Source organism: Ruegeria sp. AD2(2025) (assembly GCF_056542385.1).
Genome location: NZ_JBQFZS010000001.1, coordinates 113,628 through 169,752, shown reverse-complemented (window position 1 = coordinate 169,752; position 56,125 = coordinate 113,628). Strand labels below are relative to the sequence as shown.

Annotated in this window: 55 protein-coding genes and 1 riboswitch (2 of these 56 only partly in view); of the genes, 31 read left to right on the top strand and 24 right to left on the bottom strand. The window is 61.4% G+C overall.

Annotated elements, in window-relative coordinates; all coding sequences use genetic code 11:
• The 7 genes from ACR1XV_RS00795 to ACR1XV_RS00765 form a co-directional block, all read left to right on the top strand.
• Positions 1-435, top strand: partial view of an acyloxyacyl hydrolase gene (locus ACR1XV_RS00795; RefSeq protein ID WP_480528361.1) — the 3' portion only. The gene continues 51 nt to the left of window position 1, outside the view; 435 of the gene's 486 nt are visible here — the last part of the coding sequence; its start codon lies beyond the left edge, outside the window; the stop codon is at positions 433-435.
• Positions 436-517: 82 nt separating this feature from the next.
• Entirely contained in the window at positions 518-1,309 is a 792-nt protein-coding gene (gene trpA / locus ACR1XV_RS00790; RefSeq protein ID WP_480528360.1) for a tryptophan synthase subunit alpha, read from the top strand.
• A gap of 162 nt (positions 1,310-1,471) precedes the next feature.
• Positions 1,472-2,638, top strand: coding sequence for an alpha-hydroxy acid oxidase (locus tag ACR1XV_RS00785; protein ID WP_480528359.1), 1,167 nt, complete (start codon positions 1,472-1,474; stop codon positions 2,636-2,638).
• A gap of 255 nt (positions 2,639-2,893) precedes the next feature.
• Positions 2,894-3,553: a 50S ribosomal protein L25/general stress protein Ctc gene (locus ACR1XV_RS00780; protein WP_480528358.1), complete on the top strand. Its 660-nt coding sequence runs from the start codon at positions 2,894-2,896 to the stop codon at positions 3,551-3,553.
• A 130-nt stretch (positions 3,554-3,683) separates the two neighbouring features.
• Positions 3,684-4,367, top strand: coding sequence for an aminoacyl-tRNA hydrolase (gene pth, locus ACR1XV_RS00775; RefSeq protein ID WP_480528357.1), 684 nt, complete (start codon positions 3,684-3,686; stop codon positions 4,365-4,367).
• A 72-nt stretch (positions 4,368-4,439) separates the two neighbouring features.
• Positions 4,440-5,603 carry a serine hydrolase domain-containing protein gene (locus ACR1XV_RS00770; protein ID WP_480528356.1) on the top strand — a complete coding sequence of 388 codons (1,164 nt, stop codon included), beginning with the start codon at positions 4,440-4,442 and terminating at the stop codon, positions 5,601-5,603.
• 9 nt (positions 5,604-5,612) lie between these two features.
• Positions 5,613-5,981 (top strand): DUF2237 family protein, encoded by a 369-nt coding sequence (locus ACR1XV_RS00765; protein WP_480528355.1) that lies wholly within the window; start codon positions 5,613-5,615, stop codon positions 5,979-5,981.
• On the opposite strand, the gene ACR1XV_RS00760 is transcribed toward ACR1XV_RS00765, so the two are convergent.
• The 9 genes from ACR1XV_RS00760 to ACR1XV_RS00720 form a co-directional block, all read right to left on the bottom strand.
• Entirely contained in the window at positions 5,978-6,607 is a 630-nt protein-coding gene (locus tag ACR1XV_RS00760) for a class I SAM-dependent methyltransferase (protein WP_480528354.1), read from the bottom strand. The two genes, ACR1XV_RS00765 and ACR1XV_RS00760, sit on opposite strands and share 4 nt — an antisense overlap.
• Positions 6,608-6,655: 48 nt before the next feature.
• A complete protein-coding gene (trpB, locus tag ACR1XV_RS00755) occupies positions 6,656-7,903 on the bottom strand; it encodes a tryptophan synthase subunit beta (RefSeq protein ID WP_480528353.1) in 1,248 nt (415 codons plus the stop codon).
• A gap of 71 nt (positions 7,904-7,974) precedes the next feature.
• A complete protein-coding gene (locus ACR1XV_RS00750) occupies positions 7,975-8,619 on the bottom strand; it encodes a phosphoribosylanthranilate isomerase (RefSeq protein ID WP_480528351.1) in 645 nt (214 codons plus the stop codon).
• Between the two features lie 9 nt (positions 8,620-8,628).
• On the bottom strand, positions 8,629-8,979 hold the full coding sequence (locus tag ACR1XV_RS00745; RefSeq protein WP_480529272.1) for a lipopolysaccharide assembly protein LapA domain-containing protein: 351 nt from the start codon (positions 8,977-8,979) through the stop codon (positions 8,629-8,631).
• Between the two features lie 7 nt (positions 8,980-8,986).
• Complete coding sequence (ihfB, locus tag ACR1XV_RS00740; protein ID WP_170671380.1) at positions 8,987-9,271, bottom strand: integration host factor subunit beta; 285 nt, start codon at positions 9,269-9,271, stop codon at positions 8,987-8,989.
• A gap of 271 nt (positions 9,272-9,542) precedes the next feature.
• Positions 9,543-11,219, bottom strand: coding sequence for a 30S ribosomal protein S1 (gene rpsA, locus ACR1XV_RS00735; protein ID WP_480528350.1), 1,677 nt, complete (start codon positions 11,217-11,219; stop codon positions 9,543-9,545).
• 267 nt (positions 11,220-11,486) lie between these two features.
• Positions 11,487-11,777 (bottom strand): DUF6525 family protein, encoded by a 291-nt coding sequence (locus ACR1XV_RS00730; RefSeq protein ID WP_480528349.1) that lies wholly within the window; start codon positions 11,775-11,777, stop codon positions 11,487-11,489.
• A 152-nt stretch (positions 11,778-11,929) separates the two neighbouring features.
• Positions 11,930-13,612 carry a tryptophan halogenase family protein gene (locus tag ACR1XV_RS00725; protein ID WP_480528348.1) on the bottom strand — a complete coding sequence of 561 codons (1,683 nt, stop codon included), beginning with the start codon at positions 13,610-13,612 and terminating at the stop codon, positions 11,930-11,932.
• Positions 13,613-13,798: 186 nt separating this feature from the next.
• Positions 13,799-14,338 carry a hypothetical protein gene (locus tag ACR1XV_RS00720; RefSeq protein ID WP_480528347.1) on the bottom strand — a complete coding sequence of 180 codons (540 nt, stop codon included), beginning with the start codon at positions 14,336-14,338 and terminating at the stop codon, positions 13,799-13,801.
• Between the two features lie 218 nt (positions 14,339-14,556).
• Between ACR1XV_RS00720 and ACR1XV_RS00715 the strand changes: the two genes are divergently transcribed.
• Positions 14,557-15,033, top strand: coding sequence for a YHS domain-containing (seleno)protein (locus ACR1XV_RS00715; RefSeq protein WP_480528346.1), 477 nt, complete (start codon positions 14,557-14,559; stop codon positions 15,031-15,033).
• Between the two features lie 30 nt (positions 15,034-15,063).
• On the opposite strand, the gene cmk is transcribed toward ACR1XV_RS00715, so the two are convergent.
• The 4 genes from cmk to ACR1XV_RS00695 all read right to left on the bottom strand — a co-directional run bounded on the left by cmk (position 15,064) and on the right by ACR1XV_RS00695 (position 18,783).
• Positions 15,064-15,684, bottom strand: coding sequence for a (d)CMP kinase (gene cmk, locus ACR1XV_RS00710; RefSeq protein WP_480528345.1), 621 nt, complete (start codon positions 15,682-15,684; stop codon positions 15,064-15,066).
• Complete coding sequence (gene aroA, locus ACR1XV_RS00705) at positions 15,684-17,042, bottom strand: 3-phosphoshikimate 1-carboxyvinyltransferase (RefSeq protein WP_480528344.1); 1,359 nt, start codon at positions 17,040-17,042, stop codon at positions 15,684-15,686. Before aroA ends, cmk begins: the two co-directional genes overlap by 1 nt.
• Before the next feature lie 68 nt (positions 17,043-17,110).
• A complete protein-coding gene (trmB, locus tag ACR1XV_RS00700) occupies positions 17,111-17,821 on the bottom strand; it encodes a tRNA (guanosine(46)-N7)-methyltransferase TrmB (RefSeq protein ID WP_480528343.1) in 711 nt (236 codons plus the stop codon).
• A gap of 98 nt (positions 17,822-17,919) precedes the next feature.
• Positions 17,920-18,783, bottom strand: coding sequence for a hypothetical protein (locus tag ACR1XV_RS00695; RefSeq protein WP_480528342.1), 864 nt, complete (start codon positions 18,781-18,783; stop codon positions 17,920-17,922).
• Positions 18,784-18,903: 120 nt separating this feature from the next.
• On the opposite strand from ACR1XV_RS00695, the gene miaB reads away from it, so the two are divergent.
• The 7 genes from miaB (at position 18,904) to metK (ending at position 26,537) form a co-directional block, all read left to right on the top strand.
• Positions 18,904-20,223 carry a tRNA (N6-isopentenyl adenosine(37)-C2)-methylthiotransferase MiaB gene (gene miaB / locus ACR1XV_RS00690; protein ID WP_480528341.1) on the top strand — a complete coding sequence of 440 codons (1,320 nt, stop codon included), beginning with the start codon at positions 18,904-18,906 and terminating at the stop codon, positions 20,221-20,223.
• A gap of 168 nt (positions 20,224-20,391) precedes the next feature.
• Positions 20,392-21,147: an outer membrane protein gene (locus ACR1XV_RS00685; RefSeq protein ID WP_480529270.1), complete on the top strand. Its 756-nt coding sequence runs from the start codon at positions 20,392-20,394 to the stop codon at positions 21,145-21,147.
• Positions 21,148-21,276: 129 nt separating this feature from the next.
• Entirely contained in the window at positions 21,277-22,299 is a 1,023-nt protein-coding gene (locus tag ACR1XV_RS00680; RefSeq protein ID WP_480528340.1) for a PhoH family protein, read from the top strand.
• A gap of 42 nt (positions 22,300-22,341) precedes the next feature.
• A complete protein-coding gene (gene ybeY, locus ACR1XV_RS00675) occupies positions 22,342-22,836 on the top strand; it encodes an rRNA maturation RNase YbeY (protein ID WP_480528339.1) in 495 nt (164 codons plus the stop codon).
• Positions 22,837-22,872: 36 nt separating this feature from the next.
• A complete protein-coding gene (locus ACR1XV_RS00670) occupies positions 22,873-23,757 on the top strand; it encodes a hemolysin family protein (protein WP_480528338.1) in 885 nt (294 codons plus the stop codon).
• Positions 23,754-25,280 (top strand): apolipoprotein N-acyltransferase, encoded by a 1,527-nt coding sequence (lnt, locus tag ACR1XV_RS00665; protein ID WP_480528337.1) that lies wholly within the window; start codon positions 23,754-23,756, stop codon positions 25,278-25,280. The genes ACR1XV_RS00670 and lnt overlap by 4 nt, the downstream gene beginning before the upstream one ends.
• Positions 25,281-25,301: 21 nt before the next feature.
• A riboswitch (SAM-SAH riboswitch) is annotated at positions 25,302-25,350 on the top strand.
• Positions 25,351-25,355: 5 nt separating this feature from the next.
• Positions 25,356-26,537 carry a methionine adenosyltransferase gene (metK, locus tag ACR1XV_RS00660; protein ID WP_480528336.1) on the top strand — a complete coding sequence of 394 codons (1,182 nt, stop codon included), beginning with the start codon at positions 25,356-25,358 and terminating at the stop codon, positions 26,535-26,537.
• A gap of 96 nt (positions 26,538-26,633) precedes the next feature.
• On the opposite strand, the gene ACR1XV_RS00655 is transcribed toward metK, so the two are convergent.
• The gene (locus tag ACR1XV_RS00655; protein WP_480528335.1) at positions 26,634-27,431 is read right to left on the bottom strand and encodes a phytanoyl-CoA dioxygenase family protein; all 798 of its coding nucleotides are present in this window, start codon (positions 27,429-27,431) and stop codon (positions 26,634-26,636) included.
• A 94-nt stretch (positions 27,432-27,525) separates the two neighbouring features.
• On the bottom strand, positions 27,526-27,945 hold the full coding sequence (irrA, locus tag ACR1XV_RS00650; protein ID WP_480528334.1) for an iron response transcriptional regulator IrrA: 420 nt from the start codon (positions 27,943-27,945) through the stop codon (positions 27,526-27,528).
• A gap of 188 nt (positions 27,946-28,133) precedes the next feature.
• Here irrA and fabA point away from each other — a divergent pair, with 188 nt between their 5' ends.
• The 4 genes from fabA to ACR1XV_RS00630 are packed head-to-tail and all read left to right on the top strand — an operon-like array spanning position 28,134 to position 30,966.
• The gene (gene fabA, locus ACR1XV_RS00645) at positions 28,134-28,643 is read left to right on the top strand and encodes a bifunctional 3-hydroxydecanoyl-ACP dehydratase/trans-2-decenoyl-ACP isomerase (protein ID WP_480528333.1); all 510 of its coding nucleotides are present in this window, start codon (positions 28,134-28,136) and stop codon (positions 28,641-28,643) included.
• A 48-nt stretch (positions 28,644-28,691) separates the two neighbouring features.
• Complete coding sequence (gene fabB / locus ACR1XV_RS00640) at positions 28,692-29,921, top strand: beta-ketoacyl-ACP synthase I (protein WP_480528332.1); 1,230 nt, start codon at positions 28,692-28,694, stop codon at positions 29,919-29,921.
• Between the two features lie 5 nt (positions 29,922-29,926).
• A complete protein-coding gene (locus ACR1XV_RS00635) occupies positions 29,927-30,718 on the top strand; it encodes an enoyl-ACP reductase FabI (protein WP_480528331.1) in 792 nt (263 codons plus the stop codon).
• A gap of 59 nt (positions 30,719-30,777) precedes the next feature.
• Complete coding sequence (locus ACR1XV_RS00630; RefSeq protein ID WP_480528330.1) at positions 30,778-30,966, top strand: hypothetical protein; 189 nt, start codon at positions 30,778-30,780, stop codon at positions 30,964-30,966.
• A gap of 12 nt (positions 30,967-30,978) precedes the next feature.
• On the opposite strand, the gene ACR1XV_RS00625 is transcribed toward ACR1XV_RS00630, so the two are convergent.
• Positions 30,979-31,407 (bottom strand): FKBP-type peptidyl-prolyl cis-trans isomerase, encoded by a 429-nt coding sequence (locus tag ACR1XV_RS00625; RefSeq protein WP_480528329.1) that lies wholly within the window; start codon positions 31,405-31,407, stop codon positions 30,979-30,981.
• Positions 31,408-31,531: 124 nt separating this feature from the next.
• Between ACR1XV_RS00625 and ACR1XV_RS00620 the strand changes: the two genes are divergently transcribed.
• The 8 genes from ACR1XV_RS00620 (at position 31,532) to ACR1XV_RS00585 (ending at position 38,464) form a co-directional block, all read left to right on the top strand.
• Entirely contained in the window at positions 31,532-32,218 is a 687-nt protein-coding gene (locus ACR1XV_RS00620; RefSeq protein WP_480528327.1) for a haloacid dehalogenase type II, read from the top strand.
• The gene (locus ACR1XV_RS00615; RefSeq protein ID WP_480528326.1) at positions 32,218-33,045 is read left to right on the top strand and encodes an alpha/beta fold hydrolase; all 828 of its coding nucleotides are present in this window, start codon (positions 32,218-32,220) and stop codon (positions 33,043-33,045) included. The genes ACR1XV_RS00620 and ACR1XV_RS00615 overlap by 1 nt, the downstream gene beginning before the upstream one ends.
• Positions 33,042-34,016, top strand: a complete 975-nt coding sequence (locus ACR1XV_RS00610; RefSeq protein WP_480528325.1) for a threonine ammonia-lyase — start codon at positions 33,042-33,044, stop codon at positions 34,014-34,016. Before ACR1XV_RS00615 ends, ACR1XV_RS00610 begins: the two co-directional genes overlap by 4 nt.
• 60 nt (positions 34,017-34,076) lie before the next feature.
• Complete coding sequence (pcaD, locus tag ACR1XV_RS00605; protein WP_480528324.1) at positions 34,077-34,874, top strand: 3-oxoadipate enol-lactonase; 798 nt, start codon at positions 34,077-34,079, stop codon at positions 34,872-34,874.
• A 2-nt stretch (positions 34,875-34,876) separates the two neighbouring features.
• Positions 34,877-35,590, top strand: a complete 714-nt coding sequence (locus ACR1XV_RS00600) for an alpha/beta fold hydrolase (protein WP_480528323.1) — start codon at positions 34,877-34,879, stop codon at positions 35,588-35,590.
• 129 nt (positions 35,591-35,719) lie between these two features.
• Positions 35,720-36,814: a Zn-dependent alcohol dehydrogenase gene (locus ACR1XV_RS00595; protein ID WP_480528322.1), complete on the top strand. Its 1,095-nt coding sequence runs from the start codon at positions 35,720-35,722 to the stop codon at positions 36,812-36,814.
• Between the two features lie 18 nt (positions 36,815-36,832).
• The gene (locus ACR1XV_RS00590; RefSeq protein ID WP_480528320.1) at positions 36,833-38,065 is read left to right on the top strand and encodes a mandelate racemase/muconate lactonizing enzyme family protein; all 1,233 of its coding nucleotides are present in this window, start codon (positions 36,833-36,835) and stop codon (positions 38,063-38,065) included.
• 111 nt (positions 38,066-38,176) lie between these two features.
• A complete protein-coding gene (locus ACR1XV_RS00585) occupies positions 38,177-38,464 on the top strand; it encodes an ArsR/SmtB family transcription factor (RefSeq protein WP_480529269.1) in 288 nt (95 codons plus the stop codon).
• Positions 38,465-38,469: 5 nt separating this feature from the next.
• Here ACR1XV_RS00585 and ACR1XV_RS00580 read toward each other — a convergent pair whose 3' ends face one another.
• Positions 38,470-41,466, bottom strand: coding sequence for a cyclic nucleotide-binding domain-containing protein (locus ACR1XV_RS00580; protein ID WP_480529268.1), 2,997 nt, complete (start codon positions 41,464-41,466; stop codon positions 38,470-38,472).
• Between the two features lie 213 nt (positions 41,467-41,679).
• Here ACR1XV_RS00580 and ACR1XV_RS00575 point away from each other — a divergent pair, with 213 nt between their 5' ends.
• Positions 41,680-42,069 carry a DUF3307 domain-containing protein gene (locus tag ACR1XV_RS00575; RefSeq protein ID WP_480528319.1) on the top strand — a complete coding sequence of 130 codons (390 nt, stop codon included), beginning with the start codon at positions 41,680-41,682 and terminating at the stop codon, positions 42,067-42,069.
• Between the two features lie 3 nt (positions 42,070-42,072).
• Here the strand turns inward: ACR1XV_RS00575 and ACR1XV_RS00570 are convergent, their stop codons facing one another.
• Complete coding sequence (locus ACR1XV_RS00570) at positions 42,073-42,531, bottom strand: Lrp/AsnC family transcriptional regulator (protein ID WP_480528318.1); 459 nt, start codon at positions 42,529-42,531, stop codon at positions 42,073-42,075.
• A 145-nt stretch (positions 42,532-42,676) separates the two neighbouring features.
• Here ACR1XV_RS00570 and ACR1XV_RS00565 point away from each other — a divergent pair, with 145 nt between their 5' ends.
• Positions 42,677-46,057: an indolepyruvate ferredoxin oxidoreductase family protein gene (locus ACR1XV_RS00565; protein WP_480528317.1), complete on the top strand. Its 3,381-nt coding sequence runs from the start codon at positions 42,677-42,679 to the stop codon at positions 46,055-46,057.
• Here the strand turns inward: ACR1XV_RS00565 and ACR1XV_RS00560 are convergent.
• The 6 genes from ACR1XV_RS00560 to ACR1XV_RS00535 all read right to left on the bottom strand — a co-directional run bounded on the left by ACR1XV_RS00560 (position 46,054) and on the right by ACR1XV_RS00535 (position 53,235).
• Entirely contained in the window at positions 46,054-47,358 is a 1,305-nt protein-coding gene (locus tag ACR1XV_RS00560; RefSeq protein WP_480528315.1) for an NAD(P)/FAD-dependent oxidoreductase, read from the bottom strand. The genes ACR1XV_RS00565 and ACR1XV_RS00560 overlap by 4 nt on opposite strands.
• Complete coding sequence (locus ACR1XV_RS00555) at positions 47,345-48,028, bottom strand: TetR/AcrR family transcriptional regulator (protein WP_480528314.1); 684 nt, start codon at positions 48,026-48,028, stop codon at positions 47,345-47,347. The genes ACR1XV_RS00560 and ACR1XV_RS00555 overlap by 14 nt, the downstream gene beginning before the upstream one ends.
• Positions 48,029-49,558: a trimethylamine methyltransferase family protein gene (locus ACR1XV_RS00550; RefSeq protein WP_480528313.1), complete on the bottom strand. Its 1,530-nt coding sequence runs from the start codon at positions 49,556-49,558 to the stop codon at positions 48,029-48,031.
• Between the two features lie 2 nt (positions 49,559-49,560).
• Positions 49,561-51,963: a GcvT family protein gene (locus ACR1XV_RS00545; protein WP_480528312.1), complete on the bottom strand. Its 2,403-nt coding sequence runs from the start codon at positions 51,961-51,963 to the stop codon at positions 49,561-49,563.
• 78 nt (positions 51,964-52,041) lie between these two features.
• Positions 52,042-52,671, bottom strand: coding sequence for a glutathione S-transferase family protein (locus ACR1XV_RS00540; protein ID WP_480528311.1), 630 nt, complete (start codon positions 52,669-52,671; stop codon positions 52,042-52,044).
• A gap of 66 nt (positions 52,672-52,737) precedes the next feature.
• Complete coding sequence (locus ACR1XV_RS00535; RefSeq protein ID WP_480528310.1) at positions 52,738-53,235, bottom strand: class I SAM-dependent methyltransferase; 498 nt, start codon at positions 53,233-53,235, stop codon at positions 52,738-52,740.
• 230 nt (positions 53,236-53,465) lie between these two features.
• Between ACR1XV_RS00535 and ACR1XV_RS00530 the strand changes: the two genes are divergently transcribed.
• Together ACR1XV_RS00530 and ACR1XV_RS00525 are read left to right on the top strand one after the other, a co-directional pair.
• Positions 53,466-55,238: an ABC transporter ATP-binding protein gene (locus ACR1XV_RS00530; protein ID WP_480528309.1), complete on the top strand. Its 1,773-nt coding sequence runs from the start codon at positions 53,466-53,468 to the stop codon at positions 55,236-55,238.
• Positions 55,231-56,125 carry the beginning of an ABC transporter substrate-binding protein gene (locus ACR1XV_RS00525; RefSeq protein WP_480528308.1) on the top strand. Its footprint extends 1,019 nt past the window's final position, so the window shows 895 of its 1,914 coding nt (coding positions 1-895); its start codon is at positions 55,231-55,233; its stop codon lies off the right edge, out of view. The genes ACR1XV_RS00530 and ACR1XV_RS00525 overlap by 8 nt, the downstream gene beginning before the upstream one ends.

Genomic DNA, 56,125 nt, shown 5'->3' with positions numbered 1-56,125 from the left:
CAGGCACAATCTGTGATCTTTGGCGCAGGGTATGCAGATTACTCGGCAGGCTCGGCCGATGATCAGGCTGTCTTTTCGCTGGAATACCAGCACCGCCCCTTTCATGAGGCGACCCGGTTCAGCGCAACCTGGGGCGCAGCCCTGACCGTCGACACAGACGGAGACACCCATCTGGGTGCCGGTCTGGTCGGTCTCTACAGCTTTGCGGACCGCTGGTTCGTCGAAGGGAGCGTGTTCCCGGGCTACTATAACGAATCGAACACCGCGAACGATCTGGGTGGCGATTTCCAGATCCGCAGCCTTCTGGGGCTTGGCTATGAGCTGGACAGTGGCAACAAGGTCTCGGTAGCGATCACCCATATCTCGAACGCCAGCACGCAGGATGACAACCCCGGCGTGAATGCCGTGTTCCTGCGCTATCACTACGCCTTCTGAAGCCGCGCCCCCCCCAAGCGGGATTGATTTTCGTCGAAAGTTTCTGCACATCAGGTCGAAACCTCGTGTGCAAGGACTTCCGATGACCCGTATCGACGCCAAATTCGCCGCTTTGAAAGCCGAAGGAAAGAAGGCCTTTGTTGCCTATGTCATGGCGGGCGATCCAGATTACGAGACCTCGCTTGAGGTGGTAAAGGGGCTACCCGGCGCAGGCGTCGACGTGATCGAACTGGGCCTGCCGTTCACCGATCCGATGGCCGATGGCCCGACCATTCAGGCTGCCGGCCAGCGCGCGCTGGATTGCGGCATGACGCTGCAGCGCACGCTGGATCTGGCCCGTGCCTTTCGCGAGACTGACGATACGACGCCGATCGTGCTAATGGGTTACTACAATCCGATCTACAGCCGGGGTGTCGAGGCATTCCTCGACGACGCCAAGGCCGCCGGTATCGACGGGCTGATCGTCGTCGACCTGCCCCCCGAAGAGGATGCTGAGCTGTGCCTGCCCGCACAGGCCGCCGGGTTGAACTTCATCCGGCTGGCGACCCCCACCACCGATGACAAACGCCTGCCCCGCGTGCTGCAGAACACATCGGGCTTCGTCTATTATGTGTCGATCACTGGCATCACTGGTGCCGCCGAGGCGCAGGCCACCGATGTCGGCCCCGAGGTATCGCGGATCAAGGCGCAAACCGATCTTCCGGTCATCGTCGGATTTGGCATCAACACCCCCGACAAGTCGCGCGCGATTGCCAGTGTGGCCGACGGCGCGGTGGTCGGCTCGGCCATTGTCAGCCAGATCGGCGCAGGCAAGCCAGTGGCCGAGGTGCTCGACTTCGTCAAATCTCTGGCCGATGGTGCCCATTCGGCCTGACAATCCGACTGAATCCCGGGAAATTCTGACAAGCCCCAGCAGGCGATCTGCCTGCTGGGGCTTTCTATTGCGCGCGCGGCAACCGACCGCATCCAATCCATGTTGCGAAGGGTCGCATAAATTGGTAAAGAAACTTAACCAATCCAGCAGAGGCCCGATTTCATGCCCGTGATTACGAATATCGAAGATCTCAAACGCATCTACGAACGCCGCGTCCCGCGGATGTTCTACGACTACGCCGAAAGCGGCAGCTGGACAGAACAGACCTTCCGCGACAACAGCTCAGATTTCGACGACATCCGCCTGCGCCAGCGGGTTGCGGTGGACATGACCGGGCGTACCACCGCGTCGCAAATGATCGGGCAGGATGTCTCGATGCCGGTCGCACTGGCCCCCGTTGGCCTTACAGGCATGCAGCACGCGGATGGCGAGATCAAAGCGGCCAAAGCCGCCGAGGCCTTTGGCGTGCCCTTCACGCTGTCCACGATGTCGATCAATTCCATCGAAGATGTGGCCGAGAGCACCTCGGCACCGTTCTGGTTTCAGCTATATACGATGAAGGATCAGGACTATGTCGGACGATTGATCCAGCGGGCCAAGGACGCCAAATGTTCTGCGCTCGTCATCACGCTGGACCTGCAGATTCTAGGTCAGCGCCACAAGGACCTGAAGAACGGCCTGTCCGCCCCGCCAAAGCTGACCCCCAAGACCATCGCCAACCTGATGACAAAATGGGCCTGGGGCATCGAGATGCTGGGGGCCAAACGCAGGGAATTCGGCAATATCGTGGGCCATGTCCACAATGTCACCGACACCAGATCGCTGGGCACATGGACGGCGGAACAGTTCGACCCCAGCCTGGACTGGGGCAAGGTCGAGAAACTGATGGAGCAATGGGGCGGCAAGGTCATCCTCAAGGGCATTCTGGACGCCGAGGATGCCAAGATGGCGGCCAAGCTGGGGGCTGACGCGATTGTGGTCTCGAACCACGGCGGACGGCAACTGGACGGGGCGCTCAGTTCGATCCGGGTCCTGCCCGAGATTATGGACGCAGTCGGCGGTGACGTCGAAGTGCACCTCGACAGCGGCATCCGCTCGGGCCAAGATGTCTTGAAGGCACTGGCACTTGGGGCCAAGGGCACTTTCATCGGCCGCGCCTTTGTTTACGGTCTGGGTGCGATGGGTCAGAAAGGCGTGACAACCGCGCTGGAAGTGATCCAGAAGGAACTCGACACAACCATGGCCTTGTGCGGAGAACGAGACGTGGTCAATCTGGGGCGTCACAACCTGCTGATCCCCGAGGATTTTGGCGGTCGCTGGCAAGCCTGACCGCTTGCCGGACCCAAGGATGGGGGCGCTGCCCCCGCCGCCCTGCGGGCGACTCCCCCGGGATATTTTTGGCCAGATGAAGCAGGGGATCCGATCTTCATCTGGCTATAAATATCCCGGAGCGCGAGGCAGAGCCTCGCAAAAATCACAGCTGGGCAAAAACCCCTTTCCAATCTGGATGAATCAAGCTAAGGACGCGGCTTCACGCGGGCATACAGCCTTGGAGGATGCCCGCCCTAACATTGGAGAATTATCATGGCTGGAGAGATTCCTGATCTCGTAGCTCTGGAACGGACGGGGACAGGCAAGGGCGCCGCTCGTCAGGCACGCCGCGACGGCATGGTTCCGGGCATTGTATTTGGTGGCGACAAAGAGCCGCTGCCGATCCAGATCCCGTTCAACGTTCTGTTCAAGCGTCTGAAAGCGGGCCGGTTCAAGTCGACCCTGTGGAACCTGAAGGTTGAAGGCCACGAAGACGTCCGCGTCATCTGCCGCGACGTTCAGCGTGACGTCGTCAAGGACCTGCCGACCCACCTGGACCTGATGCGTCTGCGCCGGACCACCAAGATCGCGCTGTTCATCCCGGTTGAATTCGTCAACGAAGAAGCGGCCCCCGGCATCAAGAAGGGCGGCGTTCTGACCGTTGTCCGCCCTGAGGTCGAACTGGTTTGCACCGCGGGTGACATCCCCGAGAAAATCACCGTTGATCTGACTGGCATGGAGATCAACGACGTTGTCACCATTTCGTCGGTTGACCTGCCGGGCGGCACCAAGCCGACCATCGACCGTGACTTCGTGATCGCCAACGTCTCGGCCCCGACCGGTCTGGCGTCCAGTGACGATGAAGAGGGTGAAGACGGTGAAGTCGCAGCTGATGAAGTTGAAGTCATCGGCGAGGACCAAGCCGAAGAATAAGTTCGGACCAAGTCCGGAAATTGAAACGGGGCCCCGACGTGGCCCCGTTTTTTTGTGGCCGGGTTGGGCTAGAAAATGGTGTGCGTTTCATGTCATCACCCCAAGGTGCGATAGGGCTTAGGACGAGATGATGAAACTGTTTGTCGGTTTGGGAAACCCGGGTCAGAAATACGCCCGCAACCGGCACAATATCGGCTTCATGGCGCTGGACCGCATCGCCGAGGACCACAGCTTTGGCCCTTGGAAATCCAAGTTTCAGGCCGAACTGTCCGAAGGCCGCCTTGGAGGCGAGAAAGTTCTGTTGCTGAAACCGCAGACCTTCATGAACCGCTCGGGTCAGTCGGTGGGTGAGGCGATGCGCTTCTACAAGCTGGATTCAACGGATGTCACCGTCTTTCATGACGAGTTGGATCTGGCCCCCGGAAAGGTCCGCGTGAAGGCCGGCGGGGGCCATGCTGGGCACAATGGCCTACGCTCGATCCACCAACATATCAGCCCGGCCTATGACCGCGTGCGTCTGGGGATCGGTCATCCGGGGCGGAAAGAGATGGTCTCGCCCTACGTGCTCAGCGATTTTGCCAAGGCCGATTCCGAGTGGTTGGAGGATGTTCTGCGTGGCGTCTCGGACGGGGCGGCCCATCTGGCTGCGGACGAGAGCGGCAAGTTCATGAATGCGGTCGCGCTGCGCACCGCACCGCCCCGGTCTTCGAAATCACCCGCTAAGGCCGATACCACGCCCAAGGCCGTACCTGACACCGAACCAGCGCCGGACGAGCGTTCTCCGATGCAGAAGCTTCTGGACAAGTTCAGGTAGGCGTGCCGCCACGTAGCGATTGCGCAGCGGACCGGACCGGGGTCCAATGGCCGGGACATTGGGAGGCATCGTATGAGATCGGTTCTAAAATGGCTGTTGCGTATCACGCTGGCTTTGGCGCTGGCGGCAATTGTCGTCGGGGTTTGGAAACGCGAAGAGATTCAGCGGCTGATGGCCGTGAACTCTTTGTTTTCCGAGGAAAAGATCGTTCACAACTTCTCGCATATGGATGAGGCTTTCCTGACCGTCGACCTGCCCCGCGGCACCGGCCCGACATGGGAGCTGCCCTATGGCTCCGGCTTTGATCTGCCCGCAGGAACGGATCAATGGATCGACGATCGTGCGGTGACCTCTCTGCTGGTGATGCAGAACGGCGAGATCCGGTTCGAAGAATACTATCTGGGCACCGGCCCCGAGGATCGCCGGATCTCGTGGTCGGTCGCCAAAAGCTATCTGTCGGCCCTGTTCGGCATCCTGATGGCCGAGGGCGCGATTGCGTCGCTGGATGACCCGGTCGTGCAATATGCGCCTGCCCTGAAAGGCAGCGCCTATGAAACGGCGACGATCCGCAATGTGTTGAACATGGCCAGCGGCGTGACCTTCGACGAGGACTATCTGGACTATAACTCCGACATCAACCGGATGGGGCGGGTCGTGGCTTTGGGCGGAGCGTTGGACGATTTTGCAGCCTCATTGCAAGACAGTTTCACGACACCGGGCGAGACATGGCAATATGTGTCGATCGACACCCATGTGATCGGGATGGTCATTCGCGGTGCCACGGGGCGCAGCGTGGCCGAGTTGCTGACCGAAAAGATCATCGAACCGCTGGGGTTGGAGCGGGACGGCTACTACATCACCGATGGTGCAGGCGTGGCCTTCGTGCTGGGTGGTCTGAACTTTACTACCCGCGATTTTGCCCGATTTGGGCAGATGATCCTGCAGAACGGGGTGCGCGACGGTGTGCAGGTGGTTCCCGCCGATTGGATTGCCGAATCGACCTGGCCCAGCGCGCCGACCGAACCAGGTAAGATCGGCTATGGTTATCAGTGGTGGATACCGGTTGGCGCGCATGAGGGCGAGTTTCTGGCACGTGGCGTCTATGGCCAGTACATCTATTGTGATCAGGCGCGGGGCGTTCTGATCGTGACCACAGGTGCCGACCGCAAGTTCCGTGAACCGGGCGTCAGCGCCCAGAATGTCGAAATCTTCCGCAACATCGCGCAAAGCCTGTAAGGTGAGGCCATGCAGAAGCAAGACAGCATCAACGTACTGGGCGGCGTGCTGGAGCCCTGCTCGCGCGATCCTCTGACCGGTTTTTTCCGTGACGGGGCCTGCAACACCTGCCCCGAGGATCAGGGCAGCCATACGGTCTGCGCGGTGATGACGGCCGAGTTTCTGGCCTTTTCCAAATATGTCGGCAACGACCTGAGCACCCCGCGCCCAGAGTTCGACTTTCCGGGCCTGAAACCCGGCGACAGCTGGTGTCTGTGCGCCGGGCGGTTTCTGCAGGCCCATGACGAAGGTTGCGCGCCGATGGTGCGGTTAGAGGCCACCCATCAACGGGCGCTGGACATCGTTCCACTGGCGGTTCTGAAGACACAGCAGAGCTAGGCGGCGCGGGCCAGATATCCTCGGGACGTGCGCGAGGGTGGTCCTGCGGGAAAGCCGTGTTCCGCCTGCAAGGCCCACCCGGTGCGGGTCAGCATGTCGGCCACCACATCCGGGCGATAGGTGCGATGTCGCCACTGAAACCAGATGATTGCATTGCACCAGTGCGGCTTGCTGACGACCAGCCACAGCGCGGCCCCGGGTTCCGCCAGATCGCGCATCCGGCGCAGCGCTGCGACCGGATCAGCGCAATGTTCCAGCACATGCGCGGCCAGCAGGCAGTCGAAACGCGAAGGGGGCTGAAACTCTTCCAGACGGGTCTGCACCGTGTCGGCGGCGATGCCCCTATGTTGCAGCGCCGATTGCGCCAGTTGCAGCATCCGGGCCGAAGGCTCCAGCAACGTGATCCGCCCGTTGGGCTGCGCAACCGCGCGTGCCTCGGCAAAAGCGCCGGTGCCGCAGCCGATATCCAGCGCGTTCAGGCCCAGATATGCCTGAGGGGCGGATGACAGAAAGCCCAGATAGGCATCAAAATACCCAAGCAGCCGCATCTTGTCCGCCCAGCCGGGGGCGGCCTTGTCATATTTCCGGTCAAGATGCCCGTTGGCCTTTGAGGATGCGCTGCACATATCGGGCAGACTGGCACATTTCCCCAAAGGCGCAAAGCCCGGCGGCGATCAGTCGGCGGCCCGGCCTTCGGTGTCGGACATATCGAAGTTCAGATACCGCGCCACGGTCTGCACATCCTTATCCCCTCGCCCGCACATATTCATGCAGATCAGGTGATCTTTGGGCAGATCGGGCGCAATCTTCATCACATGCGCCAGCGCATGGCTGGGCTCCAGCGCGGGGATGATGCCTTCGGTCGCGCAGCACAGTTGGAACGCCTCCAGCGCCTCTTTGTCGGTGATCGAGACATAGTTGGCGCGGCCAATGTCGTTCAGCCAGGAATGTTCAGGCCCGATGCCGGGGTAATCGAGCCCCGCCGAGATCGAATAACCTTCCAGAATCTGCCCATCGTCGTCCTGCAACAGATAGGTGCGGTTGCCATGCAGCACACCCGGACGACCGCCGGTCAGCGAGGCGCAATGCTCCATCTTCTCGTTCACACCCTTGCCGCCCGCTTCGACACCGATGATGTTCACATCCTTGTCGTCGAGGAAGGGGTAGAACAGGCCCATCGCGTTCGAGCCGCCTCCGATGGCGGCGATGATGGTGTCGGGCAGACGGCCCTCGGCCTTCATCATCTGCTCCTTGGCTTCCTTGCCGATGATCGACTGGAAGTCGCGGACCATCGCCGGGTACGGGTGCGGACCGGCCACAGTGCCGATGCAGTAAAACGTGTCACGCACATTCGTCACCCAATCGCGCAGGGCGTCGTTCATCGCGTCTTTTAACGTGCCACGGCCCGAGGTCACAGGGATCACCTCGGCCCCCAGCAGACGCATACGGAACACGTTGGGTGCCTGACGCTGCACGTCATGGGCACCCATATAGACGATGCATTTCAGACCGAACTTGGCGCAAACAGTGGCAGTGGCCACACCATGCTGCCCGGCTCCGGTTTCGGCGATGATCCGGGTCTTGCCCATGCGGCGGGCCAGAATGATCTGGCCCAGCACGTTGTTGATCTTATGCGCGCCGGTATGGTTCAACTCATCGCGTTTCAGATAGATCTTCGCCCCGCCCAGATGCTCGGTCAGGCGTTCGGCGTAGTACAGAGGTGAGGGGCGCCCCACGTAGTTCGCCCACAGATCGTCCATCTCGGCCCAGAAGGTCGGATCATCCTTGGCTTTGTCATATTCCTCTTCCAGCGACAGGATCAGCGGCATCAGCGTTTCGCTGACGAACCGTCCACCGAAGATGCCGAAACGGCCCTGTTCGTCGGGGCCGGACATGAAGGAATTGAAAAGATCGTTGGCCATTGGGGTCTCCGTCAGTCTGCCCGTTGTTCATATGGGGTAGCGGCGGGTTTTGCCATCGCAAACTGCCCCGATCACTGGGCTGCGTCGATGAACGCCCGGATCAGGCCTGCATCCTTGACCCCGGGGGCGCTTTCGACGCCCGAGGCCACATCGACCTGACGCGCCCCGGTCATGCGGATCGCCTCGGCCACGTTGTCGGGGTTCAGGCCGCCCGCCAGCATCCACGGCTTGCGCCAGTATTTGCGCCCGGCCAGCAAGCGCCAGTCGAACGCCAACCCGTTTCCACCCGGCAGAACCGCATTCTTGGGTGCCTTGGCGTCGATCAGTAGCTGGTCGGCCACCTCGCTATAGCTGTCGATCGCCGCCAGATCGGCGGCCTCGGCCACGCCGATCACCTTCATCACCGGCAGGCCATGGCGGCCCTTGATCTCGCGCACGCGGTCGACGCTTTCGCCGCCATGCAACTGCAACATATCGAACGGGGCCGCGCCGGTAATGCTGTCGAGCAGATCATCCGAGGCGTTCACCACCAGCGCCACCTTGGCAACGCCAACCGGCACGGGCCCCATCAACGCTGCCGCCTGTTCAGGCGACACATAGCGCGGCGATTTCGGAAAGAAGTTGAACCCAAGATACCGCGCGCCCGCATCCGCTGCGGCGCGCACATGGTCCGGGGCCGTCAGCCCGCAGATTTTGACAGCAATGTCGTCCGGCATCGGATGATCTCAGCTTGCCTCATCCAGCAGCGCCAGAACGTCGTCCTGATCCTTCTGCTGCTTTTTCTTGAGCTTCTTGACCTCACGCTCAAGCTTGCGCACCTCGCCGGTTTTGGCCGAGGCATCGCGGCGATGCTTGTGTTCGCGCAGCCATTCCCACAGGAAGCCGATGACCAGACCGGCCACGACACCACCCAGAACCACCACAAACAGCGGCAGCGAGATGCTGAAGTTAAAGCCCACAAGCTCGGACAGCGTGTCGGGCATCAGCTTGAGTTCCACCATCTGCCGGTTGGCCAGCGAGATCGAGACCAGAACGATCCCCAGAACTCCAAGAAAAGCGTAGCGGATATAGCGCATCATGGGATCACGCTTTACCGTTCAAACGGTCCCTTAGCAACTTGCCGGTCTTGAAAAACGGCACACATTTTTCTTCGACCTGCACGGTCTCGCCGGTCCGCGGGTTGCGCCCGATCCGCGCGTCGCGCTTTTTCACCGAGAATGCGCCGAAACCGCGCAGCTCGACCCGGTCGCCGCGAGACATGGCATCGGTGACTTCTTCGAACACAGTGTTCACGATCCGCTCGACATCGCGCTGATAAAGATGCGGGTTCTCATCGGCGATTTTCTGAATCAGTTCTGAACGGATCATGCGTGTTACCCTCCCAGGCGACCGGTTTATCAAGCCTATTGTTCTGGACAGTATAAGAAAAAACCCGGTTCGGGGGAACGTAAACTCTGTGCGTTCAGGGTTCTAATTGTGGCAATCTCACGCAATTTTTCGCCAGTGAGCCCGTTTTTCACACGTATTGAGCGAACCTAGCGCCAATTATGTCGGGAAATCGGAACATATTGATTCGCAACAAAAACGGCCCCGCGCATCAGCGCGGGGCCGTAGATTCGGCTTGGGCTGCGGCCCGAACTTAGTCGCCCGATTTCAGCGCCGCACCCAGGATATCGCCCAGCGATGCACCCGAGTCGGAAGAACCGTACTGTTCCACGGCCTCTTTCTCTTCGGCGATTTCGCGTGCCTTGATCGACAGGCCCAGACGGCGGGTCTTGCTGTCGACGTTGGTGACACGAACGTCGACCTTGTCACCGACCGAGAAACGCTCGGGGCGCTGTTCAGCACGGTCACGGCTCAGGTCCGAACGACGGATGAACGACTTCATGCCTTCATACTCGACCTCGATGCCGCCATCTTCGATCGCGGTGACTTCGACGGTGATGACCGAACCACGCTTCACGCCGCCCACGGCTTCGGCGAACTTGTCACCGCCCAGGGCTTTGATCGACAGCGAGATACGCTCTTTCTCGACGTCCACTTCCGAGACAACCGCCTGAACGACGTCGCCTTTGCGGTAGTTCTGGATCGCATCCTCACCACGCTCGTCCCACGACAGGTCCGACAGGTGAACCATGCCGTCGATGTCGCCTTCGAGGCCGATGAACAGACCGAATTCGGTGATGTTCTTGACTTCGCCTTCGACCTCGGTGCCCTCGGGGTGTGTTTCTGCAAACACTTCCCATGGGTTGCGCATGGTCTGCTTGAGGCCCAGAGACACGCGACGCTTGGCGCCGTCGATTTCCAGAACCATGACGTCGACTTCCTGGCTGGTCGAAACGATCTTGCCGGGGTGGACGTTTTTCTTGGTCCAGGACATCTCGGACACGTGCACCAGACCTTCGACACCGGCTTCCAGCTCGACGAACGCGCCGTAGTCGGTGATGTTGGTGACGCGACCCTGATGGACCGAGCCCAGCGGGTATTTCGCAGCAACAAGATCCCACGGATCTTCCTGCAACTGCTTCATGCCAAGGCTGATGCGGTGGGTCTCTTTGTTGATCTTGATGACCTGAACCTTGATGGTTTCGCCGATCGTCAGGATCTCGGACGGGTGGTTCACACGGCGCCATGCCATGTCGGTGACGTGTAGCAGACCGTCAACGCCGCCCAGGTCAACAAATGCACCGTATTCGGTGATGTTCTTGACGACACCCTCGACGGTCTGACCTTCGGACAGGTTGCCGATGACTTCGGCACGCTGTTCGGCACGCGATTCTTCCAGGATGGCGCGACGCGAGACAACGATGTTGCCACGGCGGCGGTCCATTTTCAGAATCTGGAACGGCTGCTTCAGACCCATCAGCGGGCCAGCGTCGCGCACGGGGCGCACATCAACCTGGCTGCCGGGCAGGAACGCAACTGCGCCACCCAGATCGACGGTGAAGCCACCTTTGACGCGGCCAAAGATTGCACCGTCGACGCGCTGGTCGTCGGCATATGCTTTTTCCAGACGGTCCCATGCCTCTTCACGGCGGGCCATCTCGCGCGAGATGACGGCTTCGCCACGGGCGTTTTCTGCAGCGCGCAGGTAAACCTCAACCTCATCGCCGACAGCGATTTCAGGGGCTTCACCGGGGCTTGCGAATTCTTTCAGATCAACGCGGCCTTCCATTTTGTAGCCGACGTCGATGATGGCCTGACCCGCTTCGACAGCGATGACCTTGCCTTTGACAACAGAACCCTCTTCGGGTGTGTCCATTTCGAAGCTTTCGTTCAGGAGGGCTTCGAATTCCTCCATGGATGCGTTAGCCATGTGGCGTTGTTTTCCTTTACATATCGCTTTTACTGGCCGAGCGGTTGTCTCCGCCGGTCTTGTTTCATGATGTCGTCAGGCGTGACCCGGTGAGCCCCTGAGCAAACAAACACAAAGGGCCGAGGTTTCCCGGCCCTGCTCAGAAACGTCATCCGGACGTTGACCGCCCTTGTATCGACAGCGCGCGTATAGGCGGATTCCCCATCTCGTGCAAGGGCAAAGCCCATATTTCCAAGGCATGGTCGGATGTCGAGGTCTGCGTCGGCATCATCTGCTGGTCGTCCAAACCTTCGCATCCCGCTGCAGCATCACCTGCTCGACTGCATTCAGTCGCCCAATCGCAGCCGCTGCATCATCGCTGCCGCCGGACTGTTTCCAGATTTTCAGGGCCGATGTCGGGCTCCACGGCAGGCAAGCCTGCGCCAACCACGCGCGCAATGGCTGCGGCAGCGTATCGTACATCTTCATTGGAGAGACCTGCCGACGGCAACGCTTCAGGTCACTTCGAAGATTGCGGGCTGTAGCTGATCGGCGCTGTTTACGTGTGGAACTCGTCATGAGTGATATGTTATCACATATCACTCATGGGGTACAACCGCGATTGAACCAACGCTTGGCTAACTGTGCCAATCCGGAGGGCAAGGCAGAAGCTCAGCACCGCTGCCTGCCCGCTCTTTCAGGAAAACCGACTCTCGCGCGGATCGGACAGTCTAGAACAGTTGCAAATCCTTCGCGCCACTTTGGATTTCAGCAAGGTTCGGCATGTTCTGAACCACCACCGGGGCGGGTTTCGCGCCGGGCATCGCCACGGTCGGCTGAGCTGCCGTCTTCTTGAAGGCGGATCGATCCAGTTCACCCCGAATATCCATCAGCAAGGTCTTGTGATCCGGCATCGCCTTCAAGACCTGCGCCAGATGAGATTTTGCGGATTTCATCCCCTGGAACCAGATCGGTTTTTTTAGTGGCCGCAGACGGTCGCGAATACCCGTACCATAGCCGGTATCGTAAACCTGCTTGCCCAGAAGAACCGTCTGATAGACCCGGAAATTGAACAGGGTTGCAAACTCGATATCGTGCTCCATCGGCAGGCGGTTCTGCCACAGTTCAAGATTTTCGGCCAACCGGTCCGGTATCTTCATCTCGGTCCGCGCGTCGATCCAGTATTGATCATCCGTACGGTTGCCCAAACGATAGTGCAGGCAGATGAAGTCCAGAACCTCATCATACATCTTGTTCATCTGCCGGTTATACCGCGCCCGCAGGGACGGCTCGATATCGCGCGTGGGAAGATGTTCGGCGAACCAGCGGATGGCGTGGTCGATCATGTGGATCGCGGTGCTTTCCAGTGGCTCGATAAACCCGCCGGACAGACCGATTGCCACGCAGTTCTTGACCCATGCGTTGCGCACGCGCCCAATGCGCATCGGGATCACACGCGGCGTTAGACCTTTGCCGCTGTCCCCCAGCCATTCAAGATATTCATCCGCCGCCTGATCATCCGTGCGATGCGCGGACGAGAACACATACCCCGTGCCCACCCGATTATAGAGAGGCACCCGCCACGTCCAACCCGCACCCAGCGCAGTGGACCGCGTGACGCTTTCGATCTTGTTTGGATCCGGATGCTCGACCTGCAACGCCATGGCGCGGTCGTTGGGCAGGTAGTCCGAATAATCCATGAACGGCTCGCCCAAGGCCTTGTTGATGATCAACCCCCGGAAACCGGTGCAGTCGATGACCATCTCGATGTCATGGCGGCCCTTACCCTCAAGCATCAGATGGCTGACATTGCCCTGCTCATCCAGTTCAACCGCTTGCACTTCGTCCTGAATATGCTCGACACCGCGTTTGGTGCACAGCTTGGTCAGCATCCCCGCAAATTTCACCGCATCCAGATGATAGGCATAGCCAAACCGCTGCTCAAACTCGGGCTGGCCCAATTGCCGCGCGCCCTTGCACAGGCGAGCCAGATCATCATGCGGCGAGATCGACTGTGTGAAATCCCGATCCCCGTTGCCAAAACGCAGGAAATACTCGGCAGCCTCCAGCCCCTCCAGCATCTGACCATGGGCGAAAGGGTTCACGTAATCGATACGATTGCCCTTGGCGTCCTTGTTCCAGTTGCAGAACTTCACCCCCAGCTTGAACGAGGCATTTGTTCCGCGGAAGAAGTCCCGCTCGGAGATGCCAGCCTGACGCAGCGTGACCGGCATGCGCGGCACTGTGGCCTCGCCGACCCCGACGGTCGAGATATTTGGGCTTTCGATCAGGCAAATCCGCGGGCGGTCCTTGGGGGCCGAGGTGCGGGAAAACACCATGTCCAGGATCAGCGCAGTCATCCAACCCGCTGTACCACCACCTACGATGGTGATCTTACTCAAACGATTGTTCATTTAGTTTCGTCCCTGTTGGCTTGTGGGATTATGTAGCCGCCTGCCCCTTTTTTGGTTTTTGGGGTTCGTGCGACGGCCTTCCCTTTTTAGCTTGGTAGAAACTATATCAGCTTTCCTGCATTCAGCTAGGGGCTAAGGCGCGGTGGTCTGGCACCTGTCACCAGCTGGCCGCCTGCCAGCGAAAGTTCAGATTTCCTCACCCTTTTTCAGCAGTTCTTCGATCAGATCGCGCTGCAGGTCCTGACTGTCGCCTCCTCCGAATTCTGCCGCGCCGCCGGAATACAGTGTGCCATAGGTCTTGGCGATATTCACCGTCTGGGCCAGCCCCGAGATCAGCTGATCTCGTTGCAGCGACGATAGCGGATGGATGAACACCGCCCACAAAGTACCGTTGGCGATGGCATAGCGCGCATCCAGAGTGCTGTCGAAATTCGCCTGCATCATGCGTTGCAGATCGGCAGGCGACAAATCGGCGGCGCTTCGGATCGCAATCATCGCTCGCATCCGGTCCGCGTTGGTATCCGTGACAACCAGCACCGTCACATCCGAAACCGTTAATTCAAACCCGGGCCCGAACGGTTGCGCCTCGGGGTCGAGGGCGAAGATGATCTTGCCCAGACGCTCATAAGTCATCGGCGGTTCGGCCTCGGGCGGTCCTTCTGGAGCGGCCTCTTGCGCGGCCAGACTTCCGGCTGTGAAGATCAGAAAAAGGGCGAGACGGATCATGAGGCCACTCCTGCAAAGACCCTTTGACCATAGGCGCAGGGAGCAAAGCTGGCCACACAAAGCTGTGTGAACGCATACCGCCATTGATACGTAAGTTTGTACGATCTGCACAGTTTGACGGCCTATCTGCGATTACACGTCCGAAATTCCTCGCCTACCTTTGTCACACCGGTCGACGTCCCCTCCGACCTTGACCAAAGACAGAAAGGAAAACTGCCATGAAATCTCTCATTCTGACCGCTGTTGCTGCCACGCTGGCCCTGACCGCCCCGGCCTTTGCAGTGGATGAGATCAACGTGTCCAAGGGCATCTCAGCCGCTGGCGCGCCGCTGGCGGCGCATGGCGTCGATCTGGTGGCGCTTGTCACCAGCGGCAACCCGGTGGAAGGCTTTGCCAACCACTCGGCCACCTATGACGGTGCCTCCTACTATTTCACCAGCGCCGAAAACCTCGAAGCGTTCGAGGCCAACCCGGTAGCCTATCTGCCGCAGCATGGCGGGTACTGCTCGTTCGGCGTGTCGGTCGGCAAGAAGTTCGATGGCGACCCGGATCAGTACATCGTGGCCGACGGCAAGCTGTACCTGTTCCTGAACGCGGCGACCCGGGCCAAGTTCCTTGAGGACGTGGCCGGAACAGCCAAGACCGCTGACGATCAGTGGACCAATATCCGCAGCATCGCGGTTGGCGAGTTGTAAGCTTTCGGACCGGGATGGCCCGCGGCCCCTCTAGGCCGCGGGCATTTTCCGTCTGATGACGGCAATGGCCTGCGCCAGCGCATCGTCAATGCTCAGCTCCGAGGTATCCAGCAGCACCGCGTCCTCGGCGGGCTTCATCGGGGCAGTGCTGCGCTCCGCATCCCGCGCATCGCGTTCGCGCACATCCGCCAGAACCTGCTCGCGCGTCACATCCGAACCCTTGGCACTGAGTTCCAGAAACCGCCGTTCAGCCCGCACCTCAGCCGAGGCGGTGACGAAGAGCTTCACGTCGGCTTGCGGACAGATCACCGTACCGATGTCGCGCCCATCCAGAACCGCTCCGCCCGCGCGCTGGGCAAAGGCGCGCTGAAAATCGACCAGCGCGGCGCGCACCTCGGCGATCACCGCCACTTTCGAGGCCGCCTGCGCGACCTCAGCCGTGCGCAGATCGCCCACGCTCAGGTCCTCGGGCGTCAAAGCCTGCGCCGCGTCGATCGGGTCCGCCGCGTCCAGAGTGCGCCGCCCGACCGCCCGGTAGAGCAGCCCGGTATCGAGATGCGCAAATCCGAAATGCGCCGCCACACCTTCGGAGATGGTCCCCTTACCCGCCGCAGCGGGGCCGTCGATGGCAACGGTAAAGCAGTCCGCCATCAGACTGCCCGGTTGTTCCGGAGCAGTTTTGCCCCCAACCGCCCCATCAGCGGCTCGAAAATCGGGAAGGACGTAGCAATCGGGCCCGCATCATCAACGGTAACGGCCTTTTTCGCACCCATACCCATCACCATGAACGACATGGCAATCCGGTGGTCCAGAAAGCTCTCGCAGGTGCTACCGCCCGGAACGCCGCCGATGCCGAGGCCATCGACAGACCACCAATCCTCGCCCTCGTCCACGGTTACACCATTGGCCCGCAACCCGCGCGCCATGGCGTCGATGCGGTCGCTTTCCTTCACGCGCAATTCCTTGACGCCGCCCATCAGCGTGGTGCCGGTTGCATTGGCGGCAACCACCGACAGAACCGGATATTCGTCGATCATCGAGGCCGCGCGTTCCGGCGGCACCGTGATCCCCTTCATGTCGGGCGAATAGCGCGCGCGCAGATCGGCGACGGGCTCGCCACCTTCTTCGCGTTCGTTCTCATAGGTCAGGTTCGCGCCCATCTCGCGCAGGGTGGTAAACAGGCCCGCGCGGGTCGGGTTTAGCCCGATGCCGGGAACCAGCACGTCCGAGCCCGGCGTGATCAGCGCCGCACAGACCGGGAAGGCCGCGCTGGAGGGATCGCGCGGGACGGCAATGACCTGCGGTTTTAACTCGGGCCGCCCGGTCAGGGTGATGACACGGCCCTCATCGGTGTCTTCGACTGTGATTTCGGCCCCGAAACCGGCCAGCATCCGCTCGGAATGATCGCGGGTCGCTTCTTTCTCGATCACCACGGTCTTGCCGGGGGCGTTCAGACCAGCCAGAAGAACGGCGGATTTGACCTGTGCCGAGGGCACCGGCACCTCGTACCGCACCGGAACCGGGTCCGCCGCGCCAACGATGGTCATCGGCAAACGCCCCCCTTCGCGCCCCACCGATTGCGTGCCGAACAGCGCCAGCGGATCGGTCACGCGGGCCATCGGGCGTTTGTTCAAGCTGGCATCCCCGGTGAACGTTGCAGTGATCGGAGAGGTCGCCATCGCACCCATGATCAACCGCACACCGGTGCCCGAGTTGCCGCAGTCGATGACCTGATCGGGTTCGGCAAAACCGCCGACACCGACGCCGTGCACGGTCCATTCTCCGTTCCCGTGATCCGTGACCTCGGCCCCGAAGGCGCGCATGGCCTTCGCGGTGTCCAGAACATCCTCGCCTTCAAGCAGGCCGGAAATCCGGGTCTCACCCACCGCCATCGCCCCCAGAATCAGCGAGCGGTGCGAGATCGACTTGTCGCCCGGCACCTCTGCCGTGCCGGTCAGCGGGCCGCAGGGATGCGAGGTCATCGGGATGGGCGTGCCGTGTCCGGACATGGGGGCTCCTGTTTTCGCTATCAGTTCAAGGCCGATTAGCGAATTGGGGCCGGTTGGTCCAGCGGCAATCAGCCTTTGCGGCGGAAGGTGAGGTAATGCGGCGTCCGGCCTTCACGCAGGGCTTTCTGCTCGTATCGGGTGGAAAGCCAATCATCCCAAGGCGCGCGCCAGTCATCCGGGCGCTCGGCCAGCCATTCGAAACCGGCGCGCGGAACCTCTTCCAGCGTTTGCCGCACGTAGTCGGGGATATCGGTCGCTACCCGGAAGATCGCGCCGGGTTTGAGGGCGCGGGCCAGCGGTTCCAGATGCTCGGGCGTGACGAAGCGGCGGCGGTGGTGACGTTTCTTAGGCCAAGGATCGGGATAGAGCAGGAAAGCGCGCGAGATGCTGGCCTCGGGCAGCACATCGAACAGGTCGCGCGCGTCACCGGGATGCACGGCAAGGTTTTCCACCCCGGCGCGGCGGATTTTGCCCAGTAGCATGGCGACGCCGTTGATAAAGGGCTCGGCCCCGATGATGCCGATATCGGGGTTCTGTTGTGCCTGATGCACCAGATGCTCGCCGCCGCCAAAACCAATCTCCAGCCAGACATCCTTACCGCCGAACAGGGCGTTCAAATCCAGCGGGGTGCGGTCGGGGTTGGTGTCCCAGTCGACGGCACCGGGTGACAGCGCGGCCAGATCCTCGGCCAGATAGGCCTTCTGGCTGGGTTTCAGGGTCTTGCCCTTGAAGCGGCCATAGAAGTTTCGACGGGGGCGTTGTGGGGTCTGGGTGCTCATGATGGTGCCCTTACTGCGGGTATCATCCAGTGGCAAGTGGTGGAGGTGGGGGCCAGCCCCCACACCCCCGAAGTATTTTCAAACAGAAGAAGGGTGGGTCAGAACCACTGGCCGGGTTCGATCAGACCCAGCTGCAGGAGTTGGGAAGAGTTCCATTCGAAGGGCACCGAGTGGGTCCAGCGGAAATCCGAGATGCCGAAGGCGGAACCTGCGTTTGTTCTTAGCGCCTTGGCAGCACGGAAGGAGCAGATCGCGGCGGTCAGGTTGTTGTGCCAGGGGCAGGCATAGGTGTTGTATTCGGCCTCGCTGAAGCTGTGATCGGGCAGCAATTCGAGGCCGGGTGTCGGTTTGAACAGGGCGATGCGGTCGATGCGGCGGCGGGCATAGGGGATGTGATCCTCGAACCGCCAGCGCAGGCCGCCGGACATATCCAGTTGCCGCTCGAGCGGGGTGCCGTCGGCGTCGTGGCGGGTGTGGGCGTAGTATCCGGTACTGTCGAGCATGGCGCAATCCGGCGCGACCCCGTTGGGGAAGGTTGTCAGATCGTCGGCATAGAGGTCGACCACATGGGCCAGCATCGCGCGGCGGCGTTCCTCGGTGTGGAAGGCCAGAAGCTCGGTGACCGTACGTGTTTCGCAGAACGGGAAGAACAGATATTCGGTGTTGTAACAGTAATAGAGCCAGATTTCGGGTGCGATTTGCATAATGCGGTTGACGGTATTGAACACCACGCCTCGCGGGGCGCAGGTCAGCGGGACGCGGTGGGTCTGGTCGCTCAGGTCATCGACAATCGTGAACTCGGCGGGCATGAAGGCGATCACCGAAGCGAAGCCCAGCCTCAGGTGGTGGCGCAAGGTGCTGTCGAGTTCGACATCGTCCTCGGCAAAGATCAGGGCGACGGGGCCTTTGGCCAGCGCTGACTGGCCGGTTTTCAGGAAGTGATCGAGGGAATCGTATTGCATCGCCTGTCCGGGATCTCGCCGCTGGAAATTCACGCCAAATTCGGGTAATTGCGCCGCCATTGCAAGCGGCGTTCGTTGCGTATAGACGACGCCGATCCAGCGAGTGCAAAGGCCCGATCCATGTCCGAACCCAAGAAGCTGTTTATCAAGACCTATGGCTGTCAGATGAACGTTTATGACAGTGAACGCATGGCCGAAGCGCTGGGCGGTCAGGGGTATGTTGAGACCAAGTCTGCGGACGATGCGGACATGATCCTTCTGAACACCTGCCATATTCGCGAGAAAGCGGCAGAGAAGGTTTATTCCGAACTGGGCCGCTTTAAGGGATTGAAGGCCGAGAAGCCTGATTTGAAGATCGGGGTTGCCGGTTGCGTGGCCCAGGCCGAGGGTGAAGAGATCATGCGCCGCCAGCCACTGGTCGATCTGGTGGTGGGGCCGCAAAGCTATCACCGCCTGCCTGAGATGGAGGCCAAGACCCGTGCGGGTGAAAAAGCGCTGGATACCGATTTCCCCGAAGAGGACAAGTTCGAGAAGCTCAAGAACCGGCCTAAGGCCAAGCGTGGCCCGACGGCGTTTCTGACGGTGCAGGAGGGCTGTGACAAGTTCTGTGCTTTCTGCGTGGTGCCCTATACGCGTGGCGCCGAGGTCAGCCGCCCCGCCGACCGCATTATCCGCGAGGCGCAGGACCTGGTCGAACGCGGCGTGCGTGAGATCACTCTGCTGGGCCAGAACGTGAATGCCTATCATGGGACTGGGCCGAATGGGGATATGACGCTCGCCGGTCTGATCTGGGAACTGAACAAGGTCGACGGGCTGGAACGTATCCGCTTTACGACCTCGCATCCCAACGACATGAGCGATGATCTGATCGAAGCGCATGGCACCTGTGACAAGCTGATGCCCTATCTGCATCTGCCGGTACAGTCGGGATCGGATCGGATTTTGAAGCGGATGAACCGCAGTCACACCGCCGAAAGCTACCTGCGGCTGATCGAACGAATCCGCGCGGCGCGACCCGATATTCTGATGTCCGGGGATTTCATCGTCGGCTTCCCCGAAGAGACAGAAGAGGATTTTCAGGCGACGCTGGATTTGGTGGAAGAGGTCAAATATGGCTACGCCTATTCCTTCAAATATTCGACGCGCCCCGGAACCCCTGCGGCTGAACGGCCACAGGTCGACGCGGATGTTGCGGATGAGCGCCTGCAGCGCCTTCAGGCCCTGATCACCCGTCACCAGCGCGAGATTCAGGACGCAATGGTCGGTAAGACCGTCAACGTCCTGTTCGAGAAGCCCGGACGCCAACTGGGCCAGATGGTTGGAAAATCCGAGTATCTGCATGCAGTTCACGTGACGCACGCAGATGTGGAGGCCGGGGATTTACGCAAGGTCAGAATTTTGGATTCAGGGGCCAACTCGTTGGCGGGCGCTGTCGTCTGACCGTTGTGCACAGGCCATGACGGGTTTGCCGAACAAAATTTAACCCTTGATTTATGACTTGGAATTATGTTCCGAGGTAGGCCAGATTTTTCAGGGCAGGTCTCTGAATGTATATGCGTTGGCCCAGGGTTTGGTCCACCGCGGCGGAGGGTGCGAGTAGTGAAGCGGATGTGTTTTTTCCGGTCAGAGCCGTTTCGGTTTTTGATCGCCATTGCAGTTGCGACAGCCTGTACTCTGCCCGCCTCCGCAGGTGATATCATCGGCGACGTGACCGAACCTGACGTGATCTCACCCAACCGGTTTTCGCGCGATGTCAGTGCGTTTTATCTGGGCGTCAGCGGCGGGCGCGCCTCGGGCGGGTCGGACGAGTTTGGTCTGCGCGTGGCCGGTGTAGACGTGTTCAGCGTCGGTGATCTCAGCCCCAGCGGCAATTTCGGCGGCTTTCGCGGCGGCTGGCGGGGCGTCCTGCCCGCCATCGGCGGGCGCGACTATGTCTACGGTCTTGAGCTAGGCTATGACACAGGCACGCTGGATGACAACACATCAACGATGATCGGGGAAACGCTCGTCACCGGGCGGTCGGCAATTTCCGACGTGTTTTCGGTGCGCCTAAAGAATGGTCTAACCAACCGCAGCGGCAGTATTCTGTATTTCGTGACTGTTGGCTATGTGCGCGGCGATATCACCACCTCGACGTCGCTGACCGACAGCAGCCAGTCGACCCGGTTCGAGGATGTAGACCGGCGGCAGGGCTTCTCGGCCAGTCTTGGTGCCGAGCACAAGCTGGACGACAACTGGTCGATCACGGGTGAGATCGAATATCTGCAATTCGATTCGAAAACCGTTGATCTCGGCCCGCAGTTCAGCACCAAATCCACGCCAAAGTACCGCGGGTTGCGGTTCGGTCTGAACTACACGTTCTGATACGCCCTAAGGGATCACAGGACAAATCGGCGCTTTTGTCATCGCTCACGCAAAAATTGAAACTGCCGCTTGCGTCCCCCTCGGGATGTTGTCTACGCTCGGGGTGAAACGCCAAGACAGGAGAACGGATTGGCCATCGGTGCCCTGACCCCACCGCAAGATGACATGCCCCAGCGTGAGGCGCTTGTTGAATTTCCTGACAACAGATTACTGATTGATCTTTGCGGTGAATATGACCGCAACCTGACAGATATCGAACAAAAGCTCTCGGTGCAGATCGTGCGGCGCGGCAATCAATTGGTCGTGCTGGGCGACGAGGATTCGCAGAAGCAAGCGATCGAGGTTCTGCAGGCGCTTTACACCCGCCTCGAAGGTGGCCGCGACGTTGAGGCGGCAGATGTGGATCGTGAGTTGCGGATGGGCAATTCCGAAGCCGGAACCGGCACGCGGGATGGCGACCAGCTTGAGATGTTCAAGGGCGGCACGGTTGAAATCAAGACACGCAAGAAACTGGTCGAGCCGCGCACCGACGCGCAAAAAGCCTATGTCCAGTCGCTGTTTGGCAACGAACTGGCCTTTGGGATCGGTCCTGCCGGGACGGGTAAGACCTACCTGGCCGTCGCCGTGGGCGTCTCGATGTTCATCGGCGGGCATGTGGACCGGATCATCCTCAGCCGCCCGGCGGTCGAGGCCGGGGAAAAGCTGGGCTATCTGCCTGGTGACATGAAGGACAAGGTCGATCCCTATATGCAGCCGCTGTATGATGCGCTGAACGATTTTCTGCCCGGCAAGCAACTGGCCAAGCTGATCGAGGAAAAACGGATCGAGATTGCGCCGCTCGCCTTCATGCGCGGGCGCACGTTGGCGAATGCCTTTGTGGTGCTGGACGAGGCGCAGAATGCCACGACAATGCAGATGAAGATGTTCCTGACCCGACTGGGGGAAGGCAGCCGCATGGTCATCACCGGCGACCGCTCGCAGGTCGATCTGCCGCGTGGTGTTCAATCGGGTCTGGCGGATGCCGAACGTCTGCTGAAGACGATTCCCAACATCAGCTTCAACTATTTCACCTCGAAAGACGTTGTGCGCCACCCGCTTGTCGCCGCCATCATCGAAGCGTATGAGGCCGACTCGGGCCGTGAAACCGGATAACCTCCTGCGGCCCCGAACGTATCAGGGCCCGGGACCATTGGCATGAATCTGGAAGTCACCGTTGACGACGACCGCTGGAGTGGGCTGCAGCCGCTGGCCGTGCGCGCGATTGCGGCTGTTCTGGAGTATTGCGATCTTGACGCCGATCTGTGCGAGATCAGCCTGCTGGGCTGCGATGACGCGCGGATCGCCGAACTGAATGCCGAGTTTCGGGAAAAGCCCACGCCGACCAACGTGCTCAGCTGGCCCGCCGAGGATCTTTCCGCAGATGAGGCTGGAGGTCGCCCGCTGAAACCGCAGCCGGATTTCACGGGTGAGATCGCGTTGGGCGATATCGCGATCGCCTATGACACCTGCGCCCGCGAGGCGGCAGAGGTAGGCAAGCCCATGGGCGATCACGTCATCCATCTGATCGTTCACGGAACATTACATTTGCTGGGCTACGATCACATTCGTGACCCCGACGCCACTTTGATGGAGGGGGTTGAGGTCGAGATACTTGGCAAACTGGGTATAGATGACCCATATAATGTATGACAGGGGCAACTTTGCCCGATCATTTGGAACAGGATAATGGGCGAAACAGACGGCAGTTCTAGGGCGGCGCAGGGCGCGCAACCTCAGGACGGCAACAATAGCAGCGACGACAAAGGCGGGTTCTTGTCCCGCATTTTTGACGCTTTTTCCTCTCAGGGCGATGCGGCGGATCAGGTGAACGGCAGCCAGATCAGCGCTCCGCAGCCCCGGGGCATGATCAACCTGCGCAGGATGCGGGTCGAAGATGTTGCGATCCCGACGGCCGAGATCATCTCGGTCCCCTCGACAACCCCAAAGGACGAACTGGCGCAGATCTTCCGCGAAAGCGGGCTGTCGCGCATTCCCGTGTACGAGGGTACGCTGGATACGCCGCTGGGCTTTGTCCACCTCAAGGATTTTGCCCTGACCCATGGGTTCAATGGTAACTCGGCCGAATTCGACCTGACCTCGATGCTGCGCACATTGCTGTTTGTGCCCCCGTCGATGCCGATCGGCGTGCTGCTGACCAAGATGCAGACCGAGCGCCGCCACATGGCGCTGGTGATCGACGAATATGGTGGCGTCGACGGCCTGCTGACCATCGAGGACCTGATCGAACAGGTCGTGGGCGAGATCGCCGACGAACATGACGCCCACGAAGATCAGCTGTGGATTCAAGAGAAACCCGGCTGCTATGTGGTGCAGGCCCGCGCCCCGCTTGACGATTTCGAGGCCGAGATCGGACGCTCTCTGACCAGTCACGAGGACGTGGATGAGGAAGAGATCGACACGCTTGGCGGTCTGGTCTTCATGCTCTCGGGCCGGGTGCCCGCGCGCGGCGAGGTGGTCTGTCACCCCGAAGGGGCCGAGTTCGAAGTGATCGACGCCGACCCGCGCCGGATCAAGCGGCTGCGGGTCATGTTGCCGGATATCGCTGCATGAACCCTGCCGCCGGGTGGCCCCTGTGGCTGCGATGCCTGCTGGCCGCCGGACTTGGGGCCGTTGCCGCGTCGGGTCTTGCGCCCTTGGGCTATTGGTTCGCCACGCTTCTGGCATTGATCCTGATCGGGCCGATTTTTCTGGCCAGCGAGACACCGCGGCGCGGCGCCCTGTTGGGCTGGGCCTTTGCGACCGGGTATTTCGCCCATGCACTCAGCTGGATCGTCGAGCCGTTTCTGGTCGACGCAGAGCGGCACGCCTGGATGGCTCCGTTTGCGCTGATCTTTATGTCGGGCGGTCTGGCCTTGTTCTGGGCGCTGGCGTTCGGCCTCGCAAAGCGAATCGGGGGATCCGCGGCGGCGCAAACCGCGGCGCTCGCGGTGGCCCTGTCTTTGGCCGAGCTCGGTCGCGGCTATCTGTTGACAGGGTTTCCGTGGGCGGGGATCGCGCAGGTTTGGGTGGGCACTCCGGTTGCCCAATTGCTCTCGCTTATGGGGCCGTATGGGCTGGGTGCGGTGACGCTGCTGGCCACCTTGCCGTTGGGGGCGACGTTGTTCAGCAATCGTACGCTGCGTGGATTGATGGTCCCGGCGATCACCGCGCTCGGGTTTGCCGCGGTGGCGCTCGGCTACGCCGCGACCCGGCCCCCGGTGACTCTGTCCGATCATGTCGTCCGTCTGGTCCAGCCAAACGCCCCGCAGCATCAGAAATGGGACCCGGCCTATGCCCCGCTATTCTTCGCGCGGCAGCTGGAATTCACCGTGGCCGAGCCCCGTCCCGACCTGATCGTCTGGCCCGAGACCTCGGTTCCCGCGTGGCTGGGCAGCGCGCAACCCTATCTGTCGGCCATCGCCGAGGCCGCGCAGGGCACCCCGGTTTTTCTGGGGATTCAGCGCGGGGACGGGTCGCAGATCTACAATTCGATGATCTATCTGAACGCCGAGGGCCAGCAGCAGGGCCTGTATGACAAGCACCATCTGGCCCCCTTCGGCGAATATGTCCCGTTCGGCAATCTGATGGCCCGCTTCGGCATCCACGGCATGGCCTCCACGGCAGGTAGCGGTTTCAGCGCCGGACCGGGGGCCGCCTTGATCGAGGCGGGCCCGCTTGGCAAAGCGCTGCCGCTAATCTGCTACGAGGCGGTGTTCACGCAGGACGTATTGGCCGCTCCGGGCCGCGCGGATTTCCTGCTGCAAATCACCAACGATGCGTGGTTCGGCACCCGGTCCGGCCCCTATCAGCATCTGGCCCAGGCGCAGATGCGCGCGATCGAGCAAGGGCTGCCGATGATGCGCTCGGCCAATACCGGCGTCTCGGCGATGATCGACCCGTTGGGGCAGATCACCGCCTCGCTGCCGCTTGGACAGGCCGGATATATCGACGCCGAACTGCCCCTGCCGCAGCGCCCCACACTCTATTCCCGGATCGGAGACAATCTGGCCCTTCTGGCCTTACTGGTGCTGCTTGCGCTGCTCTGGTGCCACACCCGACGGGGCCGAACCCAAATACCGATTGACCCCACCTGACAGGACGCGTATCCGATCGCGTGCCCGTCACAACGGCTTCCTGGCGTGACGGGGAAATCTTAATGGAGCACTTTCATGTCCCGACAGAATTACACTTTCACTTCGGAGTCCGTTTCCGAAGGGCACCCGGATAAGGTCTGTGACCGCATCTCGGACGCCGTCCTCGACGCCTTCTTGCGCGAAGAACCCGAAGCCCGGGTGGCGTGCGAAACCTTTGCCACGACCGACCGGGTCGTCATCGGCGGCGAGGTTGGTCTGTCGGATCAGGAAAAACTGCATGACTACATGGCGCATATCGACGATATCGCGCGCGCCTGTATCAAGGATATCGGATACGAGCAGGACAAGTTTCACCACGAAACGGTGGAAGTGACGAACCTGCTTCACGAACAATCCGCCCATATCGCGCAGGGCGTGGATGCGTCGGGTGACAAGGACGAGGGCGCTGGCGATCAGGGCATCATGTTCGGCTATGCCACGACTGAAACGCCCGCGCTGATGCCCGCTCCGATCCAGTATTCGCACGCGATCCTGCGCCGGCTGGCCGAAGTGCGTAAGAACGGCACCGAGCCTGCGCTGGGTCCCGACGCCAAATCGCAGCTATCGGTGATCTATCGCGATGGCAAACCGGTCGGCATCAGCTCCATCGTGCTGTCGACCCAGCATCTGGACGCCGCGCTTACCTCGAACGATATCCGCGCGATTGTCGAGCCCTACATTCGCGAAACCCTGCCCGAGGGCTGGCTGACCGCAGAGACCGAGTGGCACGTGAACCCCACCGGGAAATTCGTGATCGGTGGCCCCGATGGCGACGCAGGCCTCACGGGGCGCAAGATCATCGTCGACACCTATGGTGGCGCGGCGCCGCACGGCGGTGGCGCCTTCTCGGGCAAAGATCCCACCAAGGTCGACCGCTCTGCCGCTTATGCCGCGCGCTATCTGGCCAAGAACGTTGTATCCGCCGGCATGGCCGAGCGCTGCACGATTCAGCTGAGCTATGCGATTGGCGTATCCAAACCGCTTTCGATCTACGCGGATACCCACGGCACCGGCCAGATCACCGATGCCGAGATCGAAAAAGCGGTCGGCCAGGTCATGGATCTGACCCCGCGCGGCATTCGGGAGCATTTGCAGCTGAACAAACCCATCTATCAGCGCACCGCAGCCTACGGCCATTTCGGCCGCGAGCCAGACGCGGATGGCGGTTTCAGCTGGGAACGCACTGACCTTGCCGCTGCGCTGAAAGCCGCCGTCTAGGAAACGCCGAAGCGATGCGCCCGAACGGGCGCACCCTTCTTCTGTTCAAAAATACTTCGGGGGAGTCGCCAAGGGCGACGGGGGCAGCGCCCCAGCTCAACGGCGCAGCAGAACCGGGAACCAATCCTCGCGCAATCGCTGCCCCGGCACCATGTCATGCCCCGGAAACGGAGGAGACGTGCGCCCCGGCCTCTCGACATATCGCGCATCATCCCCCACCAGACGCAGCGAAAACGCGCGGCGACGGCTGTCGGATTGGTTGCCGCGCGCACCATGCAGCGTGCGATAGTTGAAGGCCACCGCGTCACCGGGCTCCATCTCGAACTCGACCACACGCATACCCTCGGCGTCCGGGTCGGGCACGGGGATGTATTGACCCTCATCGGCAAAAAAGCCTTCTTCCGAAACCCAACGGGTTGGCAGAACCTCTTTCTCCCACCGGTGTGATCCGGCCACACAGCGCAAGGTCGCCTGTTTCACCGGATCCAGCGGAGACCAAAAGCTGATCGTCTGCTGCCCCTCGACAAAGTAGTAAGGCCCGTCCTGATGCCACGGCGTCGCCATGGAGGTGCCCGGCTCTTTCACCAACACATGATCGTGGAACATCTGCACCATGTCCGACCGCATCAGATCAGCTGCCACCTCGGCGGCAGGCGAGGCCTCGATCACCGTGCGAAACTGCGAAATACGGGACCAGTTGCAATAGTCGTCAAAGAACCGGCCCGTTTCGCCTTGTTTCTTGTTTTCAGACGCATAAGGGCCCGGCTCGGCCATATTGGCCGCAACCCCGGCACGCAGCGCGTCGACATGGTCGGCAAACAAACCTTTGACCAGAACAACCCCATCGGCCTGATAGGTCTCAATCATATCCTGTGAAACGAGAGGGTGCGGCATGTCGGTCTCCGTGAATCAGTCATGCCGATCTGCGCATATCTGACCGCCACGTTCAATCGCCCGCAACGCGCAGGCGAATCGCACAGTTAAATGGCTAGGTCTTCTTGCGCAGCCGGATCACCACATCGACCGAAGCGATCTCAACCCCCTCAGGGGCTTCCGGCAATTGCTGGATCACCAATTGGTCCGAGGGTGCATCACTCAGGCGGCTTTCATCTTCCCAGAAGAAATGCGGATGATCATGGGTATTGGTGTCGAAATAGCTTTTCGACCCATCCACGGTGATTTCCTGCAGAACACCCGCCTCGCAAAACGCGCGCAGCGTGTTGTAGACGGTGGCCAGCGACACCGCATCGCCATTCTTCTTGGCCGACTCGAACAGGCTTTCCGCCGTCACATGACGATGCAGCCCGTCACCGACCAGCAACTCGGCCAGCGCGACCCTCTGGCGTGTCGGCCGCAAACCCGCGCCGACCAACCAATTCGTAGCAATTTCCCGGCTCTGAGGTGTCATGAATCCGATGCCTGTGTTCAACTATCCCATATATAAGGGCGCGCAGGCCCCAATTTCAAATGAAATTCATTCGCAAAGAATGTCGTAAGCACAACATGATATGGCGTCACGCTCTTGCAGGACCTTGCAAACGGGTGATAGACGAGGCCAAATGTTACAAACAGACCCCTGGCAGGAGAGGCGGCAGAATGGCCCAATTCCCGAGCAGCTTTGACAAGGACGATCTGCTGAAATGCGCGCGCGGCGAATTGTTCGGCCCCGGCAACGCACAGCTGCCTGCTCCGCCGATGCTGATGATGGACCGGATCACCGAAGTGTCGGGTGATGGCGGCACGCATGGCAAGGGCCATGTGGTGGCCGAGTTCGACATTACCCCAGACCTTTGGTTCTTCGACTGCCATTTCCCCGGCAACCCGATCATGCCCGGCTGTCTGGGTCTGGATGGTCTGTGGCAATTGACCGGGTTCAACCTCGGCTGGCGTGGCTGGCAGGGGCGTGGCTATGCGCTGGGTGTGGGCGAGGTCAAACTGACCGGCATGGTCCGCCCCGACCGCAAGATGCTGACATATTACGTTGATTTCACCAAAGCCGTTCAGACCCGCCGCCTGACCATGGGTGTGGCGGATGGCCGGGTCGAGGCCGATGGCGAGTTGATCTATCAGGTCAAGGACATGAAGGTTGCATTGTCCGAAAGCTGAGCCCAGTTGACGGACCAACAGCACTAAACGGAACACAGGAGTACGCTTATGCGTCGCGTCGTCGTCACCGGTCTGGGGGTTGTGTCCTCCATCGGGAACAATGCCGAAGAGGTCTTGGCCTCGCTCAAAGCAGGCAAATCCGGGATCGAGGCCAATGAGCAGATGGTCGAACATGGCTTTCGCAGCCAGATCGCCGGAACGCTCAAGATCGACGTGGCCGAGCATGTGGACAAGCGCACACTGCGGTTCATGGGCCCCGGTGCAGCCTATGCCCATATCGCGATGAGCCAGGCGATTGCCGATTCCGGTCTGACCGAGGATCAGGTGGTGAACCCGCGCACCGGTCTGGTCGCAGGTTCTGGTGGCCCGTCCACCAGCGCCATGCTGACCGCACATCAGACGGTTCTGAAAAACGGCGCGACCAAGCGGATCGGGCCCTTTGCTGTGCCCAAATGCATGTGCTCGACGATCTCGGCGAACCTTGCCACAGCCTTCAAGATCAAGGGCATCAACTATTCGATCACCTCGGCCTGCTCGACCTCGCTGCATTGCATCGGTAACGCGGCAGAACAGATCATGCTGGGCAAACAGGACGTGATGTTTGCAGGCGGCGGCGAGGAACTGGACTGGACCCTGTCTTGCCTGTTCGACGCGATGGGCGCGATGTCGTCCAAATACAATGACACGCCCGATAAAGCCTCGCGCGCGTTCGATCAGAACCGCGATGGATTCGTGATCTCGGGCGGCGGCGGCATCGTCGTGCTGGAAGACCTCGACCACGCTCTGGCCCGTGGCGCCAAGATCTACGCTGAAGTGACCGGTTATGCCGCCACCTCGGACGGGCACGACATGGTGGCCCCGTCCGGCGAGGGCGGCGAGCGCGCCATGCGACTGGCCCTGTCCACCGTACCTGAAGGCCGAAAGGTCGGCTATATCAACGCCCACGGCACCTCGACCCCGGTCGGAGACGTCGGTGAGGTTGAGGCCGTGCGCCGCATCTTTGGCGAAGGGAACGTGCCGCCGATTTCGTCGACCAAGTCGATGACCGGCCACGCACAGGGCGCAGCAGGTGCGCTTGAGGCGATCTTCTGCCTGTTGATGCTGGACAATGATTTCATTACTCCGTCGATCAATGTCGACACACTTGCCGAAGGCATCCTGCCCGGTGAAATTGCAACTCAAGTGGTTGAAAACGCAGGTCTGGACAGCGTGATGACCAACAGCTTCGGCTTTGGCGGCACCAACGGGTCCATGGTTCTGTCGAAGTATAACGGGTGAACAAGATGTCGGAACTTCTCAAGGGTAAACGCGGCCTGATCATGGGCGTGGCGAATGACCGCTCGATCGCGTGGGGCATTGCCAAGGCCATGCACGAGGCAGGCGCGGAACTGGCCTTTACCTATCAGGGCGAGGCGTTCGGCAAGCGGCTGGAACCACTGGCCCAGAGCCTCGGCAGCGATTTCATGGTCGATGCCGATGTGACCGATGACGACTCGCTGGATCGCGCGTTCGACGAATTGGGCAAGCGTTGGCCGACCATCGACTTCGTCGTCCATGCCATCGCCTATTCGGACAAGAACGAGCTGACGGGCCGTTTCCTGAACACCACCCGGGCGAACTTCAAGCATTCGATGGATGTGTCGGCCTATTCGTTTATCGAGGTCGCGCGCCGCGCCTATCCGCTGATGAAAGGCAATGGCGGTACGCTGCTGACCCTGACCTATCAGGGCTCGAACAAGGTCGTGCCGAACTACAACGTCATGGGCGTGGCCAAGGCGGCGCTGGAATCAGCGACGCGCTATCTGGCCAACGATCTGGGCCCTGACGGCATCCGCGTCAACGCGATCTCGCCGGGTCCGATGAAGACACTGGCCGGGGCCGCCATCGGCGGTGCGCGCAAGACCTATAAGTTCTGTGATCAGAACGCGCCGATGCGCTCGAACGCGACGCTTGAGGCGGTGGGCGGCACTGCTGTTTATCTGGCTTCGGACGCCGGAACCTACACCTCGGGCGAGATCATTCGCGTCGACGGTGGCTATCACATTCTGGGCATGCCACAGCCCGAATCCATGTGACCATTTCTTTCCCTGTGGGGGTCAAGATTTGACCATCTTTCCCCCGCAGAGATTGCGATATGAGCAAACTTGAACAGATCCTCGCCAGCAACGGGCGACCGCAACGTTTCCGACGCAATTCCAGCGGTGGCCGAGCGCGCATTCTGCTGCTGGCGCTGACCGCGCTGCTGATTGCGGTCGTATTTCTGACCCAACCGCAGGTTCGCGACGCGGTTGAGCCGATGCTTGGGATGATACCGGGGCTCTGACCCCGGCCAGTGTCAGTTAACCGAGACGATCTCGATGTCGAAGATCAGGTCCTGCCCCGCCAGCGGGTGATTGGCGTCCAGTGTCACGGTCGCTTCATCGACTTCAACAACAGTCACCGGCAAGGTCTGCCCATCGGGCGTCTGCATCTGCAACTGCGTGCCGGGTTCCAGCGGGATATCATCCGGGATACCTTCGCGCGGGATTTGCTGGCGCATGCCAGGATTGATGGGACCGTAAGCTTCGGTGCAGGCGATCTCGACGCGCTTTTTCTCACCGATCTCCATCCCCGGCAGCGCCACGTCCAGACCGGGAATGATCTGGCCCGATCCGACCTCAAACTGCAGCGGATCGCGCCCTTCGGAGCTGTCAAAGACTTTGCCGTCCAGCAGCGTTCCGGTGTAGTGGATGCGAACGGTGTCGCCTTGTTTGATAGCGGTCATGGGGGCCTCCGGCCTCAAGGGGAATAAGCGGCGCAGCCTAGAGGCTGACACGGCATTGTAAACCCTGCCCTCTTTAACCTGTGAAACAGTTGTGCTTACCTGCGCCCGATCAGGGGAGGATCAGATGGTTATCACAACCTGCGTATTCGATGCTTATGGCACGCTGTTCGACGTCGCCGCCGCCGCCAGACAGGCCGCGGCCGAGCCGGGGTTCGAGGCTTTGGCCGATAAATGGCCCGAACTGGCGAACCATTGGCGTCTGAAACAGCTGCAATACACATGGCTGCGCGCCGTCGCCGATGCGCATGGCGATTTCTGGGATGTGACACAAGACGGACTGGACTGGGCGCTTGAGGCGGTCGGGCTGCAGGGCGACGACACCCTGCGCCAGCGCCTGCTGGATTTGTATTGGGAGTTGCAGGCCTACCCCGAGGTCCCCGAGATGCTGAACGCTTTGAAGGCGGGCGGATTGCAGACCGCCATCCTGTCCAACGGCTCACCCCCTATGCTGGATGGGGCTGTGCAGTCCGCCGGGATCGGAGAAGTGCTGGACGATGTGCTGTCGGTCGAAAGCGTCGGCGTCTTCAAGCCGCACGCCCGCGTCTATGATCTGGTTCAAGGCCGGTTCGGCTGCGCCCGCGACGAGGTGATGTTCGTCAGTTCAAACGGCTGGGATGCTGCCGGGGCCAGCGGCTATGGTTTCGTCACGGCCTGGGTCAACCGCGCGGGCGAGCCGATGGATCGTCTACCCTGGAAGCCGGCGCATGTGCTGTCCGACCTGACAAGCATCCCGCAACTGGCAGGGCTTTGATGGCGGTTTTCACTACTTCGGATGGCAAACGCCTCTACTTTGAGGATACCGGATCGGGACAGCCCCTGCTCTGCCTTGCTGGGCTCACCCGAAACAGCCGGGATTTCTCGTTTCTTGCCCCGCATGTCGGCGATCTGCGGCTGATCGCGATGGATTATCGCGGGCGCGGACAATCCGATTACGATCCGAACTTCATGAACTACAACATCCTGCGCGAAGGGCAGGACGCGATTGAGTTGCTTGACCATCTGGGACTGGAAAAGGTCACGATCCTCGGCACCTCGCGCGGCGGGCTGATCGCCATGGCGCTGGCCGTCAGCCACCCTGATCGTCTGGCCGCTGTCATCCTGAACGATGTAGGGCCGGTGATCGAGGCCGAAGGGATCGCCAAGATCATGGACTATGTGGGCAAACTGCCCAACGCGAAAACCTATGACGAGGCCGCAGAGGCGTTGCACCAGATGATGGGATCACAATTCCCCGGCGTGCCCCGCGCCATCTGGCGGCAACAGGTTGAACATCAATATCTGCAGTCCGACACGGGCCTCGCCCTGCGCTATGACAGCGCCCTGCGCGAGGCGCTGATCCAGCAGGCCGCCGCCGGCCCGCCGCCCGACCTCTGGCCCTTGTTTGACGCGCTTGGCGATATCCCGACCGGTGTGATCCGGGGGGCAAATTCGGACCTGTTCGGGGCTGCAACGCTGGCTGAGATGCAAAACCGTCATCCCGGTCTGATCAGTGCCGAGCTCGCAGATCGGGGGCATGTTCCTTTTCTGAACGAACCCGCCGCGCTTGACGTCATCCGCAAAACACTGGACGCGACATGAGCAGTATTGAAATGATCGAAGCCGCCGCACAGCGGCTGGCCGGGCACGCACGCCAAACACCGCTGCTGTCTTCACCTTTTTTGGATGAGATAGCCGGGCGCAGGGTGCTGGTGAAACCCGAATGCCTGCAGCACACCGGCAGCTTCAAATTTCGCGGCGCGTGGTCAGCGATTTCGGCACTGGATGAGGCCGCACGCCAGCGGGGCGTGATCGCCTATTCCTCGGGCAATCACGCGCAGGGGGTTGCCTATGCAGCCAGCCAGCACGGGATATCGTCTGTCATCATCATGCCCTCGGACGCGCCGCAACTGAAGATCGAGAACACCCGCGCCCTGGGGGCCGAGGTGGTTCTCTACGACCGCGCCAATGAAAGCCGCGAAGAGATCGGTGAGGCGCTGGCCGCACAGCGCGGCCTGACCCTGATCCGGCCCTATGACGAACCCCAAGTGATCGCCGGTCAGGGCACAGTCGGGCTTGAGGTTGCCCGACAAGCCGAGACGCAGGGCGTCACGCAGGCCGATGTGCTGGTCTGCTGCGGTGGCGGCGGGCTGACTTCGGGCATTGCGCTGGCACTCGAACGGCACGCGCCGGGCCTGCGCGCCCGCCCGTGTGAGCCTGAGGGTTTTGATGACGTCAAACGCTCGCTGGCGTCGGGGACCATTCAGAACAACAACGCCTCGTCGGGCAATATCTGTGACGCGATCCTGACGCCGCAGCCGGGGCAGATCACCTTCCCGATCCTGAATCGGCTCTGTGGCCCGGGCCTGTCCGTCTCCGAGCAGGAGGCGCTGCAAGCCATGGCGCAGGCCTTCCTGCGGCTTAAGATTGTGCTGGAACCCGGCGGCGCGGTCTCGCTGGCCTCGGCGCTGTTCCGCAGGGACCAGATCGAGGGCGACGCGGTGATCGTTGTCGCCTCGGGCGGCAATGTGGACCCGCAGGTTTTTGAACAAGCGTTGGAATTCCTGACCTGACAACCGGCGTGAACCGGTGCACTATTCCGCCGCAAACACATTAAGGCGGACCCCTCACCGATGCACATCGCCGACCTAGGAGACGTTAAGCTACACTACCGCGTCGACGGAGACCCGGACGGGGCGCCGCTGGTCTTTGCCAATTCGCTGGGCACGGATATGCGCCTGTGGGACCCGATCCTGCCGTTGCTACCCAAGGGCCTGCGCATCATCCGTTTTGACAAACGCGGCCATGGCCTGTCTTCGCAACCCGATGGTCCGTATTCGATGGGCGCGCTGGTGCGTGATACCGAGCGGCTGCTGGACCATCTTGAGGTCAAAGACTGCATGTTCGTCGGCCTGTCGATCGGCGGGATGATCGCGCAAGGGCTGGCGGTGAAGCGCATGGATAAAATCCGTGCGATGGTCCTGTCGAACACCGCCGCCAAGATCGGCACACCCAATATCTGGCAGGACCGCATCGCCGCCGCCCGCGCAGGCGGGATCGAGGCGCTGGCGGATGCCACGATGGAGCGGTGGTTCTCGAAACCCTTCCGCGCCAGTGCCGATCTGGCGCTGTGGCGCAACATGATGGTCCGGCAACCTCTGGACGGCTATCTTGGCTGCTGCGCTGCGATTTCAGGCACGGATTTTTATACCCCAACCAGCGGTCTGCGCCTGCCGACCCTTGGGATCGCTGGCAGCGAGGATGGCTCGACCCCGCCCGATCTGGTACGTGAAACGGTTGACCTGATCCCCGGCGCGCGGTTTGCGCTGATCCGCAAGGCGGGCCACCTGCCCTGCGTCGAGCGGCCAGCCGAATACGCGGACCTCCTCAACGGGTTTCTGACCGAAACCGGACATCTGCAAGGAGCTTAGACGTGGCCGATTTCCTGCTGGTTCACGGCTCATGCCACGGCGCCTGGTGCTGGCGCGACCTGATCCCCGAACTGACCACATTCGGGCATACGGCGCGTGCGATTGACATGCCCAGCCATGGCTCGGACCCGACGCCGATTGCGGATGTCACGCTTGCGTCCTGCCGCGATGCGGTGCTGAACGCCGCAACGCCCGACACAATCATCGTCGGACATTCCTGGGGCGGATACCCCATCAGCGCCGCGGCCGAGGCGGCCCCCAAGGCGATGCGGGGCCTCGTGTATATCTGCGCCTATGTCCCGCAATCGGGGCTGTCGATGGTCGAAATGCGCAAACGCGCGCCTCGGCAACTGATCGGGGATGCGGTCGAGAAATCCTCGGACGGGTTGTCCTACAGTGTCCTGCCGGACCGCGTGCAAGGGTTGTTCTATCACGATTGCCCGCGCGAGGTGGTGACCTATGCTCTGGGCCGCCTCTGCCCGCAGGCCATCGCACCGCAAGCCACGCCACTGGACGTAGGCGAAAATTTCAATGGCGTGCCCAAGGCCTATATCCGCACCACCGATGACCGCACCGTTCCAACCGAATATCAGGCCGAGATGGCCGACTGCGCACATCCCGACCTGAGCCTGACCATCGACAGCTCTCATTCGCCGTTTTTCTCGCATCCTGAACATCTGGCCGGACTGCTGCACCAAATCTCGGGGCGAATCTGAGATCCTGCGCGGGCGTATCCAACCCTGATCAGCGCCTTTGCGCACAACAGCGACATTCAGGTGACGGATTCCGCCTTGCCTGATGATCCGCATCGGGTCACCGTAGCCTCAAACGAAACGGGGACAGACATGCAATCCATCAAAGCAGCCGTGTGCCGGGACTTCGGCGCGCCTCTGGTGATCGAGGACATCCTGATCGCACCACCCGGAATGGGCGAGGTCGAGGTCACGCTGGACGCGGTAGCGATCTGCCACTCGGACATTTCGTTCGCCAGCGGCGCATGGGGCGGCCACCTGCCCGCAGTATATGGGCACGAAGCCGCCGGGGTCATCTCGGCGGTCGGCGAAGGTGCTGAAGGGTTCAAGGTCGGCGACCCGGTTGTGGTAACCCTGATCCGCGCCTGCGGGTCCTGCCCATCTTGTGCGGGCGGCAAGCCAACCATTTGCGAGACGCCCTATGACACGGTCAAGGGCCCCCTGCGCACCGCCGATGGCGGCGCGCTGGAACAGGCTATGGCCTGCGGGGCCTTTGCCGAGAAGGTCGTGGTCAACCATCGCCAGATCGTCAAGATTCCCGAAACCCTGCCCAAAGACCTCGCCAGCCTGCTGTCGTGCGGCGTGATCACCGGTGTCGGCGCTGCGGTGAACGCCGCCGGACTGCGCCCCGGGCAGGATGTGGTGGTGATCGGCGCGGGCGGCGTCGGGCTGAACGCCATTCAGGGCGCACGCATCGCCGGGGCCCGCCGCATCGTCGCCGTCGACATGACCGAGGACAAGCTGGAGATCGCCAAGGAATTCGGCGCAACTCATGGCGTTCTGGGCAACCTCAAAGAGCCGTGGAAGGCCGCATACAAGGCACTTGGCGGGCGCGGGGCTGATGCGGTTCTGATCACCGTCGGCGCGATCCCTGCCTATGATCAGGCCCCGCGCTATCTGGGCCGGGGTGGCAAAGCGATCATGATCGGGATGCCGCATTCAGGGGATATGTCCAGCTATGAGCCTGTGGTATTGGCCGCTTTGGGTCAGGGCATGGTCGGTTCAAAAATGGGCGACGTGGTGATTCAGCGGGACATTCCGTGGATGATCGACCTTTATGAACAGGGGCGACTGAAGCTGGACGAGTTGATCTCGGGCCGCTGGTCGCTGTCGCAGATCAATGAAGCGATCGAGGACACCAAATCCGGTTCCGCCAAACGCAATGTGATCATCTTCGACAGGGGCTGACCCCGAAAGGAGCGCCGCGTGAAACTGCAGGATCTCGATATCATCGTCACCGCGCCTCCGGCCCCGGGCTGGGGCGGGCGCTATTGGATACTGGTCAAGGTCACGACCGATACCGGCGTGACCGGATGGGGGGAATGCTATGCCTCGTCCGTCGGGCCCGAGGCGATGACCCATGTCATCCGCGACGTGTTCGAACGGCACATGCTGGGTGAAAACCCCGAAAACATCGAACTGATGTTCCGCCGCGCCTATTCCAGCGGCTTCACCCAGCGCCCCGATCTGACCGTGATGGGCGCGTTTTCAGGGCTCGAGATCGCCTGTTGGGATATCCTCGGCAAGGACCGGGACCGCCCGGTCTATGCCCTGCTGGGCGGGCGGATGAACGACCGTATCCGGGCTTACACCTACCTCTACCCCCTGCCGCAGCATAATCTGACCGATTTCTGGACCTCGCCGGAACAGGCCGGGGACTGCGCCGCCGAGATGGTGCGGCGTGGCTATACCGCCGTCAAATTCGACCCTGCGGGGCCTTACACCATCCGCGGCGGTCATATGCCTGCGATGACCGATATCTCGCTGTCTGTGGCCTTCTGCAAAGCCATCCGCGAGGCGGTGGGTGACAAGGCCGACCTGTTGTTCGGCACCCACGGGCAGTTCAACACGGCGGGCGCCATCCGGCTGGGTCAGGCGCTGGAGCCCTATTCGCCCCTCTGGTTCGAGGAACCCACGCCCCCCGATATGATCGAGGATATCGCACGCGTCGCCCGCAACGTCCGCATCCCCGTGGCCACGGGTGAGCGGATGACCACCAAGGCCGAATTCGGCGCGGTTCTGCGCGCAGGTGCGGCGGAAATCCTGCAACCGGCGCTGGGACGTGCAGGCGGCATATGGGAGATGAAGAAGGTCTCCGCGATGGCCGAAGTGTTCAACGCCCAGATGGCTCCGCACCTTTATGCCGGACCGGTGGAATGGGCCGCCAACATCCATCTGGCCGCCTCGATCCCCAACCTGCTGCTGCTGGAAACCATCGAAACGCCGTTCCACGATCAACTGATCAACGGCGCGATCCGGGTCGAGAACGGATTCGTCACCCCGCCAACCGCCCCTGGCCTTGGGATCGAGGTCGACGAGGCGCTGGCCCGCGCCAACCCCTATACCGGCAAAGATTTGCACCTGCAGATGCAGGAGGCGCCCTGCGATTACGCCAACGGAAACGCTTTTCAGGGCGGCGCCCCGGCAACCGAGGGGTGACAATCCGCACCCCGATAGGGCATATTGATCAAACCCCTAAGTCATATTGGTTATTCCGTGACGACGCAAAACCTCGATACCAAGACCCCGCCCGGCGAAACCCCGGCTGAGATGCAGGAAAGCGCCGCTCAGGCGACCGCGTTTCTGAAAGCGCTGGCCCATGAGGGTCGTCTGATGATCCTGTGCCATCTTGGCGAAGGCGAACGATCGGTCGGAGAACTTGAGGCGCTTTTGGGGATGCGGCAGGCGGCGGTCAGCCAGATGTTGGCCCGTCTGCGCGAAGAGGGGCTGGTGAAAGCGCGCCGCGAGGGCAAGGCGATCTATTACGCGCTGAACGACGGCAAGACGGCACAGGTGATCGGCCTGCTTTACAGTCTGTTCTGCAAACCCGGCTCTTAGGCCGGTCAGTTCGAGACGTAGCCCGAGATCACCTGCAACAGCTTAAACGCCGTGGCCGCGTCATTTTCGACCACCGCCAGGAATTCCTCTTCACCGATGCGCAGACAGGACAGATCGGTTTCGGCGATCATGCTCAAGGCGCGCGGTTCCTTGCGGATCAGACCCAGCTCGCCGACCAACGCGCCCGGACCAACGGTCGTGATCAACTGATCCGCGCCACCGGGCTGCGGCAGGTAAAGACCGGCCTCGCCTTCGAGAACAACATAGGCCCCATCGGTCGGCTGATCGTCCTTGAGGAACACAACCTGCCCCGGTTTGGCGTCAAACCAGCGCGCGCCAAATGCCAGCAGGCGAAGCTGGCGGCGGTCGAGGCCCGAGAACAGCGGCGTCTGTTCCAGCGCGCGCAACTTGCGCGCCAGATCGGCCGAGGCGGCTCCGTCGCCCTCGATATCGGTGGGTCCTTCATCTGTCACCACTCGACCTTGCCGGATTTCCACATACATGTCGAATACATCCGGGTTCTCAAACTGATCATTCAGATAGATGACCGTGGCATCGGGCAACAACTCGCGCAGGTTTTTGTAGACCGCCACCTGAGTCTGCATGTCATAGCTGGCCAGTGCGTTTTCCAGAATCAGGATGTCCGGCTTCTTGATGGTGGCCCGGGTAAAGGCCAGCGGTTCGGCAAATACCGCAGGCAGGTTCTGCCCGCCCAGCGCGACGGGCACGTCGTAGATCAATTCGACCACCATCGGACGCGCGCCATGTTCGGCCAGCACGTCCACGATCAGCTTTCGTGCCTCGTCCGTGCGTGCGCCGCCGATCTGGCTGACCTTGCCGAACAGGGCGTTTTCCATCACCGTCAAGCCGGGCGCACAGGCGGTCTCGTCCAGCGGCACAAAGACGTTGTGCAGACGTTCCAGCAGCTTTTTCGAATGGCTGTGGCGCAGCTCCAATATGCGGTTCTTCAACTCGTCCGAGAAGGCCGGGCCGATCTGTTCCGCCGAGATCACAAAAGGCACCGCCAGCAGAGTAGCCAACTGCTCGTCATCCAGCCCGCTGACGCCTTCTTTGCGGGTCTGCTCAACCAGTTCAACCGCCGTCTCGTAGGTCTGCGCCTCAAGCCCCAGCTTCCGGAACAGGGGATGATCGGTGCCGTCCAGCCCGAAGATCTGGCGCAGCATTTCGATCACGTCCCGGGTCAGATTGGCAAGGGTCTGGTCCAGTCCAAGTTCCCGCAACTGTCCCAGAAACACCGTCTGCCGCGCCAGCAGTTCCTGCGTGACCGGAACGCAAGGGGTGGCGAACAGCAGGTTTTCAGCCACAGGCAAGGCCGGGTTATACGTGCAGCGGTCGAACACCAGCGCCTGTTGTTCCAGCCCGGCCTCGCGGACCGCCTTTTGCACCAGCGGGCGCAGTTCGATCAGCTTGGCGGCAAGCTCGGGGCGTTCATCCGCGCTGAACACCTGCTCGGCCCCCCGCTGAAACAGCGCCGCCCCCGAGCCCATACCGTCGATCAGTTGCAGCCACCATTCGCGCAGGTGGCTGGAATCATCGAAACCGGCAAGGCCGGGGTCCAGCCACTCGACACGGAACGGGTCGCTGCTGTTGCCCGCGCGCAGGGTCTCGGGGAAGCCCGGGTCTTCGGTCGAAGTCGACAGGGGGCGCGACCGCATCGGCATCATGACATTTTCCCCAAGCGTGCCCTGAAACATGACCGGTCGTGAGGTCGCCAGACCGATCCGCGCGGCCACGACACTTTGATGCAGCCCGGCCAGATTAACGCCGCCCACTTCGATACGGCCCGAGGTGGGCAGAATCTCACGCGTCAGCAATTCGGTCAGCGCCAGGCGATCTTCCTCGCTGGGGGCCGAGATGCCAATGGTCTTGCTGGCCGGGAAGGTCAGCTCCAGATCATCCAGCACCTGATTGCCGTCGATATCGCGGACCGAGACGTGGTTCAGAACGATATCGCCGGTAAGATGCGGGCGGCTCTCGGGCTCACCATCGAACAGGGTCTCGTCGATCATGCCATCGGGGGCGAAGCGTTCGATCACGACCTCCCACCGCAGCGACATATCCTGCGTCTGGTTATAGTAGGTCAGCAATTCCTTCCACGGAGAGCTCAGGTCCTTATACGCCGCAAGCGCCGCCACCAGTGCGCCCAGCGAGACCGAGCCCTGCAGCACCAGAAACCCGCCCACCAGATAGAACATGAAAGGCGTCAGCTGCGAGATGAAGTTGTTGATGAACTTCATGAAGAATTTTTTTTGGTATATCTCGAACCGGATGCCGAACAGCCGCCCCAACTGGTCCGAGATCATCGCCCGGCGATACCGCCAACCGCCGTTGGCCCGCAGGGTCGAGGCCCCGGCGGCGTTTTCGCCGATCTGCGCGGCGAGGATGCGGACCTCTTGAATGCGTTTCTTGTTCAGCAGGTTGATCTGGCGCTGCAGGCGCGGGATCAGCCAGGCCTGCAACGGGATCAGTGCCACCGCCGCCAGCCCGAACCAGACGCTTTGCAAAAACAGGAAAGACAGGATGGTGATCATCTGCCCCGCCTGCAGCACCGGCTGGCTGATCGCATCGCCCATCAGCCCACCCATCGGTTCGCTTTCGGCGGTGATCATAGAAACCATCTCGCCCTGGCTGACCCGTTCGAAATAGGGTTGCGGAAAGCGCAGCGCGCGGCTGATCAGCTGATACCGGAACCGGCGCAACATCCGTTCGCTCAGCACACCTTTCATGGTGTTGATGCGCATCTTCATCAGGCCATGGGCCAGCACAGCGGCCAGAAATGCAAAGCACAGGATCATCAGAAACGTGGTCTGCTGCAGGCTGTAGCCCCAGACATTCACGATCTGGCTCGAGGCCCCGATCGCGTCGTTGATGATCCGCTTGGGCAATTCCAGCGTCAGGTACAACAGAGGGAACAAGGTGGCCGTCACGGCCAGCAGGATCAGCTGGTCGCGTTTGGAGTATTTCCAGATGAACCGAAAGATCGTTCGTTCTATGGAACCCGCCCCGCTTTTGATCCGCTGCTCAAATTGATGTTTTTGCTGTGAATACAACGGCCCGAATTTACCGCAATCGTGTCCGGCGACGCAAATGAATTTCCAAACTACGCCCAATTCGCCTTGTGTGAACAAGTTCATTTGCGCGGCAGGCGATTACCCCCTAAGCTTCCGATTCAGGACGATATCGGGAGGATTCATTTGCCTGCCAGTTTTGGCACTGTGTTTCTGTTGCTTTGTCTGCTTCAGATCAAACACATGTTTGCCGACTATTATTTACAGACGCCCAAGATGCTTTCGGGGCGAGGCTCGTATCTCCATATGGGACGCGCGCAGCATGCAGCGGTGCATGTTGTGGGTTCAGTCGTTATCTTTGCTCTGTTTCGGGCACCGGTTGAGTTCATTCTGATCATTGCCGCGCTGGAGTGGATTGTTCATTTCCACATTGATTTCGCAAAAGCCAGTTATTCTGACCGCAAAAAACTGCAGCCCAATCAAGCGGCATTCTGGCGGGCGGCGGGTCTGGATCAGCTTTTTCACAATCTGACTTATATCGGCATGGCCTGGGCCTGGGTGGCGTTCGCCGCCTGACCCTCAGGGTACCACGGGCCGGTTCCGCTTGATCGTTCGCAGCACCACATTGGTCTGCGCGCTGGCGACGGCGGGCAGGTGAAACAGGAAATCCTGCAAGAACACGTTATAGGCCGCAAGATCCCGGCACAGCACCCGCAGGTGATAATCGGCCTGTCCGGTCGTGGCATAACATTCCTGCACTTCGGGGCTGGCTTCGACCGCCCGGATGAAATCGGCGATCTTTTCGCGGTCGTGCCGGGTCAGATGCACGTGAACGATGGCCTCGAAGGTCAGGCCCATTTCAGCCGGGTTCACGACCGCGCCATAGCGTTCGATGATGCCCGCCTCTTCCAACGCCCGCACCCGCCGCCACAGGGCCGATGCCGACATCCCAACCGCATCCGCCAGATCGGCGTTCGAAATCCGGCTGTCTGTCTGCAGCAGGGTCAGTATACGGCGGTCTCTGTCGTCCAGCTGCATTGCTCCGGGGAATCCTTTCGACTTGATCCGAAATAATGAACAATATTTTCATCAAACCTGCAATGCATCGGTCAGACTGGCACAACTCTTCAACTGGATTGAATTATGCTTCCCCAAACCCACAGCCAATCCAACGGATCAAGCCATGAGCCATCACGAGCCCCCCCGCACCTATCAGCTTGAAGACCGTTATGTGCTGGATCAGGGGCGGGTCTTTCTGACCGGCACACAGGCGTTGGCGCGGATCATGATGGATCAGGCCCGGCGCGACCGGCAGGCAGGGTTGAATACGGCGGGGTTTGTCTCGGGCTATCGCGGATCGCCGCTGGGCGGGCTGGATCTTGAACTGTGGCGCGCCAAGGACCGGCTCAAAACCGACCGCATCACCTTCATGCCGGCGGTGAACGAAGACCTCGGCGCAACCGCCGTGCTGGGCGCGCAACAGGCCACGCTGGATCCGCATTGCGAAGTCGAGGGCATTTTCTCGATGTGGTACGGCAAAGGTCCGGGCGTCGACCGATCAGGCGACGCGCTGAAACACGGGAACGCCTACGGCTCGGCCCCGAAGGGCGGCGTGTTGGTCGTGGCCGGTGATGACCATGGCTGTGTCAGTTCCTCGATGCCGCACCAGTCGGACGTGGCTTTCATGTCGTGGTTCATGCCCACGCTGAACCCGGCCTCCGTCGAGGAATACTTAGAATTCGGCGAATACGGCTTTGCCCTGTCCCGCTTTTCCGGGACATGGGTCGGGTTCAAGGCGATCTCGGAAACGGTCGAAAGCGCCCGGTCGGTCGACCTGCGCCCCGACCGCGAATTCACCCTGCCCCAGATCGACCTGCCCGAACGCGGCTTGCATGTGCGCACCGCCGACCTGCCCTCGCCCGAGATTGAAACGCGCATCCAGCACAAGTTGCGCGCCGTGCGCGCCTTTGCCGAAGCCAACCCCATCGACCGGCGCATCTATGACATCGAAAACGCCAAGTTCGGGTTTGTCACCACCGGCAAGGGGCATCTCGACCTGATGGAGGCGCTGCGTCTGCTGGGTCTGGATGAGGCCACCTGCCGCCGTCTTGGCATCGACATCTACAAGGTTGGCATGGTCTGGCCGCTGGCCCGCCGCAACGCCCTGCGGTTCGTCAAAGGCAAGGCCGAGGTGCTGGTCGTCGAAGAAAAGCGCGGCATCATTGAAAGCCAGTTCAAAGAGTATTTCTATGACTGGCCCGGCGACAAACCGCAGAAGATGGTGGGCAAATACGACAGCCATGGCGAGCCGCTGATCCCCTGGACCGGAGAGCTGAGCCCCTTGATGCTGGCCCCCATCGTTGCCGCGCGGCTGGACGGCTTTTTCCCCGAAGAGAATCTGCCCGCCAAGGCCCGCGCCCTAACCGAGACGCCCCCACCGGTGATCAATGTCCCGGGGGCCGTGCGAACGCCCTATTTCTGCTCGGGCTGCCCGCACAACACCTCGACCAAAGTGCCCGAAGGCTCTACCGCAGCCAGCGGGATCGGCTGCCATGTCATGGCCTCGTGGATGGATCGCGAGACGGTGGGCTATGCGCAGATGGGCGGCGAGGGCGTGCCGCAGGTGGTCGCTTCGCAGTTCAACGGCGGCAAGCATATCTTTCAGAACCTTGGTGAGGGGACATGGTACCATTCCGGCAGCCTCGCGATCCGGCAGGCGGTCGCGGCAGGGACAAACATCACCTACAAGATCCTCTACAATGACGCGGTGGCAATGACCGGAGGGCAGCCGGTGGACGGCCCTGTCAGCGTCTCAGGTATCGCCCAGACCTGCCGCGCCGAGGGCGTGGACCGCATCGCGCTGGTCTCGGACGATATCACCAAGTTTCGCCGTGCGGATTTCCCCGCCCGCACCACCTTTCACGACCGCGCCGAGATGGATACGCTGCAGCGCGAGCTCCGCGATATCCCGGGCGTCACCGTTTTGATCTATGAACAGACCTGCGCCACCGAAAAGCGCCGCCGCCGCAAGCGCGGTACGTTGGAGGACCCGCAGAAATTCGTCTGGATCAACGATCTGGTCTGTGAAGGCTGCGGCGATTGCTCGGTCGCGTCGAACTGCCTGAGCGTCGAGCCGCGCGAGACCGCTCTGGGTCGTAAGCGCAAGATCAACCTGAGCTCTTGCAACAAAGACTTCTCTTGCCTGAACGGATTCTGCCCCAGCTTCGTGACCGTGGAAGGCGCGACGCGGCGCAAGCGGGCCGTCGAGTTGGATCTGGACGCGCTTGAGGCCGACCTGCCCAACCCCGATCTGCCAAAGTTAAACGCGCCTTTCGACCTTCTTGTCACCGGCGTCGGCGGCACCGGGGTCGTCACGGTGGGCGCGCTGATCACCATGGCCGCGCATCTGGAAGGCAAAGGCGCCTCGGTTCTGGATTTCACCGGGTTCGCGCAGAAATTCGGCACGGTCCTCAGCTATATTCGTCTGGGCACCGCCCCCGACGCGCTCAATCAGGTACGCATTGATCAAGGTGCTGCGGATGCGGTGATCGGATGCGATGTGGTGGTCAGTTCGGCCCCAAAAGCCTCGGCTCACTATGCGCACGGCACGCAGGTTGTGCTGAACCGGGCCGAGATGCCCACCGGCGATCTGGTGCTGCGCCGTGATGCGCAATTACGAGTCGACGCGCGGGAACAAGCCATCGCTGATGTGGTGGGGGCCGACAATCTGACCGGGCTTGACGCAAACGCCATTGCCGAGGCGCTGCTGGGCGATGCGGTGTTTGCCAATGTCATCCTGCTCGGCTTTGCATGGCAGAAGGCGCTGGTTCCAGTCTCACACAGTGCGCTGGCGCAGGCCATCCTGCTGAACGGCGTCGCGGTTGAAAAGAACCGGCTGGCCTTTGCTCTTGGACGCTGTCTGGCCGCCGATCCCGACCGGGTTCAGGGCCTGACACAACCGGCCTCATCCGAAGAGACGCTGGACCAACGGATCGCCCGCCGCGTTGCCTTTCTGACCGACTATCAGGACGCCGCCTATGCGGAGCGTTACGCGCGGCGGATCAAAAGCGTCCGTGCGGCCAACCCGGAAACCTCAGATCAGCTGATCGACTCCGTCGCCCGCAACCTGTTCCGATTCATGGCCTACAAGGATGAGTTCGAGGTTGCCCGGCTGCAGACCTCCTCGGCCTTCACCGATGAACTGGCGCAGCAATTCGAGGGCGCGTTCAAAACGAAATACCACTTCGCCCCGCCGATGCTCAGCTTGCGCAAGGACGCGCGCGGGCGTCCGGTCAAGCACACATTCGGGCCGTGGATGCGCCCTGTGCTGACCGCGCTGGCCCGTGCCAAGGGGCTGCGCGGCAAAGCTTGGAACCCGTTCGGCTACCATTCCGAGGCCCGGCTGCATCGCGATATTCTGGCTTGGTACAACGCGCTGCTGGACCAGTTTCTGTCCAACCCCAAGGGTGAGTGGCTGGAGAAACTGGCAACTGCCGACGAGATCAGAGGCTACGGCCCCGTGCGCGCAGACAGCTTTGCGGCTGCGCGCAAGCAGGTGGGTTAACCCAGAACCGAAAAGCTGCTTTCAGCATTGATCGGGCGTTTGCGGGAATAGAACCCGACGTCGATGCTGCGCCCGATATAGGGCAGTTCGAACTGCAGCGGCTGGGCGTCGTGATCGCCCCCGCCTTCGACATAGCCGATCAGCGCGGCCATCATCTTGCCCGCAATCGGCGCGTTCTTGTATTGATTGCCGCTGGTGCCGCAGGCCATGTAGAACCCCGGCAGGCTGGATTGGTCATAGATCGGAATCCAGTCGGTCGAGGCGTCGTACAGATCAACCACCCCCCGCGTTTTCGTTGGAATCCCAAGCGACGGCACCCGCTGCGCATAGCGCATGGCCTGCGTGGTCCACTGGTCGGTGAATTCGCGGTTGTAATGCACGTCGTCCTCGGCCCATTGATGCGGGTCGCAATCCGGGTCCTCGGACCCGATGAGGATGTGGTTGCCATGCTCGGGCCGACAATACAGTGCGATGTCGCTGTCGGATACGATGGTCCCCTGATTCTCGAAATCAAACCCCTCGGGCGCGGGCACATGCACCACCTCTTGCCGCAGGGGGCGGGTCTGGATGGTCATATCGTCCAACACACCCGCCATCCGGTTGATGATCGCGGACCCCGGCCCGGCCACATTCACCACCACCTTCGCATGGATCTCCTCACCCGAGGCCAGCCGCACGCCCGAAGCCCTGCCCCCTTCGGTCAGAATCTCGGCCACTTCGGCACCGGTCCGTACCTGCGCCCCATGCAGCTTCGCCGCGTCCATCAGGTTCTGCGCCGACAAGGCCGGGTCGGTCACATAACCCGCCTTGGGCCAGAAAACCGCACCCTGCATCCGGCCACCGTTGGGCTGACCGAACTCCGGGTCATCCATACGTTTGGCCGGGGCAAAACTGTCCAGCGCATAGATCGGCAGCCGGTTGGTGATCTGGTCCGGCGACCAGTCTTCGAACGGACAATCCAGCTCGGCGCTGTAGGCCTTGTGTTTGTCCAGAAACCCATTGGCCTCGGTCTTCATCACCAGACAGCCGGTTTCCCGGAATTGCGCCAGACTGGCCCCATCGGGCAGGCCCAGATACTGCGCCCAGTCGCGCCAATAATGATACCCCTCCCACGCGAAGGCGGTGCCATCGCGGGTCGAGTAATGCATCCGAATGATCGCACAGGACCCCGCGGTCGAGCCATGCCCGACCTGAGCGTTGCGGTCCAGTGAGAGGGTTTTCCAGCCCGCCTTCGCCATTTCGAACGCGATGGCCGCGCCGATGACACCGGTGCCGATGATGATTGCATCAGGTTGGCTCATGATCTTCCCCCTGCCAGAATTGCTGCGCATAGGCGCTGAACTCGTCGATCTCTTCGGGGCGCGGCTCGACCCCGGTGAAGACGTAGAGATACTGCGGCACCATCGCCAGACGCGCCGCCATCGGCTCGTTCAACTGTGCAAGATCGTATCCGATCTGCATGTAATACAGCACGCGCGCACGGGTTTCGGCCTCGGTCTCGGCATATCCGAACCGGGTGAACATGGCGCGCAGGGCCGCCAGCCGCCGCGCGTCGGACTGGTCCAGCATCCGCCGCACCTTGCCCGACCGCCTCGCCCAATCGCGCACGGCGAAATCCAGCGCCGTGTCGAACAGATCGGCGTTCACCACGCAGCGGTGCACATTGCAGACCGCCCCCGTGATCGTCTGCGCCGGGGCTTCGGCCTGCGCGATCAACGCCGCCGTGTTGGTCGCTTGCCAGCGCGCCAGCAGGGCATCCAACAACTCCTGCCGAGATTTGAAATACCAATAGAAGGACGACCGCGACACGGCCATTCGCCCGGCCAGATTCAGCACCTTAACCTGCTCGACCCCGTCCGAGATCAGCACATCCATCGCCACGTTCAGCCAGTCGTCGCGCGTGACCTTGATGTTGCCCACAAGGGGCTCGGCATCAGGGTCGTCACGGTGGAGGATGGGTTTGCTGGTCATTCAACTCTCCGGCGGGGCACCGCCCTCGGCAGTGCGCAGGGCAATGAAATCATGCAATGCGCCCAAATGGTCGCTTTGCGCAGGCGCCTCGAAATTCGCCAGAATGTCCTTCCAGACCCCCGTTGCCCGCTGATTGGCATCGACCGAACCGCGCTCGGTCCAGGTACCGAAATTGGCATAGTCATGTACATGCGGCTCATAAAACTCGGTATTGTACCGCTCCATCGTCTGGCTGCTTGCAAAGAAATGCCCGCTGGGTTCGACCTCGCGCAGCGCCGTGTCAAAACCGATCTCGGACGACCCGGCCTGCGCCCCGGCGCAAAGCTCGGCCACCATGTTCAGCACTTCGGCGTCGCAGATCATCTTCTCAAACGACACCGTCAGACCACCCTCAAGCCAACCGGCCGAGTGGATGATGACCGTGGCCCCTGCCATCAGGCACCCCCAAAGGCCAAACTGGTTTTCATTTGCCGCCTGTACATCGTTGATGTTTGACGCCGACCCGGCGGCGGATCGCCACGGCAGGCCCAAATGCCGTGCCAACTGCCCTGCCGCAAGCGAGGCTTGGAAATGCGAGGGCGTCCCGAAGGCGGGCGCGCCCGATTTCATGTCCACATTGCTGGTGAACGTGCCGTAACAAACCGGCGCGCCGGGGCGCGCCAATTGCGTCAGCGTCAGCGCCGCCAATGCCTCGGCGTGGGATAAGGTAATGGCCCCCGCAACCGTGATCGGGGCCATCGCCCCCATCAGGGTAAACGGCGTGATGATCGACATCTGTCCATGCCGTGCAAAATCGATCAGCCCCTGCGCCATCGGAATGTCCAGCGTACGCGGGCTGTTGGTATTGATGATCGTGTAGCAATGCGGGTTGGCGCGGAATTCGTCATCCGACAGCCCCCGCGCGATCGAGAGCATCTCGAAATTGTCCATCACCTGCGGCGTCCCGCGCGAAAAGAAGAACGGGAACTTATCCGTCAACTCCATCTGTGCCTGCGTGGTGAAGTAGTGCCGCACATTGGTCGGCACATCCTGCGGCTCAACCTGCGGAGAAATCATCTGGAACACGTCGAAATGATGCGTCAGCTTCAGAAACTCAAGATAGTCCTGCCCGGTCGCAGGCCTCCGCCCCCGTTCCAGATCGGTGGCATTCGGTGCCCCGGCCCCCGGTTGAAACACCAAAGACCCCAGTTCCAGCATAAAGTCCCGATGCCGCGCGCCTGCGCGACAGGGGATCGACTTGGGGGCCGAGGCAATCGCCGCCTCGACCATATCGCGCCCGATAAAGACCATCTGGCTGTCTTCATCCACCCGCGCACCCGCCGTCCTGAACAGAGCGGTCGCCTCGGGCAACAAGACCTTGACGCCCAGTTCCTCCAGCGTCCGCAGCGCGGTGTCATGCATGTCCGCAATCTGATCCGCCGGAAACACCTCCATCTGCGGAAACGGATTCCGCAACTGGCGATAGTTCACCTCGCGGCCGGGCGCGGCCTCGACCCCGCGCCGTCGCCGTCCTCGATCCCGCGCTGACATGGTTAACCCCGCATCGCTTTGCCCTGCGGATCATAGGGCGAGGCCGCAATGATCCGCGCAGGCCGTTCAACGCCCACCACATGCACCGACAGCTCGGTCCCCGGCTCGGCCTTGTCGCGATTCACCAGCGCCATGGCCAGCGACTTGCCGGTGTAATGCCCATACCCGCCCGAGGTCACAAAACCGACGCGTTCCTCACCCGCCCAAACCGGTTCATACCCGCTGGCATCCGCGTCCAGCGCGTCCACCTCAAGCGTCACCTGCACCTGCGCAGGGCCGTTGCCGTCGCGTTCCGCCAATGCCGCCTGCTTGCCGACAAAATCCTTGTCCCAATCGATCCAGCGATCCATCCCGGTCATTACCGGCGTATAAAGCTGCGTGAATTCCGCCGACCAGATGCCAAAGCTCTTTTCCAGCCGCGTTGACAACATCGCGTTGAAGCCACACTCGCGGATACCCTCATCCGCCCCGACCTCAAGCAGCATCCGGCGCAGCTTGATATGGTCGCCATAGCGGCAGTTGATCTCGTACCCTTTCTCGCCTGTCACCGACATCCGCGCGACGCGGGCGCGGACCAGACCGATATCGAAATCCCCGCAGCCCATGAATTTCAGGTCACCGATATCCTGCTCTGCCAGTTTCTTGACCACCGCCTGCGATTTCGGTCCGACCACGGCGAACCCGCAATATTCCTCACCCAGATCGCGAACGGTCACACCGTCCATCATATGGTGATCGAACCAGCGCATATGCCAGGCGCGCAGGTAATAGCTGCCCATGATCCACCAGGTGCCATCGCCCCAGTTCAGCACGGTCAGATCACCCTTGAGCCGCCCGTTCTCGCCCAGCATCGGGGCCAGCTTGGCCCGACCCGGCGCGGGCAGTTTCGAAGCCATGACCTTGTCCAGCCAAGCCTCCGCATTCGGGCCTGAGACCTCGAACCGCGAAAAGCCCGAGATATCCATCAGGCCGACACCTTCGCGGATCACCTTGCATTCTTCGGCCACGATGTCATGCGCGTTCGACCGTTTCAGCGTCGGCGTTTCCTCAAACCCTTTCGGCGCAAAATACAGCGGTACTTCCAAGTCCCAGCTGACGCCCCACTTGCACCCCGCATCCGTCATCGCATCATGCGCCGGGGCCATTTTCAGCGGGCGGCCTGCGGGCAACTGCTCGTTTGGATAGGTCATCACGAAGCGGCGGGAATAGAACTGACCCGTCGTCTCGCGGATGTACCGCTTGTTCTGCGCGAAATCACCAAAGCGGGCCACGTCCATCGGCCAGGCATCGGCTTCGGGCTCACCATGGATCATCCACTCGGCCAGCGTTTTACCGACGCCGCCGCCCTGCAGGAAGCCCGCCATCACGGCACAGGCCGACCAATAGCCGCGCTTGCCCGGCACCGGCCCGACCAGAGGGTTCCCGTCCGGCGCAAAGGTAAACGCGCCGTTCACCCATGTCTTGATGCCGACATTCTGGATCGAGGGATACCGCTCAAAGCCCAGCATCAATTCGTTCTCGATCCGGTCAAGCTGTTCCTGAAACAGTTCCTCGCCATAGTTCCAGGGCGCGCCGTCCATGGCCCAGTGTTCATGCTCGACCTCATAAATGCCGACCAGAACGCCCTTCTGATCCTGCCGCATATAAGTGAACCCTTCCAGATCCACGGTCATCGGCATCTCAAAATCCGCCTGCGCCACCTCGGGCACCGTGTCGGTGATCAGATAGTGGTGCTTCAACGGAGAAACCGGCAGCTCCACGCCGGCCATGCGGCCCACTTGCTTAGCCCAAAGGCCCGCGGCGTTGACCACATGCTCACAGGTAATGGTGCCCTTGTCGGTCACAACCTCCCAGCCATCTGCCGTCTGCGTCAGGCTTTCGACCTTGGTTTCTTCGTAGTATTCTGCGCCGCGCTTCCGGGCGGCAGTCGCATAGGCCTGCACCGTCCCGGTCGTGTCGATATACCCCTCGCGATCCGCCCACATCGCACCCAGAACGCCGTCGGTGGACATGATCGGGCAGCGTTTCTGCGCCTCTTCGGGCGACAGCAGCTCGCAATCGTCAATGCCGATAGATTGGAAGATGCGATAGTTCGCCTGCAACCATTCCCACCGTTCAGGTGTGCCTGCCAACGTCAGACCGCCGGTCATGTGCAGACCGATATTCTGACCCGATTCCTTCTCAATCTCGCTCAGCAGGTCGATGGTATACGCCTGCAACGCCGCCATGTTCGGATCGGCATTCAGCGCATGAATACCGCCTGCCGCGTGCCACGACGACCCCGAGGCCAGACGGCGGCGTTCCAGCATGACCACATCGGACCAGCCGAACTTGGCCAGGTGATACAGAACCGAGGCGCCAACGACGCCGCCTCCGATAACAACAACGCGATACTGAGATTTCATCCCGACCTCCCCTCGGACGACATGGCAGGGACGCTAATGGCACTGTTCACTCCTGTCTAGACATTTCTGTCCAGCACTTCAGAGCTGCGCGCTGGGACGCGCTTTGATGGCCTCGAACCACGCCTGTGTGGCGGTGTTTTCGGCGGGAATGCGCATCTTGATGACCCGCGCGAAATCCACAAACACGAAGGTCGAGATATCGGCCAGCGAGAACGCCTCACCGGCGATAAACCGGGTTTCGCTCAGCCGGGTTTCCAGCAGATCAAAAAAGGCGGCAGCCCGGTCGCGCCCGCGCTGTGCCAATTCGGGGATCTGCGCGTAGCCCACGGGTCCGGGAAGCGCGCGGTTTTCGAACGAGGGATGCGTGTTGCGCAACGCATCCGCAATCGGCGCACCGCCCTGTTGCTCGACGATGGCGTTCCACATCAGAACCGCGCCCTTTTCATCCGGCGTGCGGCCCATCAGCGGGGGTTCGGGGAAGCGCGCATCAAGATAGGCGGCGATGCCCAGGTTTTCGGTCAGAACCGCCCCTTCATCCGTCACCAGAACCGGGATCGTGCCGCGCGGATTGACGGCCCGGAACGCCGCGCCCAATTGCTCGCCCTTGGCAATCGAGATGTCTCGGGTTTCGATCGTCAGCCCTTTTTCCGCGATGAACATCCGGGCCCGGCGCGGGCTTGGCGCGGTGGAGCAATCGTAAAACAGCATCTGGCGGTCCTTTCCTGCGGCTCGGGCCTCAGGCTAGACCACAATCCGGATCAGCGTAACCGGTGGCTAGCGGCGATAGATGAAACAACGCCCCTCGACCGCGCCCGGCGGCAGGGGCAGCTCGGTCAGCGCCTCGAAATACATCCGGTCGCTGGACACCATCAGCCCTCCGGGGGCCAGCAGCGGTTCGATAAGGGGTGAGACGAACCGGGCGAAGGCATCGTTTTTCTCGCGGTTGTGCCCGCCCAGATCAGCATGGATCAGGCTGGCCGAGGCCCCAAAACGGGTGACTGAAGCGGGCAGCGTTTCACGCACATCGCCCAGAATCACCAGATCCTCTGGCGGGGTCGAGTCGGGGTGCGAGGCGACGGCGCGCTCGAACACATAGACCGGGCGGTCCTGAATATGGGTAACCATGTGGTGATAGGTCCGCCCGTTACCCAGCCCCAGTTCGAACACCGGGCCGGGCTGACCCGCCGTCTGCGCAATGGCGAAATCCAGGCAGGCGCGCTGCGACACCATACGGTCGATGAACAGGTCCAGACGGCTTTGCGTGTCGGTCACGGCGGGCTCTCTCCTTGATGGCGGCCTGAACCCCGGATGGGGCCAGTTGGCGCTTTGATGACAAAAACCCGGCGCTTTGTGTAGGTGCAATGCCGCGCATTTCACGTTTCCGCGACAATTCCCCGAAGAAGGTGTTTGACTAGCCCGCCCCAACCGCGCGAAACTGCGCGAAAAAAGTCAGGGAGACCAAAGGCGATGCCAACCCACGGCCAACCGGGTGGAACACCCGCATGACGGCGCTGTTGTCTGTCCGGGACCTCAGCATCGGTTTTGGCACGGGCGATGCAGTCGTCCGGAATGTCAGCTTCGATGTCGAGGCCGGGCAAACGCTTGCGCTGGTTGGCGAATCCGGGTCGGGCAAGACCATCTCGTGCCGGGCGGCGCTGCGCATTCTGCCACGCACGGCACAAATTCGCAGCGGCACGGTCCTGCTGAACGACTCGCATGGCACGGCGGACCTGACAAAGATCAGCGAACGCCAGATGCGGACCGTGCGCGGCAACCGGGTCTCGATGATCTTTCAGGAACCGATGCGGTCGCTGTCGCCGCTGCACAAGATCGGCAATCAGGTGTCCGAGGTCCTGTGGCTGCATCGCGGCGCGTCCGAGGCGCAGGCCCGCAAAGAGGTTCTGACCCAGTTCGAACGCGTGGGCTTTCCCGATCCGCAGCGGGCGTATGACTCGTACCCGTTCGAGCTGTCGGGAGGGATGCGCCAGCGGGCGATGATCGCCATGGCCATGGTCGCCAAGCCCGAACTGTTGATCGCGGACGAGCCGACAACGGCGCTGGATGTAACCACACAGGCGCAGGTTCTGGGGCTGATCAAAGAGTTGCAGCGCGAAACCGGCATGGCACTGATCCTTGTAACCCATGATCTGGGCGTGGTGGCCAATATGGCCGAGCAGGTCGTTGTCATGCACAAGGGCCGCGTGATGGAATCCGGGCCCGCCGCGCCCATCCTGAACGCCCCAGCCCATCCCTATACCAAGCAATTGTTCGATGCCGCGCCCTCGATCCCCGATCAGGACGCGGTCGGGTTGCCGATGCCCGACGAGGATCTGATCCTGCAGATGACCGGCGTGTCAAAGACCTATACCATGCGATCCAGCAAGGGCTGGCAGGCCGACAAGCTGATCCATGCCTGTCGCGGCGTCGACATGAAGCTGGCGCGCGGCAAGACGCTGGCGATTGTCGGCGAGAGCGGCTCGGGCAAGACCACCGCCGCGCGCATCGCGCTGGGGGCCGAACCTCCCGATCCGGGCGGAGAGGTGCTGTTTCGCCCAGCCCCCGACAGCGATCCGATCCGCGTGCATCAGATGACCCGCGCCGAGCGCACCGCCTTTCAGCGCAAGGCGCAGATGGTGTTTCAGGACCCTTACAGCTCGCTCAGCCCGCGGATGCGCATTCAGGACGCGATGACCGAACCGCTGGAGATTCATCGGCTGGGCAACGCTGCCGAACAACGCGACAAAGCGGCCGAGATGCTGCAGCGCGTGGGTCTGAATGCCGATATGCTGAAACGGTATCCCCATGCGTTCTCGGGTGGTCAGCGTCAGCGTCTGTCGATTGCGCGCGCCATGATGCTGGACCCGGCGCTGATTGTCTGTGACGAGCCGACCTCGGCGCTGGATGTGTCGGTACAAGAGCAGATCCTGACCCTGCTGGAAAACCTGCAGGACAGTCTGAACCTGTCTTATCTGTTCATCTCGCATGATCTGGCCGTCGTGGCCCGGATCGCCGACGAGGTCGCCGTGATGCGGCAGGGTCTTGTGGTCGAACAGGCCCCGCCCGAAACGCTGTTTTACAATCCCCACCACCCCTACACCAAGGCACTGATCGCTGCCCAGCCAGAGCCCGATATCAATCGCCCGATCGACCTGAAACTGGTCGCTTTGGGCGCGGGTTCGCCAGACAGTTGGGATGATGCCTTCCGATTTTCCGACTCCGTGGTACCTTCACTGGTAGAGATGGAGCCCGGCCATAAGGTACGTTGCCATGTTTAAGACCACTCATCGCTTGTTTCTAGCCAGTTCGCTGGCTCTTGCAGGGATGCTGCCCGCCACGGCAGAGATTCCCTCGAACCTGCAGGAAAGCCCCTTCTGGCAGTCCGAGGTCGACAGCGGCGCCCTGCCGCCGGCGGCTGAACGGGTGCCGCAGGACCCGCTGATCGTCGATCTGGGCGCCAAGGGCCGGGATTTTGGGACGCAGGGCGGCACCTTGCGCACCATGGTCACCCGGTCCAAGGACATCCGGCAAATGGTGGTCTATGGCTATGCGCGGCTGGTCGGCTTTGACCATGAATACAACATCGTGCCCGACCTTCTGGCCTCCTACGACGATGAAGATAACCGCAAATTCACCCTGAACCTGCGCCCCGGGCATAAATGGTCGGACGGTACCGCCTTCACCTCGGAGGATTTCCGCTATTGGTGGGAGGATGTGGCCAATAACGAATTGCTCAGCCCCTCGGGTCCGCCGGATTTCCTGATGGTCGAGGGCAAGCCCCCGGTCGTCAGCTTCCCCGATGAAACCACGGTGATTTTCGAATGGGAAGACCCCAACCCGAACTTCCTGCAATCGCTGGCTCAGGCCCGTCCGCCGTTCATTTACCGACCGTCAGAGTTCCTCAAGCAATATCATGAGAAATTTGCCGACGCGGAAGAATTGGCTTTTCAGGTCGAAGATGCCCGCGTCAAAAGCTGGGCAGCGCTGCACAACAAGTTGGATAACCTCTATAAGTTCGACAACCACGAACTGCCGACCCTGCAGCCATGGCTGAATGCAAGCTCGGGCAAGAAGATCCGGCATAATTTCGTGCGCAATCCGTATTACCACCGCATCGATTCCAATGGCACGCAGCTGCCCTATATTGATGTGGTCGAGATGGAGA

Bases quoted from the DNA above. Each gene is read 5' to 3' on its own strand.
- trpA (WP_480528360.1), top strand. From the start codon at position 518: ATGACCCGTATCGACGCCAAATTCGCCGCTTTGAAAGCCGAAGGAAAG.
- ACR1XV_RS00785 (WP_480528359.1), top strand. From the start codon at position 1,472: ATGCCCGTGATTACGAATATCGAAGATCTCAAACGCATCTACGAACGC.
- ACR1XV_RS00780 (WP_480528358.1), top strand. From the start codon at position 2,894: ATGGCTGGAGAGATTCCTGATCTCGTAGCTCTGGAACGGACGGGGACA.
- pth (WP_480528357.1), top strand. From the start codon at position 3,684: ATGAAACTGTTTGTCGGTTTGGGAAACCCGGGTCAGAAATACGCCCGC.
- ACR1XV_RS00770 (WP_480528356.1), top strand. From the start codon at position 4,440: ATGAGATCGGTTCTAAAATGGCTGTTGCGTATCACGCTGGCTTTGGCG.
- ACR1XV_RS00765 (WP_480528355.1), top strand. From the start codon at position 5,613: ATGCAGAAGCAAGACAGCATCAACGTACTGGGCGGCGTGCTGGAGCCC.
- ACR1XV_RS00760 (WP_480528354.1), bottom strand. From the start codon at position 6,607: ATGTGCAGCGCATCCTCAAAGGCCAACGGGCATCTTGACCGGAAATAT.
- trpB (WP_480528353.1), bottom strand. From the start codon at position 7,903: ATGGCCAACGATCTTTTCAATTCCTTCATGTCCGGCCCCGACGAACAG.
- ACR1XV_RS00750 (WP_480528351.1), bottom strand. From the start codon at position 8,619: ATGCCGGACGACATTGCTGTCAAAATCTGCGGGCTGACGGCCCCGGAC.
- ACR1XV_RS00745 (WP_480529272.1), bottom strand. From the start codon at position 8,979: ATGCGCTATATCCGCTACGCTTTTCTTGGAGTTCTGGGGATCGTTCTG.
- ihfB (WP_170671380.1), bottom strand. From the start codon at position 9,271: ATGATCCGTTCAGAACTGATTCAGAAAATCGCCGATGAGAACCCGCAT.
- rpsA (WP_480528350.1), bottom strand. From the start codon at position 11,219: ATGGCTAACGCATCCATGGAGGAATTCGAAGCCCTCCTGAACGAAAGC.
- ACR1XV_RS00730 (WP_480528349.1), bottom strand. From the start codon at position 11,777: ATGACGAGTTCCACACGTAAACAGCGCCGATCAGCTACAGCCCGCAAT.
- ACR1XV_RS00725 (WP_480528348.1), bottom strand. From the start codon at position 13,612: ATGAACAATCGTTTGAGTAAGATCACCATCGTAGGTGGTGGTACAGCG.
- ACR1XV_RS00720 (WP_480528347.1), bottom strand. From the start codon at position 14,338: ATGATCCGTCTCGCCCTTTTTCTGATCTTCACAGCCGGAAGTCTGGCC.
- ACR1XV_RS00715 (WP_480528346.1), top strand. From the start codon at position 14,557: ATGAAATCTCTCATTCTGACCGCTGTTGCTGCCACGCTGGCCCTGACC.
- cmk (WP_480528345.1), bottom strand. From the start codon at position 15,684: ATGGCGGACTGCTTTACCGTTGCCATCGACGGCCCCGCTGCGGCGGGT.
- aroA (WP_480528344.1), bottom strand. From the start codon at position 17,042: ATGTCCGGACACGGCACGCCCATCCCGATGACCTCGCATCCCTGCGGC.
- trmB (WP_480528343.1), bottom strand. From the start codon at position 17,821: ATGAGCACCCAGACCCCACAACGCCCCCGTCGAAACTTCTATGGCCGC.
- ACR1XV_RS00695 (WP_480528342.1), bottom strand. From the start codon at position 18,783: ATGCAATACGATTCCCTCGATCACTTCCTGAAAACCGGCCAGTCAGCG.
- miaB (WP_480528341.1), top strand. From the start codon at position 18,904: ATGTCCGAACCCAAGAAGCTGTTTATCAAGACCTATGGCTGTCAGATG.
- ACR1XV_RS00685 (WP_480529270.1), top strand. From the start codon at position 20,392: ATGTGTTTTTTCCGGTCAGAGCCGTTTCGGTTTTTGATCGCCATTGCA.
- ybeY (WP_480528339.1), top strand. From the start codon at position 22,342: ATGAATCTGGAAGTCACCGTTGACGACGACCGCTGGAGTGGGCTGCAG.
- ACR1XV_RS00670 (WP_480528338.1), top strand. From the start codon at position 22,873: ATGGGCGAAACAGACGGCAGTTCTAGGGCGGCGCAGGGCGCGCAACCT.
- lnt (WP_480528337.1), top strand. From the start codon at position 23,754: ATGAACCCTGCCGCCGGGTGGCCCCTGTGGCTGCGATGCCTGCTGGCC.
- metK (WP_480528336.1), top strand. From the start codon at position 25,356: ATGTCCCGACAGAATTACACTTTCACTTCGGAGTCCGTTTCCGAAGGG.
- ACR1XV_RS00655 (WP_480528335.1), bottom strand. From the start codon at position 27,431: ATGCCGCACCCTCTCGTTTCACAGGATATGATTGAGACCTATCAGGCC.
- irrA (WP_480528334.1), bottom strand. From the start codon at position 27,945: ATGACACCTCAGAGCCGGGAAATTGCTACGAATTGGTTGGTCGGCGCG.
- fabA (WP_480528333.1), top strand. From the start codon at position 28,134: ATGGCCCAATTCCCGAGCAGCTTTGACAAGGACGATCTGCTGAAATGC.
- fabB (WP_480528332.1), top strand. From the start codon at position 28,692: ATGCGTCGCGTCGTCGTCACCGGTCTGGGGGTTGTGTCCTCCATCGGG.
- ACR1XV_RS00635 (WP_480528331.1), top strand. From the start codon at position 29,927: ATGTCGGAACTTCTCAAGGGTAAACGCGGCCTGATCATGGGCGTGGCG.
- ACR1XV_RS00630 (WP_480528330.1), top strand. From the start codon at position 30,778: ATGAGCAAACTTGAACAGATCCTCGCCAGCAACGGGCGACCGCAACGT.
- ACR1XV_RS00625 (WP_480528329.1), bottom strand. From the start codon at position 31,407: ATGACCGCTATCAAACAAGGCGACACCGTTCGCATCCACTACACCGGA.
- ACR1XV_RS00620 (WP_480528327.1), top strand. From the start codon at position 31,532: ATGGTTATCACAACCTGCGTATTCGATGCTTATGGCACGCTGTTCGAC.
- ACR1XV_RS00615 (WP_480528326.1), top strand. From the start codon at position 32,218: ATGGCGGTTTTCACTACTTCGGATGGCAAACGCCTCTACTTTGAGGAT.
- ACR1XV_RS00610 (WP_480528325.1), top strand. From the start codon at position 33,042: ATGAGCAGTATTGAAATGATCGAAGCCGCCGCACAGCGGCTGGCCGGG.
- pcaD (WP_480528324.1), top strand. From the start codon at position 34,077: ATGCACATCGCCGACCTAGGAGACGTTAAGCTACACTACCGCGTCGAC.
- ACR1XV_RS00595 (WP_480528322.1), top strand. From the start codon at position 35,720: ATGCAATCCATCAAAGCAGCCGTGTGCCGGGACTTCGGCGCGCCTCTG.
- ACR1XV_RS00585 (WP_480529269.1), top strand. From the start codon at position 38,177: ATGCAGGAAAGCGCCGCTCAGGCGACCGCGTTTCTGAAAGCGCTGGCC.
- ACR1XV_RS00570 (WP_480528318.1), bottom strand. From the start codon at position 42,531: ATGCAGCTGGACGACAGAGACCGCCGTATACTGACCCTGCTGCAGACA.
- ACR1XV_RS00565 (WP_480528317.1), top strand. From the start codon at position 42,677: ATGAGCCATCACGAGCCCCCCCGCACCTATCAGCTTGAAGACCGTTAT.
- ACR1XV_RS00560 (WP_480528315.1), bottom strand. From the start codon at position 47,358: ATGAGCCAACCTGATGCAATCATCATCGGCACCGGTGTCATCGGCGCG.
- ACR1XV_RS00555 (WP_480528314.1), bottom strand. From the start codon at position 48,028: ATGACCAGCAAACCCATCCTCCACCGTGACGACCCTGATGCCGAGCCC.
- ACR1XV_RS00550 (WP_480528313.1), bottom strand. From the start codon at position 49,558: ATGTCAGCGCGGGATCGAGGACGGCGACGGCGCGGGGTCGAGGCCGCG.
- ACR1XV_RS00545 (WP_480528312.1), bottom strand. From the start codon at position 51,963: ATGAAATCTCAGTATCGCGTTGTTGTTATCGGAGGCGGCGTCGTTGGC.
- ACR1XV_RS00540 (WP_480528311.1), bottom strand. From the start codon at position 52,671: ATGCTGTTTTACGATTGCTCCACCGCGCCAAGCCCGCGCCGGGCCCGG.
- ACR1XV_RS00530 (WP_480528309.1), top strand. From the start codon at position 53,466: ATGACGGCGCTGTTGTCTGTCCGGGACCTCAGCATCGGTTTTGGCACG.